The sequence below is a fragment of the Aquabacterium sp. G14 genome (genome assembly GCF_037482285.1).
Classification (GTDB): domain Bacteria; phylum Pseudomonadota; class Gammaproteobacteria; order Burkholderiales; family Burkholderiaceae_C; genus Aquabacterium.
Genome location: NZ_JBBEYB010000005.1, coordinates 1 through 56,597, shown reverse-complemented (window position 1 = coordinate 56,597; position 56,597 = coordinate 1). Strand labels below are relative to the sequence as shown.

Genomic DNA, 56,597 nt, shown 5'->3' with positions numbered 1-56,597 from the left:
AGTGCGCCCTGCCCGGATGGCAGGGGCATGCCGAACATCTCTCCCAAAGCCTGTGCGGCCCGAGCGTGCTGTGGATTCGGGGTGGAGATCGGGGCCGGTTGGGTTCTTTCCCCGCCTGTGAGTGGCGCTGGCTCGGTTCTTCGCGCATCCGCTCCGAGCGGCATGGCTGAAGAGTTGCGGGATTTTTGCAAGGACATGCCCATGGGCTGGAGCCCATGACCACGCATGTCGATGCTCATCTGCTCGTAACTGGTCGAGAGCGCCGCGCCCAACAGGGCAGGCAGCTGTCCAGCGATGGCGTTGACCACGTTCTCTTCGATACCGAGTTGGACCAGGCTGTCAAGCAGCGCCTTGGTCACCAATTTCGGCCGCAGCGGGTTGCGCTCTGGATTTGGATCTTCGAGCAAGGCAGCCATGTAGCTGCTCACGGCCTCGAGTGGGCGCTCGCAAGCGGGCATCAGGGCCAGTGCCAGGCGGTCGGCCTGCACATCACGTTCGACCTGAGCGTTATCGACCAGAGAGAGCGAGGCCCAGTCAGTGTTGGCCAAACTGTTCGCACGCGTGTCTGTGTTCTGAAGGCAGTTCTCCACCAGTGCCTTCAGCTCACGATCGAAGCACTGCAGCAGGCGCCCCGACTTCAAACGCAACTCGCGATCAGCGGACATCAGCAACTGCCGCTGCAGATTGCTGGTGCTGGCCGTGGCCTGGGCGCTCATTTGCAAAACGGCTTGATCGAGCACGCCCGAGACGGCAACTCGGAGGCGTCCGAGTGCCTGCGTCAGCACAGCGTCAAGGCGTGGGTCGATCACGAAACCATCCAATTCAAAATCATGCAGCCCGAAAGGGCCAGGAAGACACTTGATTCTGTCCTGAAACCAGATCGGGTGCGCAAGTCGGGATCATCCGTGACCGTGCAGATCTGCATGAGTCGCTTACTTTTTCAAACTGTCACGAATTTCACGAAGCAAAACGATGTCCTCGGGTGTGGCGGCCGGGGCGGCGGGTGCAGCGGGGGCTTCCTTCTTGAGGCGATTGATCTGTTTGATCATCAAGAAAATGATGAAGGCCAGAATCACAAAATTCAGGGCGACCGTCAGAAAGTTGCCGTAAGCGAACACTGCCCCCACTTTTTTCGCTTCCGCCAGCGGCAAGGTTGGATCCTGCCCGGCCAAGGCGATGTAGTAGTTGCTGAAGTCCAGGCCGCCCACCACTTTGCCGACCAGAGGCATGATGAGGTCGTTGACGGTGGAGTCGACGATCTTGCCGAATGCCCCGCCGATGATGACCCCGACGGCCAAATCCATCACATTGCCCTTGACGGCAAATTCCTTGAACTCGCTGAAGAAACCCATTTTTTGCTCCTGTGGTTGAAAGCCGGCTCCATCCGCAGGCAAAGCCTGCGGGAGCATGCGCAAATGCCAGTGTCGCCTGAGCTTGTTGCAAAAATGTAGCAGGCTGTCTGGCTGAACGCTTGACCGTGCTGCTGTGGATCGAACGAGATGCGCCTTTGACCTCCGTTAGAATATGCGGTTGACCCCATATCTCTGTCATCGTCCTATCAGTCCCTAAGGATACCCATGAGCAATCAGCCAGTGGACCAAAGCCGTCGGACCTGGGTGACCATGGCCTGCGCCGCCGGTGGCGTGGGCGGCGTGGCCACCGCCATCCCCTTCGTTTCGACCTTCCAACCGTCCGAGCGCGCGAAAGCCGCCGGTGCCGCCGTTGAGGCTGATATCAGCGCCCTCAAGCCGGGCGAGATGATGACGGTCGAATGGCGCGGCAAGCCCGTGTGGATTCTCAAGCGCACGCCCGAGCAGGTCGCTGCGCTCAAGAAGATCGACCCTCAACTGGCCGATCCCGATTCCGCTCGCAAGCCCGCGGAGTTGACCCCGGCGTACTGCCGCAACACCCACCGCTCCATCAAGGAAGACGTGCTGGTTGCTGTGGGCATCTGTACTCACCTGGGCTGCTCGCCTTCGTCGAAGTTCCAGGCAGGCCCTCAGGCGTCGCTGCCAGACGACTGGCCGGGCGGCTTCCTGTGCCCTTGCCATGGCTCCACTTTTGACCTGGCAGGTCGCGTGTTCAAGAACAAGCCGGCTCCGGACAACCTGGAGATTCCGCCCCACATGTACCTGTCTGACACCAAGCTGCTGATTGGTGAAGACAAGAAGGCCTGACAGGAGACACGCACATGGCTGAAATGAAGCAGGCGCCCGCGGGCGCTTCGGCTGGCGAAAAGTTCATGACCTGGGTGGACAACCGGTTTCCGGCCACCAAGCTCTGGAACGAACACGTCGGCGACTACTACGCCCCGAAGAATTTCAACTTCTGGTATTTCTTCGGCTCGCTGGCTCTGCTGGTGCTGGTGATCCAGATCGTGACCGGGATCTTCCTGGTGATGAACTACAAGCCGGATGCCAACTTGGCCTTCGCCTCGGTGGAATACATCATGCGTGATGTGCCCTGGGGCTGGTTGATCCGCTACATGCACTCCACCGGCGCTTCGGCATTCTTCGTGGTGGTGTACCTGCACATGTACCGTGGCCTGATCTACGGCTCCTACCGCACCCCGCGTGAACTGGTCTGGATCTTCGGCTGCCTGATCTTCCTGGCGCTGATGGCCGAGGCTTTCATGGGCTACCTGCTGCCCTGGGGCCAGATGTCCTTCTGGGGCGCACAGGTGATCATCAACTTGTTCGCAGCCGTGCCCTTCATCGGTCCGGACCTGGCCATCCTGATCCGCGGTGACTTCGTGGTCGGTGATGCCACCCTGAACCGTTTCTTCTCGCTGCACGTGATCGCCGTGCCTCTGGTCCTGCTGGGTCTGGTGGTCGCGCACATCATCGCGCTGCACGAAGTGGGCTCGAACAACCCTGACGGTGTCGAGATCAAGCAAGGCCCGAAGGACGCCAACGGCAAGCCGCTCGATGGCATTCCGTTCCACCCTTACTACTCGGTGCATGACCTGTTGGGCGTGGTCGGCTTCCTGATCGTCTTCTCGGCCGTGATCTTCTTCGCACCGGAGTTTGGTGGTTACTTCCTGGAGCGCCCGAACTTCATCCCGGCGGACCCGTTCAAGACCCCTGCACACATTGCGCCGGTCTGGTACTTCACGCCTTTCTACTCGATGTTGCGTGCCACGACCGACCTGATGGTCAACGTGCTGGCTGTCATCATCGCCGTGGGTGCCGTGCTGAACCTGATCAAGGGCCAAGGCAAGTCCAAGATCGTGGGCGTGGTCATCGCTGCGGTGGTGATCGGTTTGCTCAAGACCTTCGAAGCCAAGTTCTGGGGTGTGGCCGTGATGGGTGGTGCCGTGGTGATCCTGGTGGGTCTGCCCTGGCTGGACAAGAGCCCGGTCAAGTCGATCCGCTACCGTCCAAGCTGGCACAAGCTGGTTTATGGCGTGTTCGTGATCAACTTCGTCATCCTGGGTTATCTGGGCGTGCAACCGCCGTCGCCTACGGGTGAACTGGTCTCGCAAGTTGGCACCCTGATCTACTTCGGCTTCTTCGTGCTGATGCCCTGGTGGAGCCAGTTGGGTACCTTCAAGCCCGTGCCCGACCGCGTGACCTTCAAGCCCCACTGATCGCTGCAGGAAAAACAGACATGAAAAAGATTCTTGCTTCCCTGTTGGCCGCCTTTGCCCTGGTGACGGGTGCACAGGCTGCCGGTGGCGCCCTGGTGCTGGACAAGTTCCCCAAGGAACGTGTCTCTGACCTGGCTGCTCTGCAGAACGGTGCCAAGCTGTTCGTCAACTACTGCCTGAACTGTCACTCCGCGGCCTTCATGCGCTTCAACCGCCTGAAGGACATCGGTCTGACCGAGCAGCAGATCAAGGACAACCTGCTGTTCCCCACCGACAAGGTGGGCGAAGTGATGAAGGTGTCCCTGGACGCGAAAGACGCCAAGGAGTGGTTCGGGGCCGTTCCGCCCGACCTGACCCTGGTGGCCCGATCGCGTGCCAGCCACGATGGTTCGGGTGCCGACTACCTCTACACCTACCTGCGCACGTTCTACCGCGACGACACCCGTCCGACCGGTTGGAACAACCTGACCTTCCCCAACGTCGGCATGCCGCACGCCCTGTGGGAACTGCAAGGTCAGCGCGCTGCGAAGTTCGTGGAAGTGGCCGACCCGCATGACCCGACCAAGAAGACGCATCAGTTCGAAGGTTTCGAACAGCTGACGCCGGGTACCATGTCTCCGCAGGAGTACGACAGCGCCATTGCCGACCTCGTTGCTTACATGCAATGGATGGGTGAGCCGGTGCAGCAGCAGCGTCAGCGCATCGGCGTGGGCGTGCTGATTTTCCTGGCGATTTTCTTCGTGATCGCCTGGCGTCTGAACGCTGCGTTCTGGAAAGACGTGAAGTGATCTTGATGCATTCACTGAGCGATCAGTGAGTGCCCTGGTGGCGCAGTGGCTTGCTTTGAGCAGCCACTGCGCTTCATTGTTTTAGATATTGAGGAGACCCACCCCCATGATGGTGCTTTATTCCGGGACGACTTGCCCTTACTCGCATCGTTGCCGTTTTGTGCTGTTCGAAAAGGGCATGGATTTCGAAATCCGTGACGTGGACGTCTTTGCCAAGCCCGAAGACATCGCCCTGATGAACCCGTACAACGAGGTGCCCATCCTCGTTGAGCGCGACCTCATCCTGTACGAATCGCACATCATCAACGAGTACATCGACGAGCGTTTCCCGCATCCTCAGCTGATGCCGGGTGACCCGGTGGCCCGTGCTCGCGTGCGCCTGTTCCTGCTCAATTTCGAGAAGGAGCTGTTCTCGCACGTGAACCTGCTCGAAGGCCGTGGTGGTGTCAAGGGAACCGACAAGCAGCTGGAAAAGGCCCGTTCGCAAATCCGCGACCGCCTGACCCAGTTGGCGCCGATCTTCCTGAAGAACAAGTACATGCTGGGCGACGATTTCTCGATGCTCGACGTGGCCATTGCACCGTTGCTGTGGCGCCTGGATTACTACGGCATCGAACTCTCGAAGAACGCCTTGCCGCTGTTGAAGTATGCTGAACGCATCTTCTCGCGTCCGGCCTACATCGAGGCGCTGACGCCGTCTGAAAAGGTGATGCGCAAGTGATCGTGCTGCGTGATCGATAACCGACCCAATGAGCATGTCCACTGAACAAGAAGCCCAAGGGACCTCGACGCGTCCTTACCTGATTCGCGCCTTGCACGACTGGTGCACCGATAACGGGTTCACACCTTATATCGCTGTGTACGTGGACCGCTCCGTTCAGGTGCCTCAGGAGTACGTGAAGAACAATGAGATTGTTCTGAACGTCAGTTTCGAGGCCACCAGCCAGTTGGTGCTCGGCAACGAGTGCGTGGAGTTCAAGGCTCGTTTCGGCGGTCGGGTGCGCGACATCGTGGTACCGGTCGATCACGTCGTGGCAATTTATGCCCGCGAGAACGGTCAAGGGATGGCTTTTCCGGTCCCCACGTCGCTGGGCGGTGAGGGCGTTGATGCGCCCACATCGGCGGACGACGAGTCGACTGCCGGAGCGGAGTCAGCTGAGACCGAGAAGACCAAGGCGGTGGATGCGGCGGCTCCAGCCTTGCATGTCGCACGTGCGACCAAGCCTGCCAAAGAGAAGGCGGTGCTGAAGGCGGTGGAAGCCGAGGCTCGACCGGAGTCGACCAGTGGGGGCAGTGATGATGCGCCTGAGCCACCTCCTTCGGGTGGCGGCCGCCCGACACTGCGTCGAATCAAGTGAAGAAGCTGTGTAGAATGTGAGGCAGTGCCGGCTTAGCTCAGTTGGTAGAGCAACCGCCTTGTAAGCGGTAGGTCGTCAGTTCGAATCCGACAGCCGGCACCACAAACATTCAGCCGCCAGACTTCAGGTCTGGCGGCTTTTTTGTTTTGGTCTTCCAAAAATTGGGGTGACCGCAAGTTGACTCGTGTCCAGGCCGCGCACTGAACAGACAATGCTTCGCCGTGGTCCCGTATGTTCGGCGTGTGCCTCGGTGGTTGACCACGACCATTTTTTCAGCACACGTGCCCATGTCTGAAACCTGTTCGCATCCGCCTGGTGTTCTGTTCTGGTTTCGTCATGACCTGCGCTTGCACGATCAGGTGGCTTTGCATGAGGCGGTGAGGCGCGCCCGGCGATGCGGTGGATGGTTGTTGCCCGTGTTTGTGCACGACGCCACCCAGGATCGACCAACGACATGGGGTTTTCCGCGAACGCATCCTCGGCGCTTGGCGTGGCGCGCCCAGGCTTTGCATGATCTCGAAGGGCAATTGCTGGCATTGGGCAGCACACTGTGGCAGTGCCATGGCGATCCGGCGCAACGCTTGCGAGAGTTGGTGACGCAGCTCGGGCACCCGGAGGTGGTGTGTGAGGACATTGCAGCGCCCGAGGAGCAAGCGGTGGTCCGGACCCTGCGCGAGGCGGGGGTGTCGGTCTTCACCGTGTGGCAATCAAGTCTGCTTGAGCCGGGCAGTCTGCCGTTTGCGCCAGAGGCGGTGCCAGACACCTTCACGGTTTATCGCCAGCTTATTGAAAAGGCCTCGGTTCGGGCTCCCACACCCTTGCCCGTGCCCACACATTTGCCGCCGAGTCCGCCTGTCGATGGGATTCGGAGCGGCGCGTGCACGATGCAATCGGACACAGCATCGGTCGGCGCGCCCCCAGTTTCGGGGCCAGGCGCTGCGACCGGCAACGGGGATCCCCGCAGTGCCTTTCCCAGCCATGAGCCAGAGTTCCATGGCGGCGAGCGTGCCGCGCTGGCTTACTTGCGGCGCTATTGCGAGCGGGGCTTGCCGCATCGCTACAAGGCGACCCGCAACGGATTGATGGGGGTGGACTATTCCAGCAAGTGGTCGCCTTGGCTGTCCACGGGCGCCTTGTCGGCACGCCAGGCCTGGGCTGCCATTCAGTCTTTTGAGCATGAGCGTGGCGCATCAGACAGCACTTATTGGCTTTGGTTCGAGTTGCTGTGGCGCGATCACTTTCGATGGTTGCATTGGAAGTACGGCACGGCGCTCTATCGCCCAGGCGGGATCAAGGGGGGCGCCAGCCCGTCGCATGACGCGCAGGCATTCGAGCGCTGGTGTCGAGGGCAAACGGGGCACGCCTTCATTGACGCGGGCATGCGTGAGCTGGCTTCAACAGGCTACCTGTCCAACCGGATGCGCCAGAACGTGGCGAGCTACTTGATTCACGAGTTGCAGGGTGACTGGCGTGCCGGTGCAGCGTGGTTCGAGTCACAGTTGTTGGACCATGACGTTTACAGCAATCAGGGTAACTGGCTGTACTTGAGTGGCCGGGGCACCGATCCGCGGGGCGGTCGGCGTTTCAACCCGGACAAGCAGGCTGGCGATTACGATGCCGATGGCGCTTACCGACGATGTTGGGCCGATGTTGCCCGGTGATGGCGCACGGGGTGAGCCTGAGCGGCTTGCTGGGGACACCCCTCTGGGTGATGTGACGGATTGAATCCTGTAACCGAGCCCTGTTACAGTCATCCGATGCGCTTTGCGTTCACGAATCACCAAGACACATCATGGGCAGCAAAACCGAACGGTTCTACAAGATTGAGTTGATGATCCGTCACCGTGGCCGGGTCAGCTTCGAGGACATGCTCAGCGAGCTCGAAGTGTCTCGGGCGACGCTCAAGCGTGACCTGCAGTTTTTGCGTGATCGCATGGGAGCGCCGATCATCTACGACCGGGGTGAAAACGCTTACCGTTTCGCAGATGAGGGCCAGGCCGGTGACAAGCACGAGTTGCCGGGCCTGTGGTTCGATCAGCAGGAGTTGTATGCGCTGCTGATGGCGCACCATCTGCTTTCAGATCTCGCGCCGGACGGGACGCTGAGTCGGCACATGGGGCCCTTGCTGGACCGTGTGCACCAGTTGCTGGGCAGCGCCGAAGTGGACGCCGCCGAATTGATGCGTCGGGTGCGCATCGTCGGAGTGGCGAAGCGGGCCGTGACCAGCCGATGCTTCGAAGTCGTCTGTGCGGCGCTGTTGCAGCGTCGCCGCCTGCAATTGCAGTACTTCACGCGTTCGCGCAAGGCGCGCACGGTGCGCGAGGTCTCCCCTCAGCGTTTGATTCACTACCGAAACACTTGGTACCTGGACGCCTGGTGCCACGAGAGTGAGGCGCTGCGTCGTTTTGCGCTCGATGCCGTGGAGGAGGCTCAGACCTTGGAGCGCAAGGCGCGCAATCTCCCCCTCAAGCGTGTCGAGGAGGAAATGGATGGCGGCTATGGCATCTTTGCCGGCAGCAAGGTGAGCTGGGCCCAGCTTCGCTTCACCGCCGATGTGGCACCTTGGGTGTCTCAGGAGGCTTGGCACCCTCAGCAGGAAACCGAGTTTGACGATACCGGGGCCTTGTTGATGAAGTTACCCTATGCCGACGCGACCGAGTTGATCATGGACATCCTGCGTTGGGGGCCTGATGTCGAAGTCCTGCGTCCTGCTGCGTTGAAGCAGGCGGTGGCAAGCCGTCTCGCGCAGGCGTGTGCGCTGTACCGCTGACGCATGCCTGTCGCAGGCGATGGCTGACACAAGATGAAACGACGCACCTGGTTGAGAACGGGCTTGGGGGCGCTGTTGGGCGTGCCGGCGTTGCCGTGGGGGCTTGCTGGGTGTTCAGCACCGCGTGATCCGGTCCAGGTAGCACTCAACGCCTGGGTGGGGTATGGCTTGCTGCACCTGGCGGCCGAATTGGACTACCTCAGTGAGGGCGTGGCACGCCTGCAGGAGTTTCCCTCCAACACCGCCAGCATGATGGCCTTGGTCGAGAGGCGTGTGCCGGCTGCGGCGTTGACCCTGGACGAGTTGCTGCAGGTCAGGGAGGGCGGCGTCGATGCCCGTGCCATTCTGGTGTTTGACGAGTCTCATGGCGCGGACGTGGTGATGGCTCATCCGTCGGTGGTGACGCTGGCGCATTTGCGCGGCAAGCGCATTGGCGTGGAAACCACGGCTTTGGGGGCGTTGATGTTGTCACGCTTGTTGGCCGCGGCGGGGTTGAGTGCTGCGGACGTGGTCAAGGTGCCCGTCACGGCCGATCACCATGTGGGAGCCTATGCGGAGCGTGAAGTGGATGTGGTCATCACCTTCGAGCCGATGGCGTCTCAGTTGCGAGCGCAGGGTGCTCACGCACTGCTGGACAGTCGCAAGCTGCCCGGTCTGATCGTCGATGTGCTGGCGGTGCGGGCCGATGCCATGCCGGACCAGGTGGCGGAGTGGCGTCATTTGCTACAGGGCTATTTCCGAGCCTTCGGTCACTGGCGAGACCAGCCCGAGGTGGCTGCGCGCCTGATGGCGCCCCATCAGCAACTGTCTGCCGAGCAGGTGCTGCAGGCGTTTGCCGGCATCGCGATGGCCGACCTGGCTGGTAATCGTGCGTGGTTGGCCGGCGAGAACGCACGGCTTTATCAGTCAGCCAAACTGGTCGGGCGGGTGATGCATGAGTCGCGTTTGCTCGACCGGATGCCTGACCTGGATGCTTTGTGTGAGCCACGCTTTTTGCCGGAGGCTGCATGAGGCGGCGATCGTTGCGCCTGTTCCTGCCGTTGGTGTTGCTGCTGGCCATGTTGATCGTGGGGGGGCTGTCGCTGACCTACGCGCTGTATAAAAAGCAGCAGGACTTGACCCAGTCTGCACGTCTGGATGTGTTGCGTGATGTTGCGCACCTTGTGCGCCTGGCCGATGACATGCCGGCAGAGAACTCGACCCTGTTGTCCGAGGAGTTGGCCCAGGTGGCGAGCCAGCCCTGGGTGCAGGTGGTTTTGCTGGTGAGCGAGTCGGGCGAGGTGCTCCAGTCCAGCAAGGCTGCATGGCGCGGTCGATCGGTACGCGAGGTGTGGCCAGCCTTGGATCTGGCCCGTCTGCGCCAGACGGCGCGGGGACGTTTGCCAAATTGGCAGATGCGCGCAGATGGCATGCGCATGGATGCCTTGCAGTCGTTCACCTTGCCCTCACAAGTGGACGAAGTGCGCAGCCTGCGACGCGCCGTGGTCTACGTGGGTTATGACATGGGCACGCTGCGTGCGCAGGCTCGGCATGCCGAAGTGATGGGGCGTGTGCCCGACATGCTGGGCCTGTGCGGCATGTTGGTCCTTCTGGGTTGGTTGGTGGGGCGGTATGTCACACGCCCCTTGAACCAGTTGGACAAGGTGTCACAGGCCTTGCGACGCGGGGAATGGGGTACGCCGGTGCCCAGGGGTGATTTTGTCGAGATCGATCAACTGGCCGCGGGATTTGATGCGTTGCGGCAAGAGTTGGCGGCGACTTGGCAAGCCTTGCCCGATCTGTTGTTCGAGTTGGATGCCGATGGGCGCTACCTCAGGGTGCTGAGCCCCAAGAACGAGTGGCTGTTGCAGGACCCCGAGAGCTTGCTCGGCAAAACGGTGCGTGAAGTGATGTCTCCCGCAGCTGCCGAGGTCGTGCACCAGGCCATGCGAGACGCCGAGAAGCTGGGTGCCGTGTGGGGGCGTGAATTGGAGTTGGAGGTGCCGGCCGGGAACAATTGGTTCGAGATCTCGGTGGCCCGCAAGGAAGTGCCAGAGGGCGCACGTTCGAGTTACATCCTGATTTCTCGCAACGTGACTTCTCGCAAAGAGGCTGAGCAGCGGCTCAAGCAGCTCAACGAAGAGCTGGAGATGCGTGTGGCTGCGCGCACGATTGAACTCACCACAGCCAAGGATGAGGCGGAGAGGGCCAATCACAGCAAGAGTGATTTCTTGTCACGCATGAGCCACGAGTTGCGTACGCCGCTCAACGCCATCCTCGGTTTTGGGCAGTTGCTGGAGTTCTCGGTTCGGGACCCGCTGCAAAGTGCGCATGTGCGTCAGATTCTGCACGGTGGCAAGCACCTCTTGGCTCTGATCAACGAGGTGCTGGACCTGGCGCGCGTGGAGTCTGGGCAGATGACGGTGAGCCTGGAGCAGGTGGCCTTGCGAGACCTGCTCGAAGAATGCCTGACATTGGTGCTCCCACAGGCGAAGGCACGTGATGTGCGCCTGTTGGACGTGGCGTGCGACGAGGTGTGGCAGGTGCGCGCAGATCGCACCCGGCTGAAGCAGGTGTTTTTGAACCTCTTGTCCAATGCCATCAAGTACAACCAGCCTGCGGGGGTGGTGAGTGTGGGGTGCGTCCTGGAGGGGGAGAGCATCTGCGTTCGCATCAGCGACACCGGCGCAGGCTTGACGCCGTCGCAGCAGGCACGCTTGTTCGTGCCCTTTGAGCGACTGAACGCCGATGATCAGCAAGTCGAGGGCACTGGCATCGGTCTGGCCTTGAGCAAACGCCTGATGGGTTTGATGAATGGCCAGATTGGTGTGGAGAGTCAACCAGGCGAGGGCAGCACGTTCTGGGTGAAACTGCCACGTGCGGATGATGGTGTGGCGGCGGTTGATGCGACCCGCGCTTTGCGCGAGGGGGCTGCAGCATCGTGGCGGGGCTCAACGGTTGCGACGCGCACGGTGCTGTGCATAGAGGACAATCCGAACAACATGCAGCTCATCGAGAGCGTGCTGGGGATGCTGCCGGGGGTGCGCCTGCTGAGCGCCATGGCGCCGGGGTTGGGGCTGGAGTTGGCTCGGACCCATCGACCCCATCTGATCTTGTTGGACATCAACCTGCCCGACATGGATGGTTATGCGGTGATGCAGTGCCTGCGTGAGCACCCGGCGACCAAGGGCATCCCGGTGATTGCGGTGAGCGCAAGTGCCATGCCGCGCGACCTGGAGCGCAGCCGCGCCGCAGGTTTTGCCGCCTATGTGACCAAGCCCATTGACGTGGGCCAGTTGCTGCGCAAGGTCGATGAACTGGCTCTGCCGGCCGACTCGGTGTGACGCGCGTCGGCCCAGCGAGGGCCAAAATCAGGGCGTGACCAGCTTGTTGAGCTCGACCAGATCGTCGGACGTGAGGGTGCCTGCAGCCTGACGCAGTTTGATGGCACCGATGATCACGTCGTAGCGAGCCTTGTAGAGGTCTTTCTGCGTGTTGGTGAGCTGGGTTTGGGCATCCAGCACATCTTTGTTGATTCGCACGCCCACGCGGTAGCCCAATTGCGTGGCTTCCAGCGCGAGCTTGGCCGATGCTTCGGCCGCTTCGTAGGCCTTGACCTGAGCCAAGCCGGACTGCACGCCGGAGTAGGCTTGACGCGTGCCGAGCTCAACGCCGCGGCGCGCGTTTTCGAGGTCGCGCTCTGCCTTGTCCTGCAGGCTCAGGGTTTCACGCACGCGATTCTGGATGGCATTGCCGGCATACAGGGGCATGTTGAACTCGAGGCCGATGGAGCCAGCAGTGCCAGAGCCACTTTGGGCCTTGACCAGTTGGTTGTTGGTGTCAACATGGGTGCGGGCCACCTGCGCCACCGCGTCAAGCGTGGGCAGATGGGTGGCGCGTGCGTTGTCGACTTCCAGTCGGGCCACCTTCAGGCCGACTTCAGCCTTGCGCACCATGGGTGCGGTGCCGGTGCTTTGCACCCAGGTGTCGATCTGCCCGGGGGCGAGGGCATCCAGATTGACGGGAGTGCGCAAGGGGTTGGGTTTGACGTCGGCGCGGCCCACAAACTGGTCCAGTGCGATCCGTTTGACGCGCAGGTCGTTGGTGGCGGCGATTTCCTGAGCGGAGGCCAGGTCGAAGCGGGCCTGGGCTTCACGGGTGTCGGTGATGGTGGAGTTCCCGACTTCGAAGCTGCGCTTGGCCGAGGCCAGTTGCTCGGCGAGGGCTTTTTTGTTGGCTTGCGCGGTTGCCAGGACGTCTTGTGCAGACAGGACATCGAAATAGGCTTGGGCCAGGCGGGCCACCAGATCGTCTTCGGCCATCTTGAGATCGGCCTGGGCAGCGGTCAGCGATGCCTCGGCCTGGGCGACCTTGGCAGCGTTGCTTTGGTTGAAGAGGGGCTGACGAGCGGCGACCGCCAGTTGGCTGTTGGTGCTGGTGCTGTCGTAACTGGCCACACCGCCTGTCAGTGGGTTGATGGCGTCAGGCTGAGACGAGTCCAGGCGGTTGCGCTTGACCGTGGCCTGCAGGTTGACCGACGGACGTTGCAGCGAACGGGCCTGGTCGGCCTTGAACTGGGCCGCATCGAACTGCAACTTGGCAGCCAGGTAGGCCGCGTCGTAGCCCCGTGCCGCTTGGTACAGCTCGACCAGGTTCTCGGCCTGGGCACTGAGGGAGCCAGCCATGCCCAGCACGGCCAGGGCGCAAGCCCGTGCCAGCGGCCGCCACGCGTTGGGGGAGGCAGAGGAGGTCGGGTGCGAAGGCGAAACGTGCTGGAACATCGTGGGTTTCCTCGGTTGGATGCGGAGCCGGACGGAGGGCTCAGAACTTGAATTGGCTGGGTTCGGCAAAGCCGGTCAGGCGCGGCAGCACGGTGTCGAACAGCTGCTGGCTGCTGAACGCACCCTGGCCTTCGCGGGTGTAGCGGGTGGCGTACATCATCGGCAACTGGCCGACCACGGCGACCAGGCGGCCGTTGGGCTTGAGTTGGTCGAGCAGCACCTGGGGCACTTCGGCCACGGAGCCGGCCAGCAGGATGGCGTCGTAGGGGGCCTTGCCAGGGAAACCTTGGGTGCCGTCGGCCTGGGCCACCTCGACGTTGCTGAGGCCAGCCTTCTTCAGGTTGGCGCGCGCAGCGGCCACGAGGCTGGCATCGGCATCGATGGCGACCACGCGCTGTGCGAGGTGGGCCATGAGGGCGGCCATGTAGCCCGTGGCAGCGCCGATCAGCAGGACCGTTTCATCCTTTTGCAGGCTGATGTCTTGCACCAGACGGGCTTCGACGCGCGGGGCCAGCAGGGCGCGGCCGTTGCCCAGCGGGATCTCGAAGTCCATCAGGGCCTGGCTGCGGTGGGCTTCGGGCACGAAATCTTCACGGTGCACGGACGACAGCAGGTCCAGCACCGCGGGGTCCAGGACATCCCAGGGGCGGATCTGTTGCTCGATCATGTTGAAGCGGGCTTGTTCGACGTTCATGCTGGGCATCCTACGGGAGACGGTATGGAAAGGAATCCGGGTAAAACGGGCATTTTAAGAAGAGCCGCCTGACTTGGGGGGAATCTGCTGCAAGTTCGTCGGATGCATTCGTCTTTTGAGCCACGCGGACACGTCGTCGAGGAAGGCGTAGACCACCGGCACCACCACCAGCGTGAGCAGGGAGGAGGCCAGCACGCCGCCGATGACCGCTTGGCCCATGGGGGCACGCTGTTCGGAGCCTTCTGTGAGAGAGAAGGCCAGCGGCACCATGCCGAAGACCATGGCAAGCGTGGTCATGAGGATGGGGCGCAGGCGCACGCGGGCGGCCAGCAGCAGGGCTTCGCGGCGGGGCAGGGGGGCGGTTTCGTGGCCTTCGCCGGCATCGCCGGCCCGGGCGCGGTTGGCAAAGTCCACCAGCAAGATGGCGTTCTTGGTGACCAGGCCCATCAGCATGATGACGCCGATGATGGAGAACATGTTGACGGTGGAGCCGAACACCAGCAGCGTGAGGACCACGCCGATGAGGGTGAGCGGCAGGGAGCTCATCAGTGCGATGGGCTGCAGGAAGCTGCGGAACTGCGAGGCCAGGATCATGTAGATGAAGACGATGGCCAGGCCCAGCGCAGACAGGGCGTAGGCGAAGGACTCCTGCATGTCCTTGGTGGAGCCACCGAAGCGGTAGTGGTAGCCGCTGGGCCAGGGCATGTCGTCGAGGACCTTGCGGATGTCGGCGGACACCTCGCCCATGGAGCGCCCGGTGAAGTTGGCGGTGATCTCGACTTCGCGGTTGAGGTCGCGGCGGTTGATCTGGGTGGGGCCGAGGCTTTCGACCACATCGGCGACCTGGCTGAGGCGCACTTGGCGGGGACGGCCCTGGGCATCGACGCCCATGACGAGGGTGAGGTTGCGCAGGTCGTCGGCGGTGCGGCGGGCGTCGGGGTGCAGGGAGACGCGGATGTCGTAGTTCTGCTCGTCTTCGGCGCGCCAGCTGCCCACGACCTTGCCTTCGACCAGCACGCTCAGGGCCTGGCTGACGGCGTTGACGTTGAGGCCGAGGTCGGCGGCGGCATCGCGGCGCACGCGGATGTCGAGCGTCGGCTTGTCGGCCTTGAGGCTGGTGTCGAGGTCGACCAGGCCAGGAATGTGGCGCAGGCGGGCCAGGGCTTCGGTGTTGAGGCGCTGCAGCTCTTTCATGTTGCTGCCCTGGATGGACAGCATGATGGGTTTGAGGCCGGCGACCGCATCGAGCAGGCCCACGTGGGTGACTGTGATGCCGGGCAGGGCGGACAGGGCTTCGCGCAGCGGGGCCGACAGCTGGTCGACGTTGCGCTGGCGAAGGTGGCGGTCGGTCAGGCGCACGTAGACCGAGACCTGGTTGCGGCCCAAGGCCTGGCCGGTGTTGATGGTGGCCAGGGTGTAGGCCACCTCCGGCATCTGGCGGATGAGCTGTTCGACTTCGCGGGTGCGCGCCTCGGTGGCTTCGAGTGAGGTGCCTGAGGGGGTGTAGAAGTTGACGAAGGTTTCGGAGTAGTCGGCCTTGGGGACGAATTCTGTGCCGACGAGGGGCATCAAGGCTACGCTGCCGACCAGGGTGGCCGTTGCGACGACCATGGTCCACCATGGGTGGTCGAGAGCGCGGCCGAGCAGGCGTTGGTAGCCGTCGCTCAGGGACTCGGACCAGCGGTCGATGGCGCCGGTGAGGCGGCCGAAGGTGCGGTCGTACCAGCTGCGGGGCGCGCCGGCTGCGCCTCGGCCGTGGGCGGCGATGGCCGGGTCGTGCCAGACGCTCGACAGCATGGGGTCGAGCGTGAAGCTGACGAACATGGAGATGAGCACGGCTGCCACGATGGTGATGCCGAACTCGTGGAAGAACTTGCCGATGACGCCGCCCATGAAGCCGATGGGCAGGAAGACGGCGACGATGGACAGGGTGGTGGCCAGCACGGCCAGGCCGATTTCCTGCGTGCCGTCGATGGAGGCTTGCAGGGCGGACTTGCCCATCTGCAGGTGGCGCACGATGTTTTCGCGCACGACGATGGCGTCGTCAATCAGCAGGCCCACGCACAGGCTCAGCGCCATCAGCGTGACCATGTTGATCGAGAAGCCGAAGGCGTGCATGAACAGGAAGGTGCCGATGATGGAGATCGGCAGGGTCAGCCCGGTGATGACGGTGGAGCGCCAGGAGTTCAGGAACAGGAAGACGATGGCGACCGTGAGCACGGCGCCTTCGATGAGGGTGGCGCGCACGGTCTGCACGCTGACGCTGATGGGACGGCTGCTGTCGCGCACCACGTCGAGCTTCATGCCAGGGGGCAGGCTGGGGGTGATCTCGGTGATGGCGGCGCGCAGGCCTGTCACCACGTCCAGGGTGTTATCGCCCTGGGACTTGAGCACTTCGAGCGCGAGGGTGCGTTGGCCGTTGAGCAGGGCCAGGGTTTCCAGTTCTTGTGGGCCGTCGACCACGTCGGCAACCTGGCTGAGTCGGATGGGCTGGTCGTTGCGGGTGGCCACCACCAGGCGGCGGAAGTCTTCGACGGTACGCAGGCGGGCGTCGATCTGCACGACGCGTTCGCGGTCGAGGGTGCGCACGCTGCCGGCGGGTTGGTCCTGGTTTTCGGTGCGCACGGTGGCGGCGATCTGCTCGGCGCGCAGGCCGAAGGCGTCCAGCGCGTCAGGGCGCAGGTAGACGTTGATCTGGCGCTTGAGGCCGCCCACGAGGTTGACGCTGCCCACGCCTTCGACGTTTTCCAGGCGCTTGCGCAGGATCTGGTCGGCGTAGGTGGTGAGGGCCTGAGGGCTCTGGCTGCCGTCGGGTGAGGTGAGGGCCAGCGAGAAGATGGGGCGGTTGGCAGGGTCGAAGCGCAGCACGCGCGGGTCCTCGACCTCGTCACGCATCAAAGGGCGGATGGCCGAGAGCTTTTCGCGCACATCCTCGGCGGCGCGGCGTCCGTCCACGCTCATGTTGAACTGGATGATGACGACCGAGTTGCCCTCATAGGACCGCGAATACAGCTGGCTGATGCCGGCCACGGTGTTGACGGCTTCTTCGACCTTGCGGGTGACTTCGGTCTCGATGATCTCGGGCGAGGCGCCGGGGTAGGCCATCTGCACGACCAGGGTGGGCAGTTCGATGTCGGGGAACTGGTCAACCTTGAGGCGTTGGTAGGAGAACAGGCCGAGCACCACCAGGGCCATCATCATCATGGTGGCCAGGACGGGGTTGCCAATCGACAGGCGCGTGAACCACATGGTGCGGACCTGCTTCAGCGTGAGGCAGCGGGGCGCACGGCAGCGGCGGGGGCGCTCGTTGCGGCCGAGGTAACCCTCACCCGACTGCCTTCGCGCACGGTGCTGGCAGCGTCACGCAGGATGCGATCACCCGGCTTTAAGCCTTGTCGAATTTCCACCCAGGCGTTGCGATGGCCGCCATCGGTTGCCGCGCCCGGTTCCGGAGCCTGGGCTCCGTGCAGCCCCAGTTGCACAGGGACGCGCACCAGGCGGTCGCCATCGATGCGCAGGACCTCGTCGCGGCCGGTTTCTCGGGTGATCGCACTGGCGGGAGCGGCCAGGCCTTCACGACCTTCCAGCAGGATCTCGCCCTGACCGAACAGGCCCTGACGCAGTGCCGGGTGGCGTGGCAGGCTCAGGTAGGCCATCACGGCACGGGTGTCGGCGGTGGCGCTGGGGTTGAGTCGGGCGACCTGAGCCTGCAGAGGTTCGCTCAAGCCTTCGATGCGCAGGCTGGCGCTGGACCCCACCTGCACGCGTGCCAGATCCTGTGGGGTCAGGGGGACTTGCCACTCCAGGCTGTCGAGGTCGACGATCTCGACGATGCGGGCATCGACGTTCAGGCGCTCACCCGGTTGCACGAAGCGTTGCGCGACCTGACCGCCCAGGGGCGCGAGGATGCGGGTGTCTTGCCAGGCCTTGTCGGCCAGTCGGGCGGCAGCTTGGGCTGCTTCGTAGTTGGCGCGTGTGGACGCGGCGTTGGACAGCGAGCTGTCGAGTGCCTGCCGCGAGATGAAACCTTGCTGGACCAGAGCCTGGTTGTTGCGCAGCGTTTGCTCGGCATTGCGCCAGATGGCCTGTGCCGAGGCCGCTTGTTGCTGCGCCTGCTGACGGCGCAAGCCGACTTCCTGGGTGTCGAGTTGGCCGAGTGACTGCCCCTGGCGCACCGTGTCGCCTTCGCGAACGTGCAGGGCCTGCAGTTCGGCGGCCACCTTGGCTTTGACCACTGCCGAACGCTGTGCCACGAGGCTGCCGGAAATGGGCAGGGACCAGCTCAGCGAGCGGGTGGTGACGGTGTAGGCATCTTGCGCACGCAACTGGATCACTTTGGCCTGAGCGCTCTCGGTGCTCTGGGCCAAGGCCGTTTGCTGGGCTTTGCGGGCCACGATGGCCCGGGCGATGCTGCCTCCGAGCACCAGGAGGGCCACGCACAGGGCCAGCCATTTCATCCACGAGGCCGATGTTTTCATGAGGAGGCGGGTCCAGACGGGTGAGGTGTGGCGAGTCCGTGCAGCAGGATTTCGACCTGGGTGCTGAGGAACTGTTCGGGGTCCAGCGGGACCGAGTTGACCGCACACACCGAAGTGCAGCGCTTGTACAGGATCAGAAACTGCACTGGGGCGATCATGCCGTGCACGACCGATGTGATGTCGAGCGTGCGGAACTCGCCGCGCGCCATGCCGCGCTCCAGCACGCGGCGCAGCAAGGCGTGGGTGGGCGCGAGCACTTCGTCCATGTAGAACTGGGCGAGGTCAGGGAAAGCGGCGGCCTCGTTCATCAGCAGCACGACCAGACCGGCCGCTTCCGATGAGCCCACGCGCAGCCACCAGGTGGTGGCAAGTTGGTGCAGCAAGGCGGCGCTGGGGCCGTCGTGCACATCGGCCAGGTTGCCCGCTTCGACGATGACCTGGGTCAGGTAGTGCCGCACCACGGCTTTGAAGAGCTCGTCCTTGCTCGGGTAGTAGAGGTAGAGCGTGCCTTTGGACACAACAGCTTCGCGGGCCACCTCTTCAATGCGGGTGCCCGCCAGGCCTTTGCGCAGGAACAGGCGCAGTCCCGCTTCCAGCAATTCCTGGGGGCGGGCCGCCTTGCGTCGCTGGCGCGTGCGGGTGGCGGGAGACGTGTCGGACTCGCTCAAACGGAAGGGCTCTCAGTAACTGACCGGTGGGTCATTAATGTAGCGGTGGCTTTGGCGTGTGGTCAATCGGGCCGGGCGGGAGGGTGCGTTCAGACGAGGGAATGAATCATGAATAATGTTTCACATGAGCAGCAGACCCCAACCCCAGAGCCGGGCGGCCTACGCCCATTTCAGTCCCATCACCACCCGCTGGATGGACAACGACATCTACGGTCATGTCAACAACGTGACCTATTACAGCTACTTCGACACGGCGGTGAACCGCTATCTGATCGAGGCGGGTGTGCTGGACATCCATGCCGGCGATGTCATTGGTCTGGTGATCGAGACGCACTGCAACTACTTTGCCCCGCTGGCTTTCCCGCGCAATGTGGAGGCGGGCATCCGCGTGGCCCACATCGGCAAGAGCAGCGTGCGTTACGAGATCGGCCTGTTCGAAGAGGGGGAGCCGCAGTCGGCTGCCAGCGGCCACTTCGTGCATGTGTATGTGGACCGTGCCACGCGCCGACCCACCGAATTGCCCGAGACCTTTGTGCGAGCCCTGCAGGCCTTGCAACTGCCCGAGTCGGCCTGAGTTGACCGTTCCCCTTTTTTCCTCTCCTTTGCAGTCTGGACTTTGTCATGAGTCATCCCGCCTCGGTGCCACGCGCGCCCGATCTCATCACCCCTGAGCGCACGGCCGCTGTGGACGCGGCCATCACGTCGCGTCGTTCGATCCGTCGATTCCTGCCCACCGAGGTGCCGCGTGCTGTCGTGGAGGACATCTTGCGCGTGGCCTCGCGGGCGCCCTCGGGCACCAACACCCAGCCTTGGCGCGTGCACGTGTTGACCGGGGCGAGCCTGAAAGCCCTGGTGGACCGTTTGATGGCGGCGTACAACGACCCGGCGCAGGTGGGCTTGCATCAGGAGGAGTACGACTACTACCCGAAGGAGTGGATCTCCCCCTTCATCGACCGGCGCCGCAAGGTGGGTTGGGATCTGTACAGCCTGTTGGGCATTGCCAAGGGCGACAAGGTGCGCATGCATGAGCAGACCGGGCGCAACTTCCGCTTCTTTGACGCGCCGGTGGGCATGATCTTCACCATCGACCGGGTGATGGGCCAGGGCAGCTTGCTGGATTACGGCATGTTCCTGGAGAACATCATGGTGGCAGCGCGTGCGCGCGGACTGGACACCTGCGCGCAAGCCGCCTTCAATGCCTACCACGCCTTGATTTCGGACCAGTTGGGTCTGGATGCCGAGCGCGAGATGGTGGTGGTGGGCATGGCCCTGGGGCATGCCGACCCCGAGGCCATCGAGAACTCATTGCTTGCGGAGCGTGTAACGGTGTCCGAGTTTGCGACTTTTTGGCCTTGATTTGACGCAGTTTGGCCCTTTTTTCTAGGGTCTTCACGGGGGTCAAGGGCTTCGGAGCGCCGGACAAACAGGTCTATGATTTTGAGGATGTGGAAGGCGGCATTGTCAAAATAGCGTGCTGTCGTCAACCACCAATCTGCGTGTCTTTCCGGAGGACGACCTATGAGCCTGATGGGCCAAATGATGCAAATGCCCCTGTTGATTTCGTCGCTGCTGACCCATGCAGCGCGTCACAACGGGGATATCGAGGTGGTGTCCAAGCGTGTCGAAGGCGACATCCACCGTACCAACTGGGCCGAAGTCGAGCTGCGTTCGCGCAAGCTGGCCCAGGCGCTGGCCCGTCTGGGCTGCGAGGCGGGTGACCGCATCGGTACCCTGGCCTGGAACGGCTACCGTCACCTGGAGATCTATTACGGCGTGTCGGGCTCGGAGCTGGTGTGCCACACCATCAACCCCCGTCTGTTCCCTCAGCAGGTGGCCTGGATCATCAACGACGCGCAGGACAAGGTCATCTTCGTGGACCTGAACATCCTGCCGTTGGTGGAAAAGCTGGTGCCCTCGCTGCCGTCCGTCAAGCACGTGGTGCTGATGTGCGACCGTGACAACATGCCGCGTGAGCACTCGCTGCCCAGCCTGCTGTGCTACGAAGACCTGATCGACGCCGAAGACGGCAACTACACCTGGCCCTCGTTCGATGAGAACGCCGCCGCCAGCATCTGCTACACCTCGGGCACGACCGGCAACCCCAAGGGCGCCGTGTACTCGCACCGCTCCTCCGTGTTGCACGCGTACGCCGTGGCGCTGCCGGACGCCATGTGCATCAAGGGCACCGATGTGGTCCTGCCTGTGGTGCCGATGTTCCACGTCAACGCCTGGGGTACACCGTACGCCACCGCGCTGGTGGGCTGCAAGCTGGTGTTGCCGGGCCATCACCTTGACGGTGAGTCGCTCTACAAGCTGTTCGAATCCGAAGGCGTGACGATGAGCGCCGGCGTGCCGACCATCTGGATGGGCCTGCTGAATTACGTCAAGGCCAACAACCTGAAGTTCAGCACCTTCAAGACCACGGTGATCGGTGGCGCGGCCTGCCCGCCGTCGATGATCCGCACCTTCGAGAACGACTACAACGTCGAGGTGGTGCACGCCTGGGGCATGACCGAGTTGTCGCCGGTGGGCACGCTGGGCCGCCTGAAGTCCAAGCACGCCAACCTGGCGCCCGAGGCGAAGCAGAAGATCCTGGAAAAGCAGGGCAAGTCGGTGTTCGGTGTGGACATGCGCATCGTGGACGCCGAGGGCAATGTGCAGCCCTGGAACGGGGTGGCGACGGGCGATCTGGAGGTGCGCGGTCACTGGGTGATCAGCAGCTACTTCAACGTCGACAAGTCGCCGCTGCACGATGGCTGGTTCCCCACGGGGGACGTGGCCACCATCGACTCGGATGGCTACATGCAGATCACCGACCGCTCCAAGGACGTGATCAAGTCGGGCGGGGAGTGGATCAGCTCCATCGAGCTGGAAAACGTGTTGATGGGCCATCCGGCCGTGCACGAAGCGGCGGCCATTGCGGCGCATCACCCCAAGTGGGACGAGCGCCCCTTGATGGTCGTGGTCAAGAAGCCGGGTGCCGAGGTGACCAAGGAGGAGTTGTTGGCCTTCTACAAGGGCAAGATTCCGAACTGGCAGACCCCCGACGACATCGTGTTCGTGGACGAGCTGCCGCACACGGCCACGGGCAAGCTGTACAAGCTCAAGCTGCGTGAGCAGTATCGCGATTACAAGCTGCCAACGGCCTGACGCCTCAGCGCAAACCCTGTACTCAAGGGTTAACAAGGACACCTTCGGGTGTCCTTTTTTCTTTGTGAACTGCAGAGTGGAATGCGTGTTCGCACATTACGGGAAAGCTCTGACTGACCCCCGCGAACATGGGGGATAGATTGGGAGGGTAACGACTTCCGATCCCCCCGAATAAGGAGCTAGCGATGCGATTCCCTGTACGAGCAATGAGCGTGATGGTGGCGGCCTCTTTGAGCGCCGGTGCGGTGTTTGCCCAGAAGGGTGAGACCGTCAAAGTCGCCTGGATCGATCCGCTGTCGGGCCTGATGGCCAGCGTGGGTCAGAACCAGCTCAAGAGCTACCAATTTGTCGCTGAAAAGCTCAACGCCAACAACCCGGCTGGCGTGAAGTTCGAGATCGTCAGCATCGACAACAAGCTGAGCCCTGCCGAAACCTTGAACGCGCTGAAGTCGGCTGCGGACCAGGGCGTGCGTTACGTGGTGCAGGGTCTGGGTTCGGGCGCCGCCACGGCCCTGATCGACGGCATCAACAAGCACAACCAGCGCAACCCCGGCAAGGAAATCGTCTTCCTGAACTACGCCGCGGTGGACCCCGATCTGACCAACAGCAAGTGCAGCTTCTGGCACTTCCGTCTGGACGCCGACACCTCCATGAAGATGGAAGCCATGACCACCTTCATCAAGGACCAGAAGGACGTCCAGAAGGTCTACCTGATCAACCAGAACTACGCGCACGGCCACCAGGTCTCCAAGTACGCGAAGGAAAACCTCAAGCGCAAGCGCCCGGACATCCAGGTGGTGGGCGACGACCTGCACCCGCTGGCCCAGGTGCGTGACTTCGCGCCGTATGTCGCCAAGATCAAGGCCTCGGGTGCCGATACCGTGATCACGGGCAACTGGGGTTCGGACCTGTCGCTGTTGGTGAAGGCCGCCAACGACGCCGGCCTGACGGCCAAGTTCTACACCTACTACGCCAACTTCGGTGGCACGCCCACCGCTCTGGGCAAGGCTGCCAACGGCCGTGTCTATCAGATCGGCTATGGGCACTACAACCTGGGGGGGCTGAATGGTCAGTTGGTGAACGAGTTCAAGAAGCGTTTCAATGACGACTACTACTCCGCCGCGACCTACTCGGGCCTGCAGATGCTGACGATCGCGATGGCCAACGCCAAGTCGACGGACCCAGTCAAGGTGGCCTACGCGATGGAAGGTCTGAAGTTCAAGACCTTCAATGGTGAGGTCGAGATGCGCAAGAGCGATCATCAGATGCAGCAGCCTGTGTTCCTGACCAAATGGGCGCCAGTGGATGCCAAGAACCCGTACAACGTGGAAGGCACGGGCATGACCTTTGTGCCGGTCAAGCAGTTTGACGCGTACGTGGCCAGCACGCCCACTTCGTGCCAGATGAAGCGCCCTTCTTGATGTGAGGCGCTGAGGGCATGCGAGGGCGCTACGGCGCGTCGCATGCCCTTTTTTTGACCTGATCGTGGTGCCGGCTTGACCGGTGAACGAACTCTGCGGGCCAGTCATGGAAACGTTTTTTGTCTTTGCCCTCAACGGGCTCAGCTACGGGCTGCTGCTGTTCATGCTCAGCTCCGGGTTGACGCTCATTTTCAGCATGATGGGCGTGCTGAACTTTGCGCACACCAGCTTCTACATGCTGGGTGCTTATTTCGCCTATGCGCTCACGGGCAGCATCGGTTTTTTCCCCGCCTTGATCGTGGCACCGCTGTTGGTGGGCGCTCTGGGCGCGGCGTTCGAGCGCTATTCGGTGCGCAAGGTGCATCCTTACGGTCATGTGCCGGAACTGCTGGTGACCTTCGGCCTGTCGTATGTGGTGCTGGAAGTGGTGCGCCTGATCTGGGGCCCGGCCAACGTGGACTATCGCGTGCCCGAGGCGCTGGATGGGGCCTTGTTCACCCTGGCCAACATCCAGGGGCATGGCCTGAGCTGGTTTGCGGGCGCCGGTGATGCGGCGATTTGTGCAGCCGCCGGCAACTCTTGCACCCAGTTCCCGATGTACCGCGGCTTCATGGCCATGGTGGCTTTGGCGATGCTGGTGGCCTTGTGGCTGCTGCTGACCCGCACCCGCATCGGCCTGATCATCCAGGCTGCGCTGACGCACCCCGAGATGACCCAGTCGCTGGGTCACAACGTCCCGCGCGTGATGATGGGTGTGTTCGGGGGCGGTTGTGCCCTGGCTGGTCTGGCTGGCGTCATCGGGGGCAACGCCTTCGTGACCGAGCCGAACATGGCGGCCTCGGTGGGGGCCATCATCTTCGTGGTGGTGGTCGTTGGCGGCATGGGCTCGCTGGCGGGGGCCTTCCTGGCCTCCATCCTGATTGGCCTGATCCAGACCTTTGCCGTGGTCATCGACGTGTCGGTGGTGTCGGTGATGGAGAAGCTGGGCAGCCCGGTCTCTTTTGAGCACTGGGCCTACCCGATCCTGAAGATCTCGGTGTCGCAGATGGCGCCGATCCTGCCCTACCTCCTGTTGGTGCTGATCCTGATCTTCCGACCCAAGGGCCTTCTGGGCACCCGCGAGGAGTAAAGAGACCATGACTGACAAGATGTACACATTCCGTCCCATCAATGTGGGCCGTATCGTGCTGTGGTCCCTGTTCGCCCTGGTGCTGCTGGTGGCGCCCAAGGTGTTCGACAGCAGCCTGTCGATGACCATGCTCACGCAAATGGGCATCGCCATCATTGCCTGCCTGTCCTACAACATGCTGTTGGGGCAGGGCGGCATGCTGAGCTTTGGCCATGCGGTGTATTCGGGCCTGGGCTCGTTTGCCGCCATCCATGTGCTCAACAAGGTGTCCGAGGGCGCCTGGAACGTGCCGGTGAGCCTGCTGCCGCTGGTCGGTGGTGTGGCTGGCCTGCTGGTGTCGGCGCTGCTGGGTTCCATCACCACCAAGAAGTCGGGGACCATCTTTGCGATGATCACCCTGGGCATTGGTGAGCTGGTGTTCTCGATGTCGCTGATGCTGCCGGAGTTCTTCGGCGGTGAAGGCGGCATCTCCAGCAACCGCATGGTGGGTGAGCCCTTCCTGGGCATCACCTTCGGGCCCGAGATTCAGGTGTACTACCTGATCGCGGTCTACACCTTTGTGTGCACGGTGTTGATGTTTGCCTTCACGCAGACGCCGCTGGGGCGCATTCTGAATGCCGTGCGCGACAACCCCGAGCGGGTCGAGTTCATCGGTTACGACACCCAGCGTGTGCGCTATCTGGCCTTCATGATCGCGGGCTTCTTTGCCGGCATCGCGGGTGGCCTGTACGCCATCAACTTCGAGATCGTGACCGCCGAGGTGGTGAGTGCGCACCGCTCCGGGGCCTATCTGCTGTTCACCTTCCTGGGTGGCGCCTTGTTCTTCTTCGGGCCGATCATCGGCGCGGTGATGATGGTGCTGGCCACGGTGCTGCTGTCGGAGATGACCAAGGCATGGTTGCTCTATCTGGGCATCTTCTTCCTGGTGATGGTGATGTACGCCCCCGGTGGCATCTCGGGTCTGATCATGATGAACCTGCGCCTGGCCGCCTACGGTATGTTGCGTCGTCTCTGGACCTCGTACCTGGCTTTGGCGGGATCGCTGCTGGTGGTGCTGACCGCGGTGGCCGTGATCGTGGAGATGGTCTATCACATCAAGCTCAACGAGGCCTTGGGCCCCGAGATGAGCTTCATGGGCGCGACGATCAACACGCATGGCGTGGATGCCTGGGTGGGATCGGTGTTCCTGCTGATCACGGGTGTGGGTCTGTTCGAGTTGGTGCGGCGTCAGTTCGTGCACCAGTGGGGACAGATCCAGGAAGACATCGAGGCGGAGAACCTCCGTCGTCAAATGCATTGAGAGGCCAACCATGAGCGAGCACAAGGCATCTGCATCAGGTCTGGCACTTGAGTTGCGCAGCGTGCGCAAGTCTTTTGGCAAGACCGAAATCATCCGAGGGGCCGAGCTGGCGGTGAAAGCCGGCGAGCGCGTGGCCCTGATCGGCCCCAACGGCGCGGGCAAGTCCACGCTGTTCAATCTGATCAGCGGGCGACTGCCGATCACCAGTGGCGAGATCCTGTTGAATGGCGAAGCCATCCATGGGATGACGCCTTACGAGATCAACCGCCGCGGCCTGGCCCGCAGCTTTCAGGTGTCCAACCTGTTCCCACGCTTGAGCGTGTTCGAGAACATCCGCTGCGCGGTGCTGTGGTCCATGGGTGAGCGTTACGCCTTCTGGCGTTTCCTTTCCAAGCTGGACGCGGTCAACCAGCGTGCGGAAGAGGTGCTGGACATGATCCGCCTGCGTCGCAAGCGCGACGTGCATGTCACCTCCCTGACCTACGCCGAGCAGCGTGCGCTGGAAGTGGGCGTGACCATCGCCGGCGGTGGCAATGTGATCCTGCTGGATGAGCCGACGGCCGGCATGAGCAAGTCGGAGACGGCGAACTTCGTGCGCATGATCCGTGAAGTCACGGAAGGCAAGACCTTGCTGACCGTGGAGCACGACATGGGTGTGGTGTTCGGGCTGGCCGACCGCATTGCGGTGCTGGTGTACGGCGAGGTGATCGCTTTTGATACGCCCGAGAACGTGCGGGCGAACGACCGCGTCAAAGAGGCGTATCTGGGCTCGGTGCTGGCCCAGAACCAGGCCGCCGAGGCAGGAGTCTGAGCATGCTGAACATTCAAAACCTGCACGCGTTTTACGGCAAGAGCCACATCCTCCATGGCGTCGACATGGAGGTCAAACCCGGCGAAATCGTCAGCCTGCTGGGCCGCAACGGCTCGGGGCGCTCCACCACCATCAAGGCCATCATGGGCCTGGTGGATGCACAAGGTTCTGTGAAGTGGAATGACCAGGAGCTGCTGGGGCACAAGACCTACGACATCGCGCGCCACGGCCTGGGCTATGTGCCCGAAAGCCGCGATGTGTTCCCCAAGCTGACCGTGGAGCAGAACCTGCTGCTGGGCCAGAAGGGGGGTAAGAAGCCCGGACGCTGGAGCCTGGACGACATGTACCAGATGTTCCCGCGCCTGAAGGAGCGCCAGCACACCGAGGCGGGCGTGATGTCGGGCGGTGAGCAGCAGATGCTCACGCTGTGTCGCACCCTGATGGGCGACCCGGACCTGATCATGATCGACGAGCCGACCGAAGGGCTGGCGCCGAAGATCGTGGAACTGGTGGGGGAGTACCTCAAGGAGCTGCAAAAGCGCGGCCTGGCTGTGCTGCTGGTGGAGCAGAAGCTCACGATCGCCCTGGACATCTCGCAGCGCTGCTACGTGATGGGCCACGGTGAGGTGGTGTTCCACGGCACCCCCGATGAGCTGCGGGCCGACCAGTACGTCCGCAAGGAGTGGCTGGAGGTCTGATTTTTGGTTCGCTTGGCGGAATTTGCGGACTTTGTGGCTTGGGACTTTCCCTGTGTTTGTGCAACACGGGGAGCAAGCTCTGCCACAATCTTCGGATATTCTTACAAGAACTCTTGTCAGAATGAGTTGTCTGGTCGCCAGGCAGAGCGTGGTCGCCGCGTGAGGTGGTGACGCGCGGCCTGGCATCCGTCTATCAACGTCCCGAGATCGCCATGAGCACCACCTACCAAGTCAACGGCGGCGTCGCCGTCATCACCCTGAACAACCCGCCCGTCAACGGCTTTGGTCACAGCACCCGTGCCGGGGTGTTTGAGGGTTTGAAGCAGGCTGAGGCTGATGCCAGCGTGCAGGCGGTGGTGATCATCGGTGGGGGCAAGGTGTTCTGCGGTGGCGCCGACATCCGTGAATTCGGCACCCCGGCGGCTTTTGCCGAGCCTGGTCTGCACGCCGTCATCGCGGCCATCGAAGCCAGCAGCAAGCCGGTCGTCGCCGCCATCCACGGGGTGGTGATGGGCGGTGGCCTGGAACTGGCCTTGGGTTGCCACTACCGCGTGATGGCCCCTGGCGTGCAGGTGGCCCTGCCGGAGGTGAACATCGGCCTGATCCCCGGTGGCGGTGGTACGCAACGTCTGCCGCGCGTGCTGCCGGTCGAGATGGCCTTGCAGATGGTCACGAGCGGTGCCTCGGTGCCCAGCGACAAGCTGGCCAAGGTGCCTGGCCAACAGCTGATTGCCAAGCTGATCGAGGGTGATTTGCTCGCCGGGGCGCAGGCCTTCGCGCTGGAGGTGGCTGCGGTGCGCCCGATGCCGCGCGTGCGGGATCTGCCCGCGCCGACGGTCGCCGATGCGGGCCTGTTCGACAAGGCTCGCGCCGACATGGCCAAGGCCCGCCGCGGTCTGGTGTCGCCCCAGCGCTGCATCGATGCCATCGAGATCGCCACGAAGGACGACATCGACACCGGCATCCAGAAAGAGCTGGAAATTTTCAAGGCCATCATGGTCGGCCCGCAGGCCAAGGCCATGCAGCACGCTTTCTTCGGTGAGCGCGCCGCCAGCAAGATCCCCGATGTGCCCGACAACACGCCCACCCGCGAGGTGAAGCAGGTGGCCGTGATTGGCGCCGGCACCATGGGCGGCGGCATCACCATGTGCTTCCTCAACGCCGGCATTCCGGTGAAGTTGCTGGAGATGAAGCAAGAGGCCATCGACCGTGGCGTGGGTGTGATCCGCAAGAACTACGAAGCCCAGGTGGCCAAGGGCAAGCTGGCCCAGGACAAGTACGAGCAGCGCATGAGCCTGCTCACCACCACCCTGAGCTACGACGACATCGCCCAGGCCGACATGGTCATCGAAGCCGTGTTCGAGAACATGGAGGTGAAGGCCCAGGTGTTCACGAAGCTGGATGCGGTGATGAAGCCCGGTGCCATCCTCGCGTCGAACACCTCGACACTGGACGTGGACAAGATCGCCGAAGTGACCAAGCGCCCGCAAGACGTGGTGGGCCTGCACTTCTTCAGCCCGGCCAACGTGATGCGCCTGCTGGAAGTGGTGCGCAGCAAGCACACGGCCAAGGACGTGATGGCGACCGTGATGCAGGTGGCCAAGAAAATCAAGAAGGTCGCTGTGGTGTCGGGCGTGTGCGATGGCTTCATCGGCAACCGCATGTTCGAACAGTACGTGCGCCAGAGCTTCCAGCTGGTGGAAGAGGGCGCCACGGTGCCGCAGGTGGACAAGGCGGCCGAGGCTTTCGGCTTTGCCATGGGCCCCTTCCGCGTGGGCGACCTGGCCGGCAATGACATCGGCTTTGCCATCCGCAAGCGCCGCCGTGTCGAGCAGCCTGATGTGGTCTACAGCCCGGTGGGCGACGCCATTTGCGAGCTGGGCCGCTTTGGCCAGAAGGTGGGCAAGGGCTGGTACGACTACGAAGCCGGCAAGCGCGACCCGATCCCTTCGGCCGAGGTGCAGGCTTGCATCGACAAGGTCCGTGCCGACAAAGGCATCACACCGCGCACCATCAGCGACGAGGAAATCGTCAACCGCCTGGTGCTGGCGATGGTCAACGAGGGCGCGCAGATCCTGGAAGAGGGCATCGCCTCCAAGGCCTCCGACATCGACATGGTCTACCTGACCGGCTACGGCTTCCCGCTGACCTGGGGGGGGCCGATGCTGTACGCCGACCTGATGGGCCTGCCCAAGGTGGTCGAGCTGATGAAGGGCTTCCAGGCACTGCCCGGCGCGGACCAGGCCTTCTGGACCCCGGCCCCGCTGCTGGCCCGTTTGGTGGCCGAAGGCAAGACCTTCAACGGCAAGGCCTGAGCAGCCCATGACATTCATGGCTCAGTTTGAGCAGCACTGAGCCCATCGTGAGGGTCTGCAAGGCGATGGCTGGGCAGACCTTTTTTTGACCGCCCCTGCACAGAGGTGTCTGACATGTCTCACATCGAAACCAATCAGAACGGCCACATCCTGGAAATCAAGGTCAACCGGCCTGAGAAGCACAACGCGCTCTCGCCCGAGATGTACCGTGATCTGGCCCGCGCCTATGGCGAACTCAGCCGCAACCCCGAGTTGCGCGTGGGCCTGCTGTACGGCGAGGGGGCGCACTTCAGCTCGGGTGTCGAGCTGGACAAGTGGGCGCCGATTTTCGGCAATGGCAAGGGTTTTGAGGTGGGCGAAGGCGAGATCGACCCCTTCGGCCTGCAGGCCCAGCGTCACACCAAGCCGGTGGTGATGGCGGTGCAGGGCAACTGCTTCACCTGGGGGGTGGAGATCATGCTCAACACCGAGATCCGCGTCGCGGCCTCGGACACGCGTTTTGCCATGCTGGAAGTCAAGCGCGGCATCTTCCCCTGTGGCGGTGCCACCTTGCGCCTGCCACGCCAGATGGGCTGGGGGGCGGCGCACCGCTACCTGCTGACGGGCGAATTCTGGTACGCCGAAGAAGCCCTGCGCACGGGCCTGGTCCAGGAGGTGGTGCCTCCCGGTGAGCAAGTCACCAAGGCCCGCGAGATCGCCACGCAAATTGCCAAGGCCGCGCCGCTGGGCGTGCAAGGCGTGCTCAAGTCCACCCGCATGGCGTGGAACGAGGGCGAGGCCGAAGCCGCCCGTCACCTGTTTGTGGACATGGTGCCCGTGATGCAGAGCGAGGATGCTGCCGAGGGCGTGGCGTCCTTCCTGCAGCGTCGCGAAGCCGTCTTCAAAGGACGCTGAGGCGCATCGTTTGAGCCTGCCTGTCAACCTGATCTGAACTGATTGTCATCATGACCCAACGCGCCACCCTCGACTTCCTGCTCTACGACTGGCTGAAGGCAGACGCCCTGTGCGAACGCCCCCGCCACGCCGAGCACAGCCGTGACACCTTCGACGCAGTGCTGGACCTGGGCGAGAAGATTGCCGCCGAGCAGTTCGCCCCTTTCAACCGCCTGACCGACCTGCAGGAGCCCGAGTTCGACGGCGAACGTGTGCACCTGCCGGCCGAGACTCCCAAGGCCCTGCAGGCCTTCATCGACTCGGGCCTGATGGCCGGCGCGCAGGACGCCGCGGTCGGTGGCATGCAGCTGCCCACCGTGGTCGAGATGGCCGCGATGAGCTTCTTCTTCAAGGCCAGCGTGTCCCTGGCGGGCTACCCCATGCTCACGCGTGGCAATGCCAACACCATCCTGGCGCATGGCACCCCCCAGCAAATCGAGGTCTTCGCCAAGCCCAGCTTTGAAGGCCGCACCTTCGGCACCATGTGCCTGAGCGAGCCGCAAGCCGGCTCCAGCCTGTCGGACATCGCCACCAAGGCCGTGCCCGACACCGGCAGCGAAGCCCACGGCGCCACGCCCTGGCAGCAGGACCCGCTGGGCCCACGCTTCCGGCTCAAGGGCAACAAGATGTGGATCTCGGGCGGCGAGCACGAGATGGGCGAGAACATCGTGCACCTGGTGCTGGCCAAGATCCCCGGCGAAGACGGCAAGACCATTCCCGGCGTGAAGGGCATCTCGCTCTTCATCGTGCCGCGCAAGCTGGTGCAGGCCGACGGCACCATCACCAACCAGCGCAACGACGTGTCGCTGGCCGGCCTCAACCACAAGTGCGGCTACCGCGGCACGGTCAACACCCTGCTGAACTTTGGCGAAGGCAAGTTCCCGGTGCACGGCCAGGCCGGCGCCGTGGGCTACCTGATCGGCAAGCCCGGTGAAGGCCTCAAGTGCATGTTCACGCTGATGAACGAGGCCCGCATTGGCGTGGGCCTGGGCGCGACCATGCTGGGCTACGCCGGCTTCGAAGCCTCGCTGGCTTACGCCAAGGACCGCCCGCAAGGCCGTGCCATGACCGCGGCGGGCAAGGACGCCAGTAGCCCGCAGATCCCCATCATCCAGCACACCGACGTCAAGCGCATGCTGATGATGCAAAAGACGGTCGCCGAAGGCGGCCTGGCGCTGGCGCTGCTGTGCGCCCAGCTGGTGGACGACGAACAGACCGGCAACGAGGCCGAAGCCGAGAAAGCCCGCCTGCTGCTGGAACTGCTCACTCCGATCGCCAAGAGCTGGCCCAGCGAATGGGCGCTGGAGGCCAACAGCCAGGCCATTCAGGTGCTGGGCGGCGCCGGCTACACCCGCGACTTCCCGGTCGAGCAGTACTGGCGTGACAACCGCCTCAACATGATCCACGAAGGCACCCACGGCATCCAGGGCATGGACCTGCTGGGCCGCAAGGTGGTGATGAACGGTGGCAAGGCCCTGGCCGTGCTGGCCGAGCGCATCAGCGAAACCATCCAGAAGGCTGGTCACATCGAAGGCCTGGCGCTGCACGCCAATGCCCTGGCCGGTGCACTGCAAAAGGTGGGCGCTGCCACCAAGGCGGCATGGAGCACGGGGCAGCCTGAAGAGGCTCTGGCCAACGCCACGCTGTACCTGCAGGCCTTCGGCCACACCGTGCTGGCCTGGATCTGGCTGGAGCTGGCCATTGCGGCGCAGGCTGCGCAGGCCAAGGGCACATGGGACCAAGGGCCTCTGGGCGCCGGTTTCCTGCAAGGCAAGCGTGCTGCGGCAGACTACTTCTTTGCCTACGAGTTGCCCAAGATCGATGCCTGGCTGGGCGTGGTCTCGCGCCGTGACCTGACCTGCGCGCAAGCCCAGGCCGACTGGTTCTGAGCGCACGGCTGAGCATCCACTCGGGGCGTTCCTCACCACCGAAAGCACCTCACCATGATCAAGCACATCGTCCTGTTCACCCTCAAAGACCCGGCCAACGCGCCCAAGGTCAAGGCTTTGCTCGACAGTTGCAAGGACATCGTTCCCGGCATCCGCGAGTTCGAGGTGGGCATCAAGACCGAGGGCCTGGAGGCCACGGCTGACGTGGTGCTGGTCTCCACCTTTGACGATGCGGCGGCCCTCGCGGCCTACCAGCCGCACCCCCACCACCAGGGCGTCGTCGCCCAGATCCGCGAGATGGCATCGGGCCGCCAAGTGCTCGATTACATCTGCTGATCAGCCCGTGCTGATTGGTTTCAGCCGGCCCTGACGACCGCCTCCTTCTTCACTGAAAGACACCGCATGAGCGAAGCCCGCACCATCCAGAACCTGTTCGACCTCACGGGCAAGAAGGCCCTCATCACTGGCGGCTCCCGTGGCCTGGGCCTGCAGATGGCGCAGGCCCTCGGCGAAGCCGGTGCCAAGGTCGTCATCAGCTCGCGCAAGGCGGCTGACCTGGAGCAGGCCGTCATGGCCCTGCAAGACCGCGGCATCGACGCTCGCTGGATCGCCGCCGACGCTGGCAAGCCCGAAGACATCCAGCGCCTCGCCGACGAGACCCTGGAGCGTGTGGGTGACGTCGACATCCTCGTCAACAACGCCGGTGCCAGCTGGGGTGCCCCCGCGCAGGACCATCCGCTGGACGCCTGGGACAAGGTGATGAACCTCAATGTGCGCGGCTACTTCCTGCTGTCGCAGGCCATTGCCAAAGCCAGCATGATCCCGCGCAAGCAGGGCCGCATCATCAACGTGGCCTCCATCGCCGGCCTGGGCGGTAACCCCGCTTTCATGCAGACCATCGCCTACAACACCAGCAAGGGTGCGGTGGTGAACTTCACCCGCGCGCTGGCCTGTGAATGGGGTCATCTGGGCATCCGCGTCAATGCCGTGGCCCCTGGCTTCTTCCCCAGCAAGATGACCGCCGGTCTCATCGGTGCGGTCGGCGAGGAGAACATGGCCAGCCATGCGCCCCTGGGTCGCTTGGGTGACGATGAAGACCTCAAGGGCGCCGTGCTGCTGTTTGCATCCGAAGCCGGCAAACACATCACCGGCCAGATCCTGGCGGTGGACGGGGGCGTCAGCGCCCTCGTGGGCTGAGTCGAGCGTCGCAAGAGCATGGCCATTCCTTTTGCTTTCCGCATCCCCTTCGTCGAGGGCATCGGCTGCGAGCTGCAACGCTTCGAAGGCGGCCAGGCCGAGATCACCTTGGCGCTCACTGAGAACCACACCAATTCGTTTGGGGTGGCTCACGGTGGGGTGATGATGACCCTGCTGGATGTGGCCATGGCGCACGCCGCCCGCAGCCTGCGCCTCGACGCCCAAGGGCAGAGCCCTGGTGCGGTCACCATCGAGATGAAGACCAGCTTCACCCGCCCCGGCGTCGGTCGCATCCGGGCCGTGGGCAGCGTGCTGCACAGCACCGCCACCCTGGTGTTCTGCGAAGGCAAGATCTTTGATGAACAAGACCGCCTGTGCGCCCACGCCACCGGCACCTTCAAGTACCTGAGAGACATCCCCAAGGGGCGTCCCACATCGGGCTCAGCCGCTGAGCCCCATCTGGCCGGCCCCGGCTCCGATTGATCCGTTCTCCCGTTTTCACACCTGAAAGGTCCATGTCATGAGCCTCGTCAACGAACAGATCCTGCTGGTGTCGCGCCCGCAGGGAGAAGCCACGGTCGACAACTTCAAGCTGGTGAACACACCGCTGCCCACCGCCGAGCAACTGGCGGATGGCCAGGTGCTGGTGCGCCACCACTACCTCTCGCTTGACCCCTACATGCGCGGCCGCATGAACGACAGCAAGAGCTACGCTGAGCCGCAGCCCCTGAACACCGTGATGTTGGGCGGCACCGTGGGCGAGGTCCTGCTCAGCAAGCACCCCAAGTTTGCCGTGGGCGACAAAGTGCTGGGCATGGGCGGCTGGCAAACCCACAGCGTGATCGACGCCAACCAGCGTGGCGCGCTCACCAAGGTGGACACCACCCACATCCCCTTGTCGGCCTACCTGGGCTCGGTGGGCATGCCGGGCGTGACCGCCTGGTACGGTCTGGTCAAGATCATCGCGCCCAAGGCCGGTGAAACCGTGGTGGTCAGCGCCGCCAGTGGTGCGGTGGGCAGCGTCGTCGGTCAGCTGGCCAAGGCCCGTGGTTGCCGCGTGGTGGGCGTGGCCGGTGGCGCCGACAAGTGCGATTACGTGGTCAAGGAACTGGGCTTTGACGCCTGCGTCGACTACAAGGCCAACCCCGATCCCAAGAGTTTCTACAAGGCCTTGAAAGACGCGACGCCCAACGGCATCGACGGCTACTTCGAAAACGTGGGCGGCATGATTTTGGACGCCGTGCTACTGCGCATGAACGCCTTCGGTCGCATCGCCATGTGCGGGATGATCGCTGGCTACAACGGCGAGCCCACCCCGATGCAGAACCCGGCGCTGATCCTCGTCAACCGGCTCAAAGTCGAGGGCTTTATTGTGAGCGAACACCCCGAAGTGTGGCCCGATGCCGTCAAGGAATTGGGCACCATGGTCGCCACCGGCCAGATGAAGTTCCGCGAGTCCGTTGCGCAAGGCATTGCCAGCGCGCCCGACGCCTTCCTGGGCCTGCTCAAGGGCAAGAATTTCGGCAAGCAACTGGTCAAACTGATCTGACACCTAAAACAGGAAACAACACAACATGTCGCAACTGAAACTGCAAGCAGGCCAGACGGCCGTCATCACCGGCGCCGCCAGCGGCTTTGGCCTGGAACTGGCTCGCCTGGGCGCCCAGAAGGGCCTCAACCTCGTGCTCACTGACGTGCAGCAAGAAGCCCTGGACAAGGTGGTGGCCGAGCTGACGGAGGCTGGTGCCAAGGTGGCCGCTCTGCGCGGTGACGTCTCTCGCGGTGAAGACATCCAGGCTTTGGCCGACTTGTGCCTGGAGCGTTTTGGCGTCCCCCACATCGTCATCAACAACGCCGGTGTGGCCTACGGTGGCCTGATCTGGGAAGCCGGTCCGCGTGACTGGGAATGGGTGCTGGGTGTGAACCTCTGGGGCGTCATCCACGGTGTGCGCATCTTCACGCCGCTGATGTTGGCCGAAGCCCGCAAGAACCCCGCCTACCAGGGCCACATCGTCAACGTCGCGTCGATGGCCGGCATGCTGAACTCGCCCAACCTGGGCGTGTACAACGTCAGCAAGCACGCGGTGGTGAGCTTGTCCGAGACCCTGTATCAGGACCTGGCTCTGGTGACCGAGCAGGTGCACGCTTCGGTGCTGTGCCCGTACTTCGTGCCCACCGGCATCCACCAGTCGCACCGCAATCGCCCCGCCGAGCTGCGCACCGACGCCAAGCCGACCGCCAGCCAGCTGATCGGCCAGGCCATGAGCGCCAAGGCCGTGACGTCGGGCAAGGTGACCGCCGCCGACACCGCTGCACTGGTGTACGACGCCATTGAAGCGGGCAAGTTCTACATCTACACCCACCCCAAATCGATTGGCATGGTGCAAGTGCGCCTGGAAGACGTCATGCAGGCCCGCAACCCGACCGACCCCTTTGCGGGCAAGCCTGAGATTGGCGATCAGCTCAAGACCGCCTTGCGCGAAGCCCTCGCCAAAGAGGACTGAGGCGCGTGACGACCTGGTCGGCCGATGTGGTCGATCAGGTCACTCAGACGCTGCGGGCATCCTGTTCACGGTGACGTGACAGCACGGCCCCTCGGCCCGCAAAGCGCTTGACCAACTGCTCCACGCAGTACACCGAGCGGTGTTGACCGCCGGTGCAGCCCATGGCCACGGTCACATAGCTGCGCTGATCGCTCTCCAACGTGGGCAGCCAGCGCAACAAGAACGCCTCGATCTGTGCCAACAGCTCTGCGGACTCCGGTTGCGCGTCCAGATAGTCGATTACCGGTTGATCGCGCCCGGTCAGCGGCTTGAGCTCCTTCAGGTAGAAGGGGTTGGGCAGCATGCGCACGTCAAAGACGAAGTCGGCGTCCATCGGCACGCCGTGCTTGTACGCAAACGATTCGAACACCAGGGTCAGGCCGGCGGGCTCCGCACCGACGATGTGACGCACCCAGGTGCGCAGCTGCGCTGGTCGCAGCAGACTGGTGTCGATCACGGTGGACACTTCGCGCAAAGGACCCAGCAGTTCGCGCTCCATGGTGATCGTGTCGATCAGGGCATGCGTGGCGGCTTCGGCGCCGGCGGTCTCATGGTCACTGGCGCGTCGGCGCGGGGTGTCTGTGGCAGGCTGGGGCCGCAGCTTCAACAAGGGGTGAGGGCGGCGTGTTTCCGAGAAGCGGCGCACCAGCGTGTCGGTGCTGGCATCCAGAAACACCGAGCGCACCTTCAGACCCTCTTGCCGCAGGGTGTCAAGCACGGGCTTGAGGTGAGGCAGCGAGTCCACACTGCGCGCGTCCATGGCCACCGCAATGCGGCGTTTCAGCTCAGGCGGGCGCTGCACTTCCAGATCGACCAGACCGCGCAGCAATTCCGGCGGCAGGTTGTCCACGCAGAAGTAGCCTGCGTCCTCCAGCGCGTTGAGCGCCACGGATTTGCCCGAGCCGGAAATGCCGGTCAGCAACACGATGTCGAGCTGGCTCATGCGGCTTCCTTGCGTTTGCGGGGGGCTTTGCCGGTGGCAGGCGCGGTCTCGGCATCCTGGGTGTCGTGCGCGTATGCGGTGGCGAGCATGGCCTGCGCATGTGCCCGGCTGGTGTCGGTGATCTGCCCCCCCAGCATGCGCGCGATCTCGGTGGCGCGCACCTCGTCGCGCACTTCACGGATGTCGCTGGTGGTCTGCCCGTCGTGCACCGCTTTGGCCACGACCAGATGCTGGTGCGCACAGGCGGCGACCTGGGCCAGGTGGGTCACGGCCAGCACCTGACGGTCACGACCCAGGCGCTGCATCAGGCGGCCCACGGTGTCGGCCACGGCGCCGCCCACACCCGAGTCGATCTCGTCGAAGATGAGGGTGCCGACCTGGCTGCGCTCGTCGCTGCGCTGCGAGGTGGTGACGGCAATGGCCAGCGCCAGACGCGACAGTTCGCCGCCCGAAGCCACCTTGCCCAGTGGGCGCGGCGTGCTGCCGGCATGCCCAGCCACCAGGAACTCGATGTTCTCCAGACCATAGGCCTGGGGCTCGGTTTGTGCGCTCAGAGCCACCTCGAAGCGGCCACCCTTCATGCCCAGCTCCTGCATGGCCTCCGTCACGGCCTGCGACAAAGCGGGGGCGGCGGCGCTACGCTGGCGGCTCACGGTGTGGGCCACCTTCTGCCAGGCCTGATGAGCGGCCTGGGCTTCGCGCTCCAGCTTGTCCAGGTCGGTGGCAGCGTCCAGCTGGGCCAGCTCCTCGCGCCAGCTTTGCAGCAACTCGGGCAGCTCGGGTGCGGGGCGACGGTAGCGGCGGGCCAGGCTCATCCACATCGACATGCGGTTGTCGAGCTCAGCCAGGCGATCGGGGTCCAGCTCCGTGTGGTGCAAAGCGCTGTTGAGGCTGCGTGCCGCATCCTGCAACTGGGCCTGGGCCTCGCGCAGCACTTCCAGCGCGTTACCCAGGTTCGGCTCCACCGAGGCCACGTCTTCCAGCGCGTCAATGGCGCGGGTGGTCAGGCTGTCGGCACTCTCGTCGGCTTCCGAGATGGCATCCAGAGCCAGACGGGCCGCGTCCAGAATGGCCTGGCCGTGGCTCAGACGGCTGTGTTCGGCGTTCAGCGTGTCCCACTCGTCGGCCAGCGGGTTGAGCTTGTCCAGCTCACCGATCTGCCATTGCAGGCGCTCGCGTTCACGCTCCAGATCGGCCTGTTGGCTGCGCGCTTCGTCCAGGCGGCGGGCGGCCTCGCGGCGTGCCACCCAGGCAGCTTGCAGCGCCTCGCTGTCCACACCCGCTTGCGCATCGACCAGTGCACGCACGGCGTCGGCGCGGGTCAGGCTTTGCCAGGCGTGCTGGCCGTGGATGTCGACCAGGTACTCGCCCAACTCGCGCAACTGCGTGGCCGTGGCGGGGGAGCCATTGATCCACGCACGGCTCTTGCCCTGAGCGTCCACCACACGGCGCAGCAACAGCGGTGCGCCAAGCTCCAGGTTGTCGAAGCCGGCTTCTTCCAGCCAGGGCGTCAGCAGGGCGGTGAGTTGGGCCGAGGGCTCGAATTCGGCGGTGATGTCGGCACGTGCCGCGCCTTCGCGCACCACGCCGGCGTCACCCCGGCTGCCCAAGGCGAGTTGCAAGGCGTCGATCAGGATGGACTTGCCCGCACCGGTCTCGCCTGTCAGCGCGGTGAAGCCGCCGCTCAGGTCCACTTCCAGACTGGTCACGATGACGAAATCACGCAGGGTCAGGCGACGCAGCATGGTGTCAACTCACTCCTTCATTCCAGCGCAGTTTGCGGCGCAGGGTCGCGTAGTAGCTCCAGCCCTTGGGGTGCAGGAAGCGCACGTGGTGGTCCGAGCGTCGCACGATCACGCGGTCGCCGTGCAGCAGGCTGGCGAGGCTTTGCATGTCGAAGTTCATGCCTGCATCCTTGCCGGCCACGATCTCGATGGTGATGGTCACGTCGTCCGACACTACCAGCGGGCGGTTGGACAGCGTGTGCGAGGCAATGGGCACAATCACCCAGCCACCCACACCGGGGTGCATGATGGGGCCGCCCGCCGACATCGCATACGCGGTCGAGCCGGTGGGCGAGGACACCAGCAGACCGTCGGCGCGGTAGTTGGCGACGAACTGGCCATCGATCTCGGCGCGCAGCTCGACCATGCTGGCGGTGGCGCCACGGCTCACCAGCACCTCGTTGATGGCAAAGCCTTCGTAGATGGTCTCAAAACCGTCGCCGCGGATGGGGCGCAGCACGGCGCCTGCGAGCATGGCGCGGCTTTCTTCTTCGTACTCACCGCGCAGCATCAGCGGCAGCGTGGTGCCCACGTCTTTGAGCGGCAGGTCGGTGATGAAGCCCAGGCGGCCGTGGTTGATGCCGATCAGCGGGATGTTGAAGGGCGCCAGTTCACGGGCGATGGCCAGCATCGTGCCGTCGCCGCCGAGCACCACGGCCACGTCGCACTGCTGGCCGATCTCCTTGATCGTCAGCGCTGGGTATTCCGTCATCCCGGTGTTGAAAGCGGTTTCGCTTTCCAGAGACACATCCACCCCCGCGCGGGCCAACAAATGCGCGACATCCTCCAGGATCGGGCGGATGCCGCGGGCCTGGTATTTGCCTACCAGGGCAGCGTGACGGAAACGGCAGGAAGACGGACTCGACATGCGAGGAATTACACCACAGCGAATGTGTCAAATTAGGTCATTCCCCCGGCGGGTGGGCGGCAAAAACCCGGGCCAGAAACTAGAATGAAGAACCCATGCTGGATGACCGTGCGAAGATCCTGTTGAAAGCGCTTGTAGAGCGCTACATTGCCGATGGCCAACCTGTTGGCTCTCGCACGCTGTCGCGCGCGTCGGGTCTGGACTTGTCGGCCGCGACCATCCGCAACGTGATGGCCGACCTGGAGGACCTGGGCCTGATCGTCAGCCCCCACACCTCGGCCGGTCGCGTGCCCACGCCCAAGGGCTATCGCCTGTTCGTGGACACCATGCTGACCGCCCGTCCGCAAGGCTTGGCCGAACTGGCCAGCGAGGCCCGCGGGCAACTGCAGCCAGATCAACCACAGCGCGTGATCGCCAACGCCGCGAACATCCTGTCCAGCCTGTCGCAGTTCGTGGGCGTGGTCACGGCGCCGCGCAAGGCTTCGGTCTTCCGCCACATCGAGTTTTTGCGCCTGGGTGATAAGCGCGTGCTGGTCATCCTGGTCTCGCCCGATGGTGACGTGCAAAACCGCGTCATCTTCACCGCCGAAGATTTCAGCCAGTCGCAACTGGTCGAGGCCAGCAACATCCTCACCAGCCATTACTCGGGTCTGACGATCGACGAAATGCGCGAGCGCCTGCGTTCAGAGGTCGATCAGTTGCGCGGTGACATTGCCACGCTGATGCAGGCGGCGGTGCAGGCTGGCGGCGAGGCCCTGGCCGAAAGCAGCGACCAACTGGTGCTGTCCGGCGAGCGCAACCTGCTGACGGTGGAAGACTTCTCGCACGACCTGGGCTCGCTGCGCCGCATGTTCGACCTGTTCGAGCAGAAGACGCAGCTGATGCGCCTGCTCGACGGCTCCAGCCGTGCCGATGGCGTGCGCATCTACATTGGCGGCGAAAGCCAGGTGGTACCGTTCGAGGAGTTGTCGGTGGTGTCGGCGCCGTACGAGATCAACGGCCAGGTGGTCGGCACGCTGGGCGTGATCGGTCCCACCCGCATGGCCTACGACCGCATGATCGAGATCGTGGACATCACCTCGCGCCTGGTCAGCAACGCGCTGAGCCAGAAGTGAGTGTCAGTCCCACCCTCGGCTGAGGGGGGTGTGAGGTGGCCGCGCGCCCTAAGCTGCGGGACATGACTGCTCAAACTGTTCTTTCTCGCCCTGTTCAGCGCGGTGGGGCCTGGCGCCGGGTCCTGTGGACCTTGGCTGGGGTCTCTGCTTTGCTGGTGGGGGGCGCCGCGCTCATCAGCGCACAAGATGATCGCTTGCCTGTGCCGGCAAACTGGCCCGACATGGGCGCCACCTTGCCCGCGGCGCAACCGCCCAAGGGTCTTGCGTTCTCCGTTTTGCCCACGGCCGCCTCGAATGGCGGGTCAGAGGCGCTGGTGGTGGGCGGGGGCTCTTGGCTGACCTATCGCCGCCCAGTGCAGGTGGCCGTGCTGGTGAACCATCCGCAGGCGGCGTTCCTGTTTGACACCGGTTTGGGGCGTGAACATGCGGCCCAGTTTGCGGTCAACGGGGTGGCGCACCAACTGCTTCTGGGCTACGGGGAGGTGAGGCCGGCGGCGGATCAGCTGGCGGCGGCTGGATGGCCGGTGTCACGCATCCGCATGATCGTGCCTTCGCACATGCACTGGGACCACGTCAGTGGTCTGGTGGACTTCCCCGATGCCGAGGTGTGGGTGACCCCACAAGAGCAGACTCAGGCTGAGCATGGTGGGCCGCCGGCGTTCTTGCGCTCGCAATTCGAGACGGTCAAACGCTGGCGTTCGCTGCAATTCACCGATGGGCCCTATGTCGGGTTCGAGCGCAGCTTGGACATGTTCAAGGATGGTTCGGTGGTGTTGGTGCCTTTGACCGGGCACACGGCCGGCCACACTGGTATGTTCCTGAACCTGCCCTCGGGCAAGCGCTATTTCTTCACCGGGGATGTGACCTGGACGAAGGAGGGCATCGACTGGCCTGCAGACCGCTCCAAGGTGCTGCGCCGCATGGTGCATCTGGACCATGACGAGGCCATGAACCAGGCTGCGATCGTGCGTTTGCATGGCATTCAGCGGCACTTTCCGGGCTTGAAGCTGGTGCCAGCCCATGATGAGAACGTCATGAAGACCCTGCCGCAGTTCCCGGCGTTTGAAGGGTAAGGCGTGAGCAGACTTCGCTCTACAATCGCCGCTTCCTTGTTGTGCAAGGCAGGGGGCCGTTAGCTCAGTTGGTCAGAGCAGAGGACTCATAATCCTGTGGAGTCTGCCAGGGGCTAAATCCCAGGACCCCTTTATTCATCGAGGTTGGCGAGCGATTGGTGTGTCACCATCAGCCTCCGAAAAGTACCCAAAGGTACAAATTCGGTACAGTGCTAAGAGACGACCCATCAAGAGCCTCGAATGCCAACCATCGTCAAGACACCATCAGGGACCTGGAAAGCCGTCATCCGCAAAACCGGCTTCCCCACAACCAGCAAGACATTCCGCCTCAAGCGTGACGCTGAGGATTGGGCGCGCTCCACCGAAGATGAGATGGTGCGCGGCATGTACGTCAAGCGAAGCCAGGCCGAGAAGATGCTCTTCTCGGACGCCATGAATCGCTACTTGCGCGAAGTGACGATCCACAAGCGCCCGTACACCCAGCAGGGCGAGAAGCCCCGAGCGGCTACCCTCAAAGCTCACTTTGGCGCCTACGCCCTGGCAGGCATCACATCAGAGCTGGTGGCCAAGTACCGGGACGACCGCCTGGCAGGCGCTGACCGCAAGGACGCCAAAGGCAATCCCATGCCGCTCCAACCCAACACGGTGCGCCTAGAGCTAGCCTTGCTCGGTCACCTGTTCACCGTGGCAATCAAGGAGTGGGGCGTGGGTCTGGTTTACAACCCAGTGCTCAACGTTCGCCGCCCATCGCCGGGTGCGGGTCGCAATCGCCGCCTGAGCCCCACGGAAGAGCAGCGCTTGATGCAGCTGATCGACCAGTACTCGAACCCCATGCTGCGTTGGATTGTTCGAATTGCCATTGAAACCGGCATGCGCTCTTCTGAGATCACCTCCCTGAAGGTGGAGCAGGTCGACCTGGTCAGGCGTGTGGTGGCTCTCAAGCACACCAAGAACACCATGCCACGGACGGTGCCGCTCAGCCTCAAGGCGTCAGCCTTGTTTCAGGAGGCTTTGGACAACCCGCTGCGCCCCAAGAAGGAAACCCACCTGGTGTTCTTTGGAGAGCCAGGCAAGGATGGCAAGCGCCGTCCGTACAACTTCAACAAGGCGTGGCTGGAGATCAAGGCGAAGGCTGGGATGTCTGATCTGCACTTCCACGATTTGCGACACGAGGCAGTGAGCCGATTTGTTGAAGCGGGCCTCAGCGACCAGGAGGTGTCTGCCATCAGCGGGCACAAGTCGATGCAGATGCTCAAGCGATATACCCACCTCCGGGCGGAGGATCTGGTGGCCAAGTTGGATCGCCTGTCTGAGGTGAAGTAACTGCGTGATGAGGGGGCCACCTCCTCGAACTGGCCAGGTCGCGGATTGCGGCGGGCCGCTTCGGGGCAGTCCCGGCCGGTCACTCACGTATGGACTGACGTGCCACAAACGACTCGAATCTGCTCCGTGGTGCGGCGCCCCACCGGATCTCCTCGGCTTGCTTGAGCTTGGGAACGATCGTTGACAACGCTAACCGTACCGCGCGGTCTGTGATTCCAAGTCTGGCTGCCGTCTGTTGGCTATTCAGCCCCTGCTTCTTAAAAGCCCAGCACTGCGCAGGTGTGCCACGAAGCCTGCTGTGCACGAGTGCGTAGGCCGCCCGCCTGACGTCTTCCGGGTGTGCGGTTACGGGGGCAATGTGTAGTTCCCAACCTGAGGGTGTTTCCAAGTCCGAAACGAATTTGAACTTGGAGTCACACAGTGCAAGCTTCAGGCGCCCGATTTGCTCGATCTCTGCCAAAAATGCGGATCTGAACTTGATGTCACGGCGGTAGTTCGAAGTGGCTGACTGGGGGTTGTGCTCCTCACAAAAGCGTCTGCTGACGCTCAGCTTGCGGTTGTCTGCGTCGCGCAGGTCACCTTTCATGGCGATCTCGGTTCGCCGCCAGCACAGCTCGCAGTAATCCTCATGCTTGCCCGGTGGCGCCAGGCAGATACGCCCGTTCGGCCCTCCTGTGTGGACGGGACGCCTGGTGCTGATCGTGTCAATCAGACTCATCACCGAATCCAACGTGCTGCAGAACCTATCGCATGCCTTGTTTGTCGGATCTTCGCCATGGCGTTGTGCGCTGTGGACTGCCTGTCTGATGCGCGAACGCCATTGTTCTGCACGACCAATGGCTGTGCTGAGCGTCGTGCCGCCTTGGATCGGCTTATCCCCAACGGGCGATTGAAGCCATGCCCTTGAAGGCAAAAAGCCCTGCAGCAGGCCCCGATCCCAACGCCCTCGATACGACGTCAAAACCCGAGCCACCTCGGCATCGACCTCAAGCTTCAGAAGTGTCGAAATTGCATGGCGACGAGATGTCACCGAGTGCTGGTCCGTGATTAGAGACAGGCAGCGCCGGATGACCATCGCGACGCGTTGATCCGTACCGCGAAAGATGACTGGTTCGATGGGCAGCACGGAGCGATCAATCCCGGAAGTTTTTGTTCATAAAAATCAGACCATTCATTGTCTCCTCATCCGTAATCTTGCGCAATCTTCAGTGTTGATTGCGGAGAAATACGAATGACCACGGAACAAGCGCTTGTTGAAAAGTACGGCCCCTTGATGACCCTGCTGCAGGTCGCAGAACTGTTGGACCGTAGCCCAGAAGGGCTGCGCATCACGATCCGTGGCAGCAACGCATTGGGACGCCAGCTGATGCAGGCCCGCGTCAAGATCGGGCGTCGTGTTCATTTCAAAGCCGGCCTCATCGCCAGGTTGGTCGACTGCGGTTCGATTGATGGGTCTGCAGCCTGATCGCCTTCACCGCTGGTATCAATGTCCAAGGCGATGTGGCCGGAACCATGGCCTGAGCAAGCACGCGGAGTGCCGAATGTGGCGCTGCGTTCTGCCTTGTTCGGTGTCTTTGGCAAGGGTGCGCGTCGGTACCTGGAGCAGGTACAGGTGGCAACCACAGGCGATGCCCAGATCCTCTATACGGGTCAGCGACTGGATCAGGGTGATCTGGATGTTTGGGAGGCCATCTTGCATCTCGCTCGGCGCCAGCCATTGGGTGCGCAATGTGAATTCACGGCCTACCAACTGCTGCGGCTGATCTGCAAGACGGATACCGGAGGCAATCGCCGCACCCTGCACAGAAGAATCCTTCGACTTAAGGCCACTGCGCTTGAGATGTCCTGCAATGTGCAGGGGCGACGCGTGACCTACATCGGCAGTCTGATCCACGACGCGATCCAGGACGAGCGAACCAAGCGGTATGTGGTTGTGATCAACGTCGCCTGGCGGCCTTTCTTTGAGGCTGCGCACTTCACCTACATCGACTGGGTGATCCGCAATGAACTGGACGGCAAGCCACTGGCGCAATGGCTGCACGGGTTCTATTCGACTCACGATCAACCGTATCCCCTGACGGTGCAGTTTCTGCACAAGCTGTCTGGCAGTGATGCGGCGTGCATGCGCAGCTTCCGGCAACTGTTGAAGCACGCGGCATCAGAGTGGGCTCACGCATCCGCCAGGCATGGCAGCCAGGTCGACGTGAACCTGTTGGGTGATGTCCTGCATGTTCGACATGGCCCCAGGCGGTGGCGGCGCCAGCATCGATGCGAGAACACAGTGGAGCTATTTCCCGCCGAGCCGGCCTTGATGCAGCTGCCTTGATACCGTCACAGCGCCTTCCACACCTTGTCCACAGTACCGTCACGACGCATGCAGCCTACCGTCACAGCGCATACGCTTTACCGTCACAGCGCCTACATTGTCCACAGGCAAAAGTGGGTAAAAGTCCTTTTGAATCATGGCATTGCGAGCATCGAGGGGAGGTGTCTAATCTTCTTTAATCTCTTTCTAATCTTAGTAAGAGGCGTGGCCCTGTGGATAACTCGTCGATGCCCTGCCTTGCTCACCTCGTCTGTCAGCTTCGCGCGCCATGGCGTAGCCACCCTGACCACTTGAACCCCATCCCGGTTTCTGGTCTTGATGGTGTGGGGTGGCGATGCCGTAATCCACCGAGAACCGAACAGGCACTTGTATCCATCGAAGCGACCCATTTCGGCAGGCCGCAAGCAGTCATGAAGTCACCAATAGCAGTTGCAGTCCCCGGCTCGTACCAAATGTGCCCCTGCGATGCCCTGTTCATGGCCTAGGTGCGTCTCGATGACGTCCTATTGATGCACTGTATGTGACCCATTATTGGCCCAATTCTGTACCGATCGTGTCCCGTTCAGCCAAGCAATGGTGGGCCAGCGAGAGAGCCTTGGAGGCTAGGGCAGGATAGGTCTTCGGGCCGCTTTTGTCATACACCTTGCTGACATTCAAGGATTTTGATGTCAGGAATAGGGCCTTCCCCAAACTTTTCCCTTGCCCTGCATGCACCTATGACCGACCCTGAACAGACTCAGAGCAAACCCCGAAGGCGAGTTCTCCAAGCGCGCGTTGATGATGCAACCGAGGCGGACTTTGCTGCCCTCGCCGCGAAGCGCGGCACGTCACCATCCGAGCTTCTGAGGGCCATCGTTGCCCGGGAGCTGGCGGGCGGAAGCTGTCAGCCCGAAGACATCGAAGCCGATCCTGAAAATGCAGAATTGCGACGCATGACGATTCGTGTGCCGTCGTTTGTGCATCAGGCCGTGTGTGGGAGAGCCGCCGTGTGTGGCATGAAGCCCAGTAAGTGGGTGTCGGCATTGGTTCAATCAAATGTCACCCGTATGCCTGTCTTCGCAGATAAAGAGCTGTGGGTGCTAGAGGTCACAAACAGAGAGCTGTTTTCCATTGGGCTGAACATCAACCAGATGGCGCGCGTTCTCAACGGGGCACATTTCAAAACAGAGCAGCTCAGAATCGAGAAGCTGGCCGAGCTTGCCGCTTACATCCGTAAGACAAGAGACGCAATTCGAGGACTTATCAGGGCGAGCCGGGGCGTGTGGAGGGTTGACGCGTGAGCGCCTCGTGTCATGATTGAAACGGAGCAAACACAACCGGGTGTATGGCCTTGTGGCCGCGCATGCTGATTGAACGATCACAGGTGAATGCGATGCAGAAGTGGACCCAGGACCAGGCCGTGGCTTTTGAGTGCGCCCGTGAGTGCATCGTCGAGCTCATGGCTATCTGCAGCGCAGAGCTTGGCGACTTGGCTGGTCAAGCCGATGTCTGCGCCGAGCGTGTTGACCGTCAGGAACGGCGTTTGGCGGACCTTGCTGCAGAACTGCGCCACTTGCATCTTGCTGACACCGACAGCATCGAGCGCATCCGTCGGGATTACGGCCGGCAGGTGCGTGAGTACCGCGCCGAGGCACTTACGCAGGGCTAGGCCCCTCGTTCAACTCGCTTGCGACCTCACGTTGCCGAAAAATGGTTTCGATGGTCGCAGGCGTGGACTTGAGCGGTGTCGTTCGGTTGACCAGCTCCAGCGCGATTTCGATGCGGAAGTCGTTCATGTAGCCCATCAGGTCGTCGTAAGGGATGACCTCACCTGTTCGCCCCTGACCTCTCAGCAGGTGAAGAACTAGCGCCAACGGGGCGGCCAGATAGTCTTCACGTGAGCCGTCTCCCTCCAACTCCTCAAATCCGCAAGCCAGGTCGCGCGCGATGCAGTGGAGCCATTGCTCGCTCAGGTTGATTGGGAGTGCGGCCTCTGGGGCGTGTGCGAGCACGTCTTGAGCAAGTCTCGCCAGGTCAGAGGTGGGTAAGGGTGTGCTGTGCATGTGCGGCCTGTTGGTGAAGGAATGAGGTTGACCGGCCTTCCGCTGAGATGCATATATGCCGTGGCCAAGAACATAGCACTGTCGGCATCCTCGCCGCGTGTCTCAGCCAGTCCCCCCCTCACGAAAGATACCCTCGCCGGTTAGGCGAGCAACTTCGTTCGAGCCCCTGGCTGCAGCGGCTTTTGGCGAGGTGATTCGAGCGGAACGCTTGAGGCAGGCCATCGCCCAGGATCAGTTCGCCTTGATGGCGAATGTCGATCGCTCGTACTACGGCAAGCTTGAACGAGGAGAGCGCCAGCCTTCACTGGCGCTGATGCTGCGCATTGCGGGTGGCCTTGGCTTGCCTGCATCGGAGATCCTGGCGCGAGTCGAACGCCTGCTGACAACGAAAGCCTAGGCTGGGTCCTCAGCGTTTTCGCGCAAGCGAAACGCGGGGAGGCATGTTTTGGGCAATGTAGAATCCGGGCCGAGTGGGCCGTTAGCTCAGTTGGTCAGAGCAGAGGACTCATAGCGAAAGTTGTGCACCACCCAGGGAAACCGGGTGTGTGAATGGCGTCAAATTCGGTGAAACCTGACGGCCGCAAGGCACAAGGCAATGCCGAGCCAAGCCCGAATCATCGGGAAGGTGTAGAGACTAGACGGCGCCCGCCTTCAGGCTTTTTGGCCCATGGCGAAGGCATAGTCCAGGGAGTCCAGAAATGGGCGCAAACCGGAATCCTTTGGTCGTTGGTTCAAGTCCAACACGGCCTACCACTCCTCAATGTTTGATTTTTATGTCAAAAAAATATGCGTCACTGCATAATTTTGATATAAATATCAAATGCAAACCCTCCAAGAGCTAGGTGAAGCCGTTGCAGAGCGTCGCAAGGCGCTGAAGCTGCGCCAGCAGGTGGTCGCCGAGCAGGCGGGCATCACACCCGAATCCCTGTCCCGTTTCGAACGGGGGCGCGGAGCCGAGTTCGGCGCCCGCAAGCTGCTGGCTGTATTGGCCGTGTTGGGCATGGAGCTCAACATCATCCCCACGGGGCAAGCGGGCACGCTCGACGAACTGCGCCGTGAGCGCAACCAAGCATGAAGCTCTCGGTCTACGTCATGGGCCGCGATGTGGCCGTGCTGGAGCAATCGGGCGACTTCAAGAGCATCCTGAGCTATCACGCCAGCACTGCACCTGACGACTTTGTATCCCTGACGATGCCGGTGCGGACCGAGTCCTACGTGTGGGATGACCAACTGCCGCCCATGTTGCAGATGAATCTGCCAGAGGGCTACCTGTTGCAGGTGCTGCAAGAGCAGTTTGGTCCGCACATTGGCGCAAGCCCTATCGCCTTGCTGTCCGTCATCGGGCGCAACATGGTCGGTCGCATCCAGGTCGCTGCCACAGGGGCGGAGCTGAACCAACCGGCCAAGCCCATTGAGGTGGCTGCACTGCTCAAGGGAGACAACTCTGAAGAGGCCTTTGCCAACCTGGTTCGCCAGCACGCCACCAGCGGCGTGTCTGGCGTGGTCCCAAAGTTCCTGGACGAGGCGGAGGAGACACCACCGCTGCCGGGTTCGCCATTGGCCGCGCACAAGAAGGCCAGTTTGATCACAAGACGGCACATCATCAAGGGCTCCAGCAAGCAGCTACCCTATGTGGCGCTGAACGAGCACCTGTGCATGCAAGTGGCATCAAGGGTCATGCCCACGGCCAAGACCGACGTGTCAGACGACGGGCAGGCCCTGGTTGTGCATCGCTTCGATGTGGACGAACAGGGCCAGCCGTATTGGGGCATGGAAGACTTTTGCTCACTGCTGGGCTTGAGGCCTGCCGCAAAGTACGACACCACCTGGGAGCGCATTGCCAAGGCTGTGCGTGACCACGTGCCGGTAGAGCGCAGGTTAGACACCTTCCGACAACTGGCCACCACCTTGCTGCTGACCTATGCCTTACGCAACGCCGATTGCCATGCCAAGAACCTGGCGCTGCTGTACACAAGCCGGGCTGATGTGCACCTCTCGCCTGCCTACGACATGCTGACCACCAGCGTGTATGTAGGCTTTCAGCACAACCCACCTGGCATTGAGTTCATGGGCAAGAAGACTTGGACACCAGGCAAGAACCTGCAGAAGTTCATCGCGGCCAACTTTGGCATTCAGCCCAGAGAGCAGGCCCAGATGGTCGAGGCGATCAGTGATTCCGTGGCCGATGTGGGGTCGAAGGTCCGTGAGGCCATGGTGCGGCATAGCGGGTTCAATGACATCGGCAAGCGCATGTTGATGGCTTGGGCCGAGGGCGTGCAGGGGTTACGAGATCAACGTGTCTATGCAGTAGGTGATTGGCGACCAGGTGATGCATTTGAAGGATTTTCGGCGCCAGCCAAGCTGAAGCCAGAACAAGTCAAGATTGGCCGATCACCCTTGATGGGGCGTCGCTGAAAAGTACTTCGCCCAAGAAAGAACTACAAATCTAATGAGCTACCTCTATCAAGCCCTCTCTGATCGCGTGGATGCGTGGCGCTCCGCGAACTATCCATGCGATGACTACCCGGCAATCCGTGAGATTTTGGAGTTTGCCGTAGAGGACATAGAGGGTGGGCAACTCCGTTACTTGCGCCGTGCCCAGTTGCGCGCCTTGGAAACCTATTGGTATCTCCGACTGGTGCTGGACACCCCCAAGATTCCCGATCTGTACGCCAAACTGTTCCCGAGCAAAAAGGATCGCCGTGAGGCAATGGGCTTGACCCATCCTGAAATCGTCAGTTTCATTGCTGATGAGGATCTTGAAACTTGTCTCGAACGCGTCAAGAACGATAACGCCTTCGTCCGCAAGTACGCGCTGGAGAGCTTGCGCGAGTCTTTGACCCTCGACTACGCCAGCTACATCCTGGCGTTGGCCATGGGGGCAGGCAAGACGATCCTGATGGGCTCGATTGTGGCGACCGAGTTCGCAATGGCAATGGAGTATCCAGGCGGCCCATTCGTACAAAACGCGTTGATCTTCGCCCCCGGCAAGACCATCCTCAGCGCCCTGCGTGAGCTGTCTGACGTGCCCTATGACAAGCTGCTGCCTCCGCGCATGCACAAGGCATTTGCAGCCAGTTTGAAGCTGACCTTCACCCGCGATGGCGACAAGCAGATCCCTATTGTGTGGGGTAGCACGTTCAACGTCATTGTCACCAACACCGAGAAGATCCGCATTCAGAAGCCCAATGTGCGCAGCAACGGGCAGCAAGTGCCGCTGTTCGCTGGCACGAAAGTCGAGGAACAGACCGAGCTCGCCAACCTGCGCCTGCAAGCCGTGGCATCTCTGCCCCACCTGGCAGTGTTCTCCGATGAGGCTCATCACACCTACGGACAGAAGCTGCTGGGCAAATGGGAAAAGGACAAAGAGACGGGTGAACTTGTCTTCAAGGATGACGGCATTAAAAAGGTTCGGCGCACCATCGACTATCTGGCCGAGGAAACCAACCTAGTCGTTGTCATCAATGCCACCGGTACGCCGTACTTTGAACGCCAACCACTGCGTGACGTGGTGGTTTGGTATGGCTTGGGTGAAGGCATCCGCGACGGCGTGTTGAAAGAACTGGCCCAGAACATCAAGGTGTTTGACCTGGGCGATGGCGAGGTTGACACCTTGGTGGCCAACGTCATTGACGACTTCGTGCGCGACTATTGGGCTGTCAGCTTACCCAACGGAGCACCTGCGAGATTGGCCCTGTACTTCCCCAACATTGAAACTCGCGATGAACTGCGCGGCGCCGTTGAATCGGCCCTGGCACTGCACGGCATCGGCACCGACATCATCTTGGCCGTCGATGGCAAAAGTAACGAAGCCACTCGACGCCAGTTTGAGTCCGTGGCGCGCAACCCTGAAGCTCCTGAGCGTATTTTGCTGTTGGTGAACATGGGCACCGAAGGCTGGAACTGCCCAAGTCTGTTTGCCACAGCGCTTGTTCGTAAGCTGGCCAACAGCAACAACTTTGTCCTCCAGGCAGCCACCCGATGCTTACGTCAAGTGCCAGGCAACAAACACCCTGCGCGTGTTTACCTGACCGACAGCAACCGCAAGACACTGGAATCTCAGCTGGCCGAAACCTACGGCACCTCGCTCAGAGATCTGGACGCTCAGCGTGCCGAGCGGGTGGAGCGAGAAATCGTTTTGCATCGTCCGCATTTGCCGCCGTTGTTGATCAAGAAGCGCGTGCTGCGCTATCGACGCAAGTCAGAGCCAGGCACTTCTGCGCCACTCCACTTCACGGTGCCAGATGTGGCTGCGCCAGCCGGTGTCACGGTGGAAACTTTGACGCCCGTGCAGTCAGCATCTGGCAAGACTGCTCTGCAGAAAGTGGATGGCGGTGACGATGTGCTGCCGGCGCCACCACCTGAGCTAGACAGCTATGCTGCCGCTTCAGAGTTGGCGGCCAACTACCACTTGTCAGCTGCCGATGTGTTGAGGGCACTGCGCCAGGCATACGGAGCTGGCGTTGACATCCCGGAATACCACCTTGCGGCCTTGGGTCAACAGATTGAAGCCCAGCGCTCTGATTACGAAGAGCACTTTGAAGAAATCGACGTCGCCATTGCTTTGATCAAGGCCGATGGTTTCGAGCTGAGTGAGCGTGCTGGTAAACCCGCCTACACGGCTCGCATAAGCTTTGCAAAAGAGCGCGAGCCGCTTTATCTGACGGCCAAAGACACGCCTGACGCCACTCATGCCCTGGCCAACAGCTTTCACTACGAGGGCTACAACTTCGATTCCGGGCCCGAGGCTGAGTTCTTGCGGTGGGCACTGACCCAGCTGCAAAACGAGAAGCATCAAATCGAAGGGGTCTGGTTTACGGGGGGCATCACCGATCCGGCCAAGACTGATCTGTACGCGGAATACCTCGGCGACGATGGACGCTGGCACCGCTACACGCCTGATTTTGTCTTGCGCCGCGCTGACGGTAAGCATCTGGTGGTCGAGATCAAACGCGACAGCTTCAGCCCCGACATCAAAGGTGACTTGGCGCGCCTAGGCCGTGGCGAAGCCGCGCAAACACTGGAAGGAAAGAAGGCCGTGGCGCTGAAGACCTGGGAGGGCCTGAACCCCGATAAATTGGCCTATCACGTGATGTTCGCCGACACCGACATCAAAGCAGAGGGCTATGCCCAAGTGCGCGACTTCATCCGTGGCGCTTGAGCGCATGCCACAACGCAAAGAACACTGAATGACCATGACCGACAACATCAAAAAGCCCAAGGACGTGACTGTGGCCAAGGCCAAGGGCCGCCCCATGCTGACTTGGGTCGGCAAGAAGCCTCTGGCCCGTGTGAAGGCCTACCCAGCACAGGCTATCGAGCAGTTTGACGCCGCGGCAGGCCAGCCCGTAACCCTGCAAGAGGTTGATTGGAGCGATTGGCCCAAGGACTTACCGCATAGCGGCCTGCTTTACCACGGCGACAACAAGGATGTGCTGGCCCACCTGCTGGCCAATGGTTTTCGGGGCAAGGTCAAGCTGATCTACATCGATCCACCCTTTGACAGCGGAGCGGACTATGTGCGCAAGGTGCAACTACGCGGACCCAAGGGGACAGTAAAGATCGACGGTGAGGACTACACGCTGGGCGAGCAGGTGCAGTACAGCGACATCTGGGCGAATGACAACTATTTGCAGTTCATGTATGAGCGCCTCTTAATGCTTAAGGAGCTGCTAGCTACCGATGGAGTGATCTATCTCCATTGCGACTCCTCAAGAAATAGCCACCTTAGGCTGCTACTCGACGAGGTGTTTGGCCCTGATCGGTTCATTAATGAAATCGTCTGGCACTACTACAACAAGATGCAGGGCAACGTCGGTAGGTTCGCCTCCAATCACGACGTGATTCTCTCGTACCGAAACGGTGAGAAATTTAGCTTTACCACTTTGCGCGAAGCGCGTGAAAAGCCCAAAACACAGCAGAAGCGAGTTTGGGATCCTGCCTCGAAAAGTCTCAAACAAGCACGTGACGATCAAGGGAACTTGATCTATTACGAAGACACAGAAAGAACGATTGACGATGTTTGGCGGCTTCCGTATTTGATGCCAGCTGATCAAACTGAGAAGCTGGACTACCCCACGCAGAAGCCTGAGCGCGTCCTCGAGCGTGTAATTGAGTCTTCTACATCGGCTGGTGATCTTGTGCTCGACTGCTTTATTGGTTCAGGTACGACCGCTGCAGTCGCGCAGAGACTTGGCCGCCGCTGGATCGGCTGCGACATCAACAAAGGCGCTATTCAGACGACCTCCAAGCGCCTGCAAGATCTGATGCGCGCGCAGACTGCTGCCCTGCAATTGCCCCAGCAGAGCGACATGATGGGCGTTGTCGATGGGCCGCAAGCCCCGTGTCAGAAAGGCTTCGCCACCTACCGCGTCAACGACTACGACTTGCAGATCCAGCACAACGAAGCGGTGGAGTTGGCCTGCCAGCACCTGGGTGTCACACGCACGCGCACAGATTCGTTCTTCGAAGGTACGCAAGGCGGTCGCCTGGTAAAAATCGTGCCATTCAACCATCCGCTCAGTCCGCTGGATCTCGAATCTGTTCGTAACGAACTCAAGACCCGCCCGACCGAAGAGCGCGACGTGATGGTGGTATGTCTAGGTTGGCAGCACGATGCGCGCGCCTGGGTTGCCGCGTACAACCGAAACCGTCCGGTGAACAAGCTGCATGTGGTTGAGTTGCGCACCGACCGCAAGCTGGGCGGCATCATCAAACACGAGCCCATTTCGGCACAAGTCACGGCGCAGCGCCAAGGGGCGGGCTCAGATGCACGATTGGTGGTCGAGATTGAGGACGTCGTCTCACCTACCATCATGCAGCGATTGAATCTTGACCAAGGCATTTTTCGTGCGCAGATCACCGATTGGCGCGCCGTGGTTGATTGCATCTTGATCGACACGCAGTATGACGGTCAGGTGTTCAATGTGGCGTTGGCCGATGTGCCGGCACGCAAACAAGACCTGGTGAGTGGGCGATATGAGTTGCCAGTGCCGCCCGAGGGTGCGAAGGTGGCTGTCAAGGTCATTGACATGCTGGGCGAGGAGTTAGTGGTCACGCTAGACGTTTGACGCATCTGATGTACGGCAGCCCTGTGAGCGATTCAACCTTGCGTCCGGCCGAATGTCTGCGCAGCCCCGAAACTGTCATGGCGCCGGACATCCGGACCAATATGTTTGTAGGGCAAACCACCCCATCGCTGGCCGTGCATCATGCTGAAATCGATGCCATTCGGCTCAGTGCGGCCGTTCCAGAGCCCATAGCCATTCAGTTCGAGACGGCGCGTAACCTGTACCTGTACGCTTGGCATGTGTACCGGTTCTACATGGTGGCCGAAGTGCAAGTGCGTATTCTGGCGAACGTGACCGACGATTCCGGCCCATCGTGACCGGTTGCACCGTGTGAGGTGTTGCGCGTGTCCGCGCCGATCCAAATCTGAGCCACCGTGCCGATCCAATATTGAGCCAGGGCTGGTAGCCGACCAAAGGGTGGTCAGCTGTGGATAAGTGTAGAGCCTGGCCTGGGTTTTGAGTTTTCCGGCCGGCTTGGTTGAACATCAAGGGGGAAGCCGCGCAGCGGCTTCCCCCTTCGCTTTGAGCTTCAGGCCTTGCCCTCTGCTGCAGCCTGCATCCGAGACTGCTCTCGTGCCTTGATGCGCCTCTTGGCCGTGCTGGAACTGTGCAGGAATCGGTGTGACTCGTTGCCCGTCTCCAGGATGTGGCAGTGGTGTGTGAGCCGGTCCAGCAGCGCCGTCGTCATCTTGGCATCACCAAAGACACGCGACCATTCCGCGAAGTCCAGATTCGTCGTGATCATCACGCTGGTGTGCTCGTACAACCGGCTGAGCAAGTGGAACAGCAGCGCACCGCCTGCCTGGCTGAACGGCAGGTAGCCCAACTCATCGAGGATCACCAGGTCCAGGCGCAACAAGCTCGTCGCGATGCGTCCGGCCTTGCCTTGTGCCTTCTCTTGCTCCAGCGCGTTGACCAGATCCACCGTGGAGTAAAAGCGCACGCGCCTGCCATGCTTGGTGATGCCGGACACGCCAATGGCTGTGGCCAGGTGGGTCTTGCCGGTGCCAGGCCCTCCCACCAACACCACGTTGTGCGCCACTTCTGTGAAGCCTGTCTCTGCCAGCGTGTGAACCAGCTTGCTGTCAACGGGGGACACAGCGAAGTCGAACCCAGCCAGGTCTCGATGCACAGGGAACTTGGCTGCATGCATCTGATGGCTCACCGAGCGCATGCCTCGGTCTGTGGCCTCGGCCTGCAGCAGGTGTTCAATCAACCACCGTGCATCCTCTGAGCCCGTACTGGACCCTTGTTCGATCAGGTCCAACCATGCGCCCGCCATGCCGTGCAGGCGCAGTTGTTTGAGCTCTGCAGCGATATCACGCATGGTTGATCTCCTCCGTGCCGCCTTGCCCGCGCAAGCTGTCGTAGCGCGCCGTGTTGGCCAGTGGGGCCACTGTCGCCTGCAAACAGGTCTGTGCATCTTCAGGCGTGGGTGCAGGGTTGAGCCTGCTCAGAACATTGATCACATGCTCGACGCTGACCTTGCCAGACGGTGGCGCGCTCTCCAGCGCCAATTCAACTGCCACCAGCACCGCATCCAGGCCAGCTGTGCTCACAAT

51 protein-coding genes, 1 tRNA gene and 1 pseudogene (1 of these 53 running past the window's edge) are annotated in these 56,597 nt (G+C 62.3%); 39 read left to right on the top strand and 14 right to left on the bottom strand.

Annotation, left to right across the window (positions count from 1 at the left end):
* Both WIT60_RS07395 and mscL read right to left on the bottom strand, forming a co-directional pair.
* A protein-coding gene (locus WIT60_RS07395) for a DUF1631 family protein (RefSeq protein ID WP_339583298.1) crosses the window boundary here: on the bottom strand, positions 1-809 show its beginning. 1,618 nt of this gene lie to the left of the window's left edge; only the first 809 of its 2,427 coding nucleotides appear in the window; the start codon lies at positions 807-809; its stop codon lies beyond the left edge, outside the window.
* Positions 810-932: 123 nt separating this feature from the next.
* Positions 933-1,352 carry a large conductance mechanosensitive channel protein MscL gene (gene mscL, locus WIT60_RS07390; protein WP_339583297.1) on the bottom strand — a complete coding sequence of 140 codons (420 nt, stop codon included), beginning with the start codon at positions 1,350-1,352 and terminating at the stop codon, positions 933-935.
* A gap of 225 nt (positions 1,353-1,577) precedes the next feature.
* On the opposite strand from mscL, the gene petA reads away from it, so the two are divergent.
* The 10 genes from petA to WIT60_RS07340 all read left to right on the top strand — a co-directional run bounded on the left by petA (position 1,578) and on the right by WIT60_RS07340 (position 11,828).
* Entirely contained in the window at positions 1,578-2,177 is a 600-nt protein-coding gene (gene petA / locus WIT60_RS07385; RefSeq protein ID WP_339583296.1) for a ubiquinol-cytochrome c reductase iron-sulfur subunit, read from the top strand.
* Between the two features lie 14 nt (positions 2,178-2,191).
* The gene (locus tag WIT60_RS07380; RefSeq protein WP_339583295.1) at positions 2,192-3,589 is read left to right on the top strand and encodes a cytochrome b; all 1,398 of its coding nucleotides are present in this window, start codon (positions 2,192-2,194) and stop codon (positions 3,587-3,589) included.
* A 20-nt stretch (positions 3,590-3,609) separates the two neighbouring features.
* Positions 3,610-4,377: a cytochrome c1 gene (locus WIT60_RS07375; RefSeq protein ID WP_339583294.1), complete on the top strand. Its 768-nt coding sequence runs from the start codon at positions 3,610-3,612 to the stop codon at positions 4,375-4,377.
* A 106-nt stretch (positions 4,378-4,483) separates the two neighbouring features.
* Positions 4,484-5,098 carry a glutathione S-transferase N-terminal domain-containing protein gene (locus tag WIT60_RS07370; RefSeq protein WP_290763543.1) on the top strand — a complete coding sequence of 205 codons (615 nt, stop codon included), beginning with the start codon at positions 4,484-4,486 and terminating at the stop codon, positions 5,096-5,098.
* Between the two features lie 34 nt (positions 5,099-5,132).
* On the top strand, positions 5,133-5,735 hold the full coding sequence (locus WIT60_RS07365; RefSeq protein WP_339583293.1) for a ClpXP protease specificity-enhancing factor: 603 nt from the start codon (positions 5,133-5,135) through the stop codon (positions 5,733-5,735).
* 26 nt (positions 5,736-5,761) lie between these two features.
* Positions 5,762-5,837: transfer RNA gene (locus WIT60_RS07360), tRNA-Thr, on the top strand.
* Positions 5,838-6,022: 185 nt separating this feature from the next.
* The gene (locus WIT60_RS07355; protein ID WP_339583292.1) at positions 6,023-7,396 is read left to right on the top strand and encodes a DASH family cryptochrome; all 1,374 of its coding nucleotides are present in this window, start codon (positions 6,023-6,025) and stop codon (positions 7,394-7,396) included.
* 131 nt (positions 7,397-7,527) lie between these two features.
* Positions 7,528-8,505, top strand: a complete 978-nt coding sequence (locus WIT60_RS07350; RefSeq protein ID WP_339583291.1) for a helix-turn-helix transcriptional regulator — start codon at positions 7,528-7,530, stop codon at positions 8,503-8,505.
* Between the two features lie 33 nt (positions 8,506-8,538).
* Entirely contained in the window at positions 8,539-9,516 is a 978-nt protein-coding gene (locus WIT60_RS07345) for an ABC transporter substrate-binding protein (RefSeq protein ID WP_339583290.1), read from the top strand.
* Positions 9,513-11,828 (top strand): ATP-binding protein, encoded by a 2,316-nt coding sequence (locus WIT60_RS07340; RefSeq protein ID WP_339583289.1) that lies wholly within the window; start codon positions 9,513-9,515, stop codon positions 11,826-11,828. Before WIT60_RS07345 ends, WIT60_RS07340 begins: the two co-directional genes overlap by 4 nt.
* Before the next feature lie 27 nt (positions 11,829-11,855).
* Here WIT60_RS07340 and WIT60_RS07335 read toward each other — a convergent pair whose 3' ends face one another.
* From WIT60_RS07335 to WIT60_RS07315, 5 genes are read right to left on the bottom strand one after another with little or no spacing between them, the layout of a single operon-like run.
* Positions 11,856-13,265 (bottom strand): TolC family outer membrane protein, encoded by a 1,410-nt coding sequence (locus WIT60_RS07335; RefSeq protein WP_339583288.1) that lies wholly within the window; start codon positions 13,263-13,265, stop codon positions 11,856-11,858.
* A 40-nt stretch (positions 13,266-13,305) separates the two neighbouring features.
* Positions 13,306-13,959 (bottom strand): protein-L-isoaspartate O-methyltransferase family protein, encoded by a 654-nt coding sequence (locus tag WIT60_RS07330; RefSeq protein ID WP_339583287.1) that lies wholly within the window; start codon positions 13,957-13,959, stop codon positions 13,306-13,308.
* Between the two features lie 54 nt (positions 13,960-14,013).
* Positions 14,014-17,208: an efflux RND transporter permease subunit gene (locus tag WIT60_RS07325; protein WP_339583286.1), complete on the bottom strand. Its 3,195-nt coding sequence runs from the start codon at positions 17,206-17,208 to the stop codon at positions 14,014-14,016.
* A 14-nt stretch (positions 17,209-17,222) separates the two neighbouring features.
* Entirely contained in the window at positions 17,223-18,437 is a 1,215-nt protein-coding gene (locus tag WIT60_RS07320; protein ID WP_339583285.1) for an efflux RND transporter periplasmic adaptor subunit, read from the bottom strand.
* Complete coding sequence (locus WIT60_RS07315; protein ID WP_339583284.1) at positions 18,434-19,105, bottom strand: TetR/AcrR family transcriptional regulator; 672 nt, start codon at positions 19,103-19,105, stop codon at positions 18,434-18,436. The genes WIT60_RS07320 and WIT60_RS07315 overlap by 4 nt, the downstream gene beginning before the upstream one ends.
* A gap of 124 nt (positions 19,106-19,229) precedes the next feature.
* Between WIT60_RS07315 and WIT60_RS07310 the strand changes: the two genes are divergently transcribed.
* The 16 genes from WIT60_RS07310 to WIT60_RS07235 all read left to right on the top strand — a co-directional run bounded on the left by WIT60_RS07310 (position 19,230) and on the right by WIT60_RS07235 (position 36,452).
* A complete protein-coding gene (locus tag WIT60_RS07310) occupies positions 19,230-19,679 on the top strand; it encodes an acyl-CoA thioesterase (RefSeq protein ID WP_339583283.1) in 450 nt (149 codons plus the stop codon).
* A 47-nt stretch (positions 19,680-19,726) separates the two neighbouring features.
* Positions 19,727-20,461, top strand: a complete 735-nt coding sequence (locus WIT60_RS07305) for a nitroreductase (protein WP_339583282.1) — start codon at positions 19,727-19,729, stop codon at positions 20,459-20,461.
* Positions 20,462-20,623: 162 nt separating this feature from the next.
* The gene (locus WIT60_RS07300) at positions 20,624-22,255 is read left to right on the top strand and encodes a 3-(methylthio)propionyl-CoA ligase (RefSeq protein WP_339583281.1); all 1,632 of its coding nucleotides are present in this window, start codon (positions 20,624-20,626) and stop codon (positions 22,253-22,255) included.
* 185 nt (positions 22,256-22,440) lie between these two features.
* Positions 22,441-23,676, top strand: coding sequence for a branched-chain amino acid ABC transporter substrate-binding protein (locus tag WIT60_RS07295; RefSeq protein WP_339583280.1), 1,236 nt, complete (start codon positions 22,441-22,443; stop codon positions 23,674-23,676).
* A 106-nt stretch (positions 23,677-23,782) separates the two neighbouring features.
* A complete protein-coding gene (locus WIT60_RS07290) occupies positions 23,783-24,805 on the top strand; it encodes a branched-chain amino acid ABC transporter permease (RefSeq protein WP_339583279.1) in 1,023 nt (340 codons plus the stop codon).
* A 7-nt stretch (positions 24,806-24,812) separates the two neighbouring features.
* A complete protein-coding gene (locus tag WIT60_RS07285) occupies positions 24,813-26,105 on the top strand; it encodes a branched-chain amino acid ABC transporter permease (protein ID WP_339583278.1) in 1,293 nt (430 codons plus the stop codon).
* 10 nt (positions 26,106-26,115) lie between these two features.
* Positions 26,116-26,916, top strand: a complete 801-nt coding sequence (locus WIT60_RS07280) for an ABC transporter ATP-binding protein (RefSeq protein WP_339583277.1) — start codon at positions 26,116-26,118, stop codon at positions 26,914-26,916.
* A 2-nt stretch (positions 26,917-26,918) separates the two neighbouring features.
* Complete coding sequence (locus tag WIT60_RS07275) at positions 26,919-27,614, top strand: ABC transporter ATP-binding protein (RefSeq protein ID WP_320364167.1); 696 nt, start codon at positions 26,919-26,921, stop codon at positions 27,612-27,614.
* A gap of 212 nt (positions 27,615-27,826) precedes the next feature.
* Positions 27,827-29,929: a 3-hydroxyacyl-CoA dehydrogenase NAD-binding domain-containing protein gene (locus WIT60_RS07270; protein ID WP_339583276.1), complete on the top strand. Its 2,103-nt coding sequence runs from the start codon at positions 27,827-27,829 to the stop codon at positions 29,927-29,929.
* Positions 29,930-30,043: 114 nt separating this feature from the next.
* Positions 30,044-30,823, top strand: a complete 780-nt coding sequence (locus WIT60_RS07265; RefSeq protein ID WP_339583275.1) for a crotonase/enoyl-CoA hydratase family protein — start codon at positions 30,044-30,046, stop codon at positions 30,821-30,823.
* Between the two features lie 50 nt (positions 30,824-30,873).
* Entirely contained in the window at positions 30,874-32,751 is a 1,878-nt protein-coding gene (locus WIT60_RS07260; RefSeq protein WP_339583274.1) for an acyl-CoA dehydrogenase, read from the top strand.
* Positions 32,752-32,805: 54 nt separating this feature from the next.
* Entirely contained in the window at positions 32,806-33,087 is a 282-nt protein-coding gene (locus tag WIT60_RS07255; RefSeq protein WP_339583273.1) for a Dabb family protein, read from the top strand.
* A gap of 66 nt (positions 33,088-33,153) precedes the next feature.
* The gene (locus tag WIT60_RS07250; RefSeq protein WP_339583272.1) at positions 33,154-33,948 is read left to right on the top strand and encodes an SDR family oxidoreductase; all 795 of its coding nucleotides are present in this window, start codon (positions 33,154-33,156) and stop codon (positions 33,946-33,948) included.
* An 18-nt stretch (positions 33,949-33,966) separates the two neighbouring features.
* The gene (locus WIT60_RS07245) at positions 33,967-34,431 is read left to right on the top strand and encodes a PaaI family thioesterase (RefSeq protein WP_339583271.1); all 465 of its coding nucleotides are present in this window, start codon (positions 33,967-33,969) and stop codon (positions 34,429-34,431) included.
* 37 nt (positions 34,432-34,468) lie between these two features.
* Positions 34,469-35,497, top strand: a complete 1,029-nt coding sequence (locus WIT60_RS07240; RefSeq protein WP_339583270.1) for an NADP-dependent oxidoreductase — start codon at positions 34,469-34,471, stop codon at positions 35,495-35,497.
* A gap of 25 nt (positions 35,498-35,522) precedes the next feature.
* Complete coding sequence (locus WIT60_RS07235; protein WP_339583269.1) at positions 35,523-36,452, top strand: SDR family oxidoreductase; 930 nt, start codon at positions 35,523-35,525, stop codon at positions 36,450-36,452.
* A 43-nt stretch (positions 36,453-36,495) separates the two neighbouring features.
* On the opposite strand, the gene rapZ is transcribed toward WIT60_RS07235, so the two are convergent.
* The 3 genes from rapZ to WIT60_RS07220 are packed head-to-tail and all read right to left on the bottom strand — an operon-like array spanning position 36,496 to position 40,086.
* Positions 36,496-37,434 (bottom strand): RNase adapter RapZ, encoded by a 939-nt coding sequence (gene rapZ / locus WIT60_RS07230; RefSeq protein WP_339583268.1) that lies wholly within the window; start codon positions 37,432-37,434, stop codon positions 36,496-36,498.
* Positions 37,431-39,179 carry a DNA repair protein RecN gene (recN, locus tag WIT60_RS07225; protein ID WP_339583267.1) on the bottom strand — a complete coding sequence of 583 codons (1,749 nt, stop codon included), beginning with the start codon at positions 39,177-39,179 and terminating at the stop codon, positions 37,431-37,433. The genes rapZ and recN overlap by 4 nt, the downstream gene beginning before the upstream one ends.
* 4 nt (positions 39,180-39,183) lie before the next feature.
* Positions 39,184-40,086 carry an NAD kinase gene (locus WIT60_RS07220; protein WP_320364188.1) on the bottom strand — a complete coding sequence of 301 codons (903 nt, stop codon included), beginning with the start codon at positions 40,084-40,086 and terminating at the stop codon, positions 39,184-39,186.
* A gap of 95 nt (positions 40,087-40,181) precedes the next feature.
* Between WIT60_RS07220 and hrcA the strand changes: the two genes are divergently transcribed.
* From hrcA to WIT60_RS07205, 3 genes are all read left to right on the top strand, one after another.
* Positions 40,182-41,201, top strand: coding sequence for a heat-inducible transcriptional repressor HrcA (gene hrcA, locus WIT60_RS07215; protein ID WP_339583266.1), 1,020 nt, complete (start codon positions 40,182-40,184; stop codon positions 41,199-41,201).
* 62 nt (positions 41,202-41,263) lie between these two features.
* Positions 41,264-42,274 carry an MBL fold metallo-hydrolase gene (locus WIT60_RS07210; protein ID WP_339583265.1) on the top strand — a complete coding sequence of 337 codons (1,011 nt, stop codon included), beginning with the start codon at positions 41,264-41,266 and terminating at the stop codon, positions 42,272-42,274.
* A gap of 240 nt (positions 42,275-42,514) precedes the next feature.
* A complete protein-coding gene (locus tag WIT60_RS07205; protein ID WP_339583264.1) occupies positions 42,515-43,597 on the top strand; it encodes a site-specific integrase in 1,083 nt (360 codons plus the stop codon).
* A gap of 79 nt (positions 43,598-43,676) precedes the next feature.
* Here the strand turns inward: WIT60_RS07205 and WIT60_RS07200 are convergent, their stop codons facing one another.
* Positions 43,677-44,723, bottom strand: coding sequence for a hypothetical protein (locus WIT60_RS07200; RefSeq protein ID WP_339583263.1), 1,047 nt, complete (start codon positions 44,721-44,723; stop codon positions 43,677-43,679).
* 105 nt (positions 44,724-44,828) lie between these two features.
* On the opposite strand from WIT60_RS07200, the gene WIT60_RS07195 reads away from it, so the two are divergent.
* From WIT60_RS07195 to WIT60_RS07180, 4 genes are all read left to right on the top strand, one after another.
* Positions 44,829-45,062 (top strand): DNA-binding protein, encoded by a 234-nt coding sequence (locus WIT60_RS07195; RefSeq protein ID WP_339583262.1) that lies wholly within the window; start codon positions 44,829-44,831, stop codon positions 45,060-45,062.
* Between the two features lie 21 nt (positions 45,063-45,083).
* Positions 45,084-45,923, top strand: a complete 840-nt coding sequence (gene trfA, locus WIT60_RS07190) for a plasmid replication initiator TrfA (protein ID WP_339583261.1) — start codon at positions 45,084-45,086, stop codon at positions 45,921-45,923.
* Positions 45,924-46,639: 716 nt separating this feature from the next.
* Positions 46,640-47,203 carry a plasmid mobilization relaxosome protein MobC gene (gene mobC / locus WIT60_RS07185; RefSeq protein WP_339583260.1) on the top strand — a complete coding sequence of 188 codons (564 nt, stop codon included), beginning with the start codon at positions 46,640-46,642 and terminating at the stop codon, positions 47,201-47,203.
* Between the two features lie 62 nt (positions 47,204-47,265).
* Positions 47,266-47,571 (top strand): hypothetical protein, encoded by a 306-nt coding sequence (locus WIT60_RS07180; RefSeq protein WP_339583259.1) that lies wholly within the window; start codon positions 47,266-47,268, stop codon positions 47,569-47,571.
* On the opposite strand, the gene WIT60_RS07175 is transcribed toward WIT60_RS07180, so the two are convergent.
* Positions 47,558-47,965, bottom strand: coding sequence for a hypothetical protein (locus WIT60_RS07175; protein ID WP_339583258.1), 408 nt, complete (start codon positions 47,963-47,965; stop codon positions 47,558-47,560). The two genes, WIT60_RS07180 and WIT60_RS07175, sit on opposite strands and share 14 nt — an antisense overlap.
* Positions 47,966-48,062: 97 nt before the next feature.
* Here WIT60_RS07175 and WIT60_RS07170 point away from each other — a divergent pair, with 97 nt between their 5' ends.
* From WIT60_RS07170 to WIT60_RS07145, 6 genes are all read left to right on the top strand, one after another.
* Positions 48,063-48,362 carry a helix-turn-helix domain-containing protein gene (locus WIT60_RS07170; protein ID WP_339583257.1) on the top strand — a complete coding sequence of 100 codons (300 nt, stop codon included), beginning with the start codon at positions 48,063-48,065 and terminating at the stop codon, positions 48,360-48,362.
* Positions 48,363-48,785: 423 nt separating this feature from the next.
* Complete coding sequence (locus tag WIT60_RS07165; protein ID WP_320365939.1) at positions 48,786-49,040, top strand: helix-turn-helix domain-containing protein; 255 nt, start codon at positions 48,786-48,788, stop codon at positions 49,038-49,040.
* On the top strand, positions 49,037-50,380 hold the full coding sequence (locus WIT60_RS07160) for a type II toxin-antitoxin system HipA family toxin (protein WP_339583256.1): 1,344 nt from the start codon (positions 49,037-49,039) through the stop codon (positions 50,378-50,380). The genes WIT60_RS07165 and WIT60_RS07160 overlap by 4 nt, the downstream gene beginning before the upstream one ends.
* A 34-nt stretch (positions 50,381-50,414) precedes the next feature.
* Positions 50,415-53,126 carry a DEAD/DEAH box helicase family protein gene (locus WIT60_RS07155; protein WP_339583255.1) on the top strand — a complete coding sequence of 904 codons (2,712 nt, stop codon included), beginning with the start codon at positions 50,415-50,417 and terminating at the stop codon, positions 53,124-53,126.
* A 34-nt stretch (positions 53,127-53,160) separates the two neighbouring features.
* Positions 53,161-55,035 carry a site-specific DNA-methyltransferase gene (locus tag WIT60_RS07150; RefSeq protein WP_339583254.1) on the top strand — a complete coding sequence of 625 codons (1,875 nt, stop codon included), beginning with the start codon at positions 53,161-53,163 and terminating at the stop codon, positions 55,033-55,035.
* 8 nt (positions 55,036-55,043) lie between these two features.
* Positions 55,044-55,352: a hypothetical protein gene (locus WIT60_RS07145; protein ID WP_339583253.1), complete on the top strand. Its 309-nt coding sequence runs from the start codon at positions 55,044-55,046 to the stop codon at positions 55,350-55,352.
* Between the two features lie 212 nt (positions 55,353-55,564).
* Here WIT60_RS07145 and istB read toward each other — a convergent pair whose 3' ends face one another.
* Positions 55,565-56,362, bottom strand: coding sequence for an IS21-like element helper ATPase IstB (gene istB, locus WIT60_RS07140; protein WP_012080644.1), 798 nt, complete (start codon positions 56,360-56,362; stop codon positions 55,565-55,567).
* Positions 56,355-56,597: pseudogene (locus WIT60_RS07135) on the bottom strand (IS21 family transposase); the annotation flags it as partial. The pseudogene WIT60_RS07135 and the gene istB, both read right to left, overlap by 8 nt.

Excerpts from the sequence above, each read along its gene's own strand:
- recN (WP_339583267.1), bottom strand. The coding sequence starts at position 39,179 with ATGCTGCGTCGCCTGACCCTGCGTGATTTCGTCATCGTGACCAGTCTG.
- mobC (WP_339583260.1), top strand. The coding sequence starts at position 46,640 with ATGACCGACCCTGAACAGACTCAGAGCAAACCCCGAAGGCGAGTTCTC.
- WIT60_RS07255 (WP_339583273.1), top strand. The coding sequence starts at position 32,806 with ATGATCAAGCACATCGTCCTGTTCACCCTCAAAGACCCGGCCAACGCG.
- WIT60_RS07300 (WP_339583281.1), top strand. The coding sequence starts at position 20,624 with ATGAGCCTGATGGGCCAAATGATGCAAATGCCCCTGTTGATTTCGTCG.
- WIT60_RS07220 (WP_320364188.1), bottom strand. The coding sequence starts at position 40,086 with ATGTCGAGTCCGTCTTCCTGCCGTTTCCGTCACGCTGCCCTGGTAGGC.
- WIT60_RS07305 (WP_339583282.1), top strand. The coding sequence starts at position 19,727 with ATGAGTCATCCCGCCTCGGTGCCACGCGCGCCCGATCTCATCACCCCT.
- WIT60_RS07380 (WP_339583295.1), top strand. The coding sequence starts at position 2,192 with ATGGCTGAAATGAAGCAGGCGCCCGCGGGCGCTTCGGCTGGCGAAAAG.
- WIT60_RS07250 (WP_339583272.1), top strand. The coding sequence starts at position 33,154 with ATGAGCGAAGCCCGCACCATCCAGAACCTGTTCGACCTCACGGGCAAG.
- WIT60_RS07245 (WP_339583271.1), top strand. The coding sequence starts at position 33,967 with ATGGCCATTCCTTTTGCTTTCCGCATCCCCTTCGTCGAGGGCATCGGC.
- WIT60_RS07330 (WP_339583287.1), bottom strand. The coding sequence starts at position 13,959 with ATGAACGTCGAACAAGCCCGCTTCAACATGATCGAGCAACAGATCCGC.
- WIT60_RS07355 (WP_339583292.1), top strand. The coding sequence starts at position 6,023 with ATGTCTGAAACCTGTTCGCATCCGCCTGGTGTTCTGTTCTGGTTTCGT.
- WIT60_RS07145 (WP_339583253.1), top strand. The coding sequence starts at position 55,044 with ATGTACGGCAGCCCTGTGAGCGATTCAACCTTGCGTCCGGCCGAATGT.
- WIT60_RS07260 (WP_339583274.1), top strand. The coding sequence starts at position 30,874 with ATGACCCAACGCGCCACCCTCGACTTCCTGCTCTACGACTGGCTGAAG.
- rapZ (WP_339583268.1), bottom strand. The coding sequence starts at position 37,434 with ATGAGCCAGCTCGACATCGTGTTGCTGACCGGCATTTCCGGCTCGGGC.
- trfA (WP_339583261.1), top strand. The coding sequence starts at position 45,084 with ATGTCCAAGGCGATGTGGCCGGAACCATGGCCTGAGCAAGCACGCGGA.
- WIT60_RS07210 (WP_339583265.1), top strand. The coding sequence starts at position 41,264 with ATGACTGCTCAAACTGTTCTTTCTCGCCCTGTTCAGCGCGGTGGGGCC.
- WIT60_RS07310 (WP_339583283.1), top strand. The coding sequence starts at position 19,230 with ATGAGCAGCAGACCCCAACCCCAGAGCCGGGCGGCCTACGCCCATTTC.
- WIT60_RS07265 (WP_339583275.1), top strand. The coding sequence starts at position 30,044 with ATGTCTCACATCGAAACCAATCAGAACGGCCACATCCTGGAAATCAAG.
- mscL (WP_339583297.1), bottom strand. The coding sequence starts at position 1,352 with ATGGGTTTCTTCAGCGAGTTCAAGGAATTTGCCGTCAAGGGCAATGTG.
- WIT60_RS07365 (WP_339583293.1), top strand. The coding sequence starts at position 5,133 with ATGTCCACTGAACAAGAAGCCCAAGGGACCTCGACGCGTCCTTACCTG.
- petA (WP_339583296.1), top strand. The coding sequence starts at position 1,578 with ATGAGCAATCAGCCAGTGGACCAAAGCCGTCGGACCTGGGTGACCATG.
- WIT60_RS07325 (WP_339583286.1), bottom strand. The coding sequence starts at position 17,208 with ATGTGGTTCACGCGCCTGTCGATTGGCAACCCCGTCCTGGCCACCATG.
- WIT60_RS07195 (WP_339583262.1), top strand. The coding sequence starts at position 44,829 with ATGACCACGGAACAAGCGCTTGTTGAAAAGTACGGCCCCTTGATGACC.
- WIT60_RS07160 (WP_339583256.1), top strand. The coding sequence starts at position 49,037 with ATGAAGCTCTCGGTCTACGTCATGGGCCGCGATGTGGCCGTGCTGGAG.
- WIT60_RS07290 (WP_339583279.1), top strand. The coding sequence starts at position 23,783 with ATGGAAACGTTTTTTGTCTTTGCCCTCAACGGGCTCAGCTACGGGCTG.
- WIT60_RS07375 (WP_339583294.1), top strand. The coding sequence starts at position 3,610 with ATGAAAAAGATTCTTGCTTCCCTGTTGGCCGCCTTTGCCCTGGTGACG.
- WIT60_RS07345 (WP_339583290.1), top strand. The coding sequence starts at position 8,539 with ATGAAACGACGCACCTGGTTGAGAACGGGCTTGGGGGCGCTGTTGGGC.
- istB (WP_012080644.1), bottom strand. The coding sequence starts at position 56,362 with ATGCGTGATATCGCTGCAGAGCTCAAACAACTGCGCCTGCACGGCATG.
- WIT60_RS07275 (WP_320364167.1), top strand. The coding sequence starts at position 26,919 with ATGCTGAACATTCAAAACCTGCACGCGTTTTACGGCAAGAGCCACATC.
- hrcA (WP_339583266.1), top strand. The coding sequence starts at position 40,182 with ATGCTGGATGACCGTGCGAAGATCCTGTTGAAAGCGCTTGTAGAGCGC.
- WIT60_RS07295 (WP_339583280.1), top strand. The coding sequence starts at position 22,441 with ATGCGATTCCCTGTACGAGCAATGAGCGTGATGGTGGCGGCCTCTTTG.
- WIT60_RS07280 (WP_339583277.1), top strand. The coding sequence starts at position 26,116 with ATGAGCGAGCACAAGGCATCTGCATCAGGTCTGGCACTTGAGTTGCGC.
- WIT60_RS07320 (WP_339583285.1), bottom strand. The coding sequence starts at position 18,437 with ATGAAAACATCGGCCTCGTGGATGAAATGGCTGGCCCTGTGCGTGGCC.
- WIT60_RS07335 (WP_339583288.1), bottom strand. The coding sequence starts at position 13,265 with ATGTTCCAGCACGTTTCGCCTTCGCACCCGACCTCCTCTGCCTCCCCC.
- WIT60_RS07285 (WP_339583278.1), top strand. The coding sequence starts at position 24,813 with ATGACTGACAAGATGTACACATTCCGTCCCATCAATGTGGGCCGTATC.
- WIT60_RS07155 (WP_339583255.1), top strand. The coding sequence starts at position 50,415 with ATGAGCTACCTCTATCAAGCCCTCTCTGATCGCGTGGATGCGTGGCGC.
- WIT60_RS07350 (WP_339583291.1), top strand. The coding sequence starts at position 7,528 with ATGGGCAGCAAAACCGAACGGTTCTACAAGATTGAGTTGATGATCCGT.
- WIT60_RS07150 (WP_339583254.1), top strand. The coding sequence starts at position 53,161 with ATGACCGACAACATCAAAAAGCCCAAGGACGTGACTGTGGCCAAGGCC.
- WIT60_RS07270 (WP_339583276.1), top strand. The coding sequence starts at position 27,827 with ATGAGCACCACCTACCAAGTCAACGGCGGCGTCGCCGTCATCACCCTG.
- WIT60_RS07165 (WP_320365939.1), top strand. The coding sequence starts at position 48,786 with ATGCAAACCCTCCAAGAGCTAGGTGAAGCCGTTGCAGAGCGTCGCAAG.
- WIT60_RS07240 (WP_339583270.1), top strand. The coding sequence starts at position 34,469 with ATGAGCCTCGTCAACGAACAGATCCTGCTGGTGTCGCGCCCGCAGGGA.
- WIT60_RS07340 (WP_339583289.1), top strand. The coding sequence starts at position 9,513 with ATGAGGCGGCGATCGTTGCGCCTGTTCCTGCCGTTGGTGTTGCTGCTG.
- WIT60_RS07205 (WP_339583264.1), top strand. The coding sequence starts at position 42,515 with ATGCCAACCATCGTCAAGACACCATCAGGGACCTGGAAAGCCGTCATC.
- WIT60_RS07180 (WP_339583259.1), top strand. The coding sequence starts at position 47,266 with ATGCTGATTGAACGATCACAGGTGAATGCGATGCAGAAGTGGACCCAG.
- WIT60_RS07235 (WP_339583269.1), top strand. The coding sequence starts at position 35,523 with ATGTCGCAACTGAAACTGCAAGCAGGCCAGACGGCCGTCATCACCGGC.
- WIT60_RS07370 (WP_290763543.1), top strand. The coding sequence starts at position 4,484 with ATGATGGTGCTTTATTCCGGGACGACTTGCCCTTACTCGCATCGTTGC.
- WIT60_RS07175 (WP_339583258.1), bottom strand. The coding sequence starts at position 47,965 with ATGCACAGCACACCCTTACCCACCTCTGACCTGGCGAGACTTGCTCAA.